Raw genomic sequence first — 57,671 nt, forward strand, 5'->3', positions numbered from 1 at the left:
CTGATTCTCGACTGGATTCACCACTGGCTTCTCACGAAGCCGCCCTTGACGTTGGCGCGAACAATCTCGTCGCCTGTTCCACGACCACTGGGAACCAGTACCTCTACGACGGTCGTGAGTTGTTCGGACGGTTCCGCGAGACAACAAACGAAATCGCCCGCTTGCAGTCCAAACTCCATGAGGATCGCTACTCCTCGAAGCGGATTCGACGGCTGTACCGACAGCGGACGAAACGCCGTGACCACGCGCAGAACGCGTTGGTGCGCGACCTCATTGAACGATTGTACGACGAGGGCGTGGCGACGGTGTACGTGGGGGATTTGACTGACGTGCTGGACACGCACTGGTGGGTCAGGGTGCATGAGAAGACGCACAACTTCTGGGCGTTCAAGAAGTTCATCCACCGCCTCGCGTGCGTCTGTGAGGAGTACGGCATTAGTGTTGAAGCCGAGTCGGAAGTGTGGACGAGTCAGACGTGTCCTGAGTGTGGGGACCACGAGGAGACGGTTCGCCACGGAGATACGTTGACGTGTTCGTGTGGCTTCGAGGGACACGCCGACCTCACAGCGTCAGAGACGTTCCTTCGAGAAAACAGCGATATGGAAGTCAGGCCGATGGCACGGCCCGTGCGATTCGAGTGGGACGACCACGACTGGTCGGGGCAACCACACCCTCACGAAAGTCCCAAAGAAGCGCGCACAAACCCGCAAGTTGCCTCCGTGGGTCGATAGCCGAATCCCCAACGGAGGAATCCTCACGCTTTAGCGCGGGGGGATGTCAAGTCGATAGCGACGGTGTCAATTGGCGCTTCGATCGTCACCCGGACACACTCGCCCGAAAGTCATTTCCATCCCACGCCTGCGGCCGCAACGACGGACGCCGAACCGTCGTGTATCGACGTGACTGAAGTCTCACTCGTGACACGTGCCGTCCACGCAATGTGGCGGGCAGCGTACGAGGACAACAACGTCGACCAGTTGAATAGCGCATCAAACCCGCCGTGAGGCGGCATTATCGCATGGCGCGGTCAGCCAGGTCCATCATCTGCTCGCGAGCAGCTTCGACATCCGAGTAGAGCACCAACGCGTGCTTGATGAGGCGACGGTCCTCCAGATTCTCTTCCCAGCGTGTAATCACGTCACGGCGTTCGTGAAGTTCGTCACTTGAGAGATCGCCATCAGCAAGCGACTGTTCGAGCTCTTCCCACGTCTCGACATCGTAGGTCGCCTGCCACTCCTCTATCTCTTCGGTGATCGCCGCCAATTCGTTGCGCAGCTCCTCGCGCGTGTTCTCCTCGATGAGCGAACGGATTTCCTCGAAGAGCAGGCGCGTGTAGTCCGGCTGATAGCGAGTCGTCTCGCCAGCCTCGACGCGACGCAGTTGCCCCTGGTCAACGAGATCCTGGAGCTCCTCGTTGGTCGTGCTCTAGGCGGCGTCGGCCTGCTCGCTGATCCAGTTAACTGAGCGGGGTTCCCGAAGTGACTCGGCGACCGCCCGAATGCGGTCGCGGGCGCTCATCGACTTATCCCACGACTGAACGCCGTCCTGCGGGGGTTCGGACATACGGGACGTTTAGCTCTGATTGCGATACGGGAGCGGTGTCACGTCGAACGCATCGTAGTGCCGGTCGTACGTAAGGATGTGATCGATCCCTAAGTCGTCCATATGGGCTACAACAGTAAAATCGGTGAGCGACGCATCCAGATCCGTCCACTCGACAAACGTTGCTTTGGCGTCATGGAAAACGTCCTCGGAGACGGAGTCGACCTGATAGAGCGTGCTCTCGTCGAGCGTCGTCAGGAACGAGGCTGCGTTCCGCATCGACGCTTGCTTTTTCAGCCGTGTGGCAGCCTCGTCGACGATGTGATCGTTGACGATGAGGCGACGATAGGGGAGGTCGCCGTCGCGGACGAAGGCCATGAACGCCCGCGAGACTGCGTGCATCTGATCTTGTGGGTTGAATAATGCGTACAGGAACTTCGGCCCGACGACGACCTGATGGCGGACGTGCCCCGGGCGAAAATGCTCGGGCGTGATCGTCCCAATAGGGGTTTCGACTGGTTCAGCCATCCGAATTCAGGATTTCGCAGACGGGTCATCGGCGAGCGTGAACGATTCGTCGCTGCCGTCCCATTCCTCGACGAGATCGTCTTCCTCGCGGGCATCCGTCGCCGCCGACGCTGGGAGGGATTCGTCCTCGAGGTCGTCGAGGACTGTGAACGCCGGGTCGTTCGGGTCAGCCTGCTGCTGGCGTTCGATCCACTCGATAAGCGCCTCGTGGCCGGCTTCCTTGAGCGAGAGGCCGTGCTCTCGCGCGAACTCCCGGAAGCGTTCGTATTCGTCCTCGTTCAGTTCAGTTTGCACGTGCTTGGTGTCGTTACTGCTCATAGGGACCCCAGTTGCTACTCCCATCTACTTGCTTATGAAGTATAAGATGTTTGCATGAGATAGTTCATAGCCCATATTCAAACGGGAGACAGGGCGGACTACTGGCCCTGACGTTGTAATACGAATCCGGGACAAACCACACCAACCGATGCGTGATCGCTATCAGGATTTCGAGGAACTGCGGCCGACCGGCGAGGCGTCCCACATTCCGGACACGAGGCTGGACGACGGCTGTGAGGGTTCCCCCCGGCGGCAACGCGTCGCGACGAGCTCTGGTGGCTACTCTGATGTGCCGACGGCTGCCGACGGCGAGTGCCGGTCCTGTGGGGCGTCAGTCCCAGACGGCCAGACGAAATGCCGATTCTGTCTCACTAACCATCTCGGGAGTGACGCCACTCGCACGGACGAGGCCGCGTCGACGACGTGCCTCGGCATCGGCCACCTGGTCGTCGAGTCGACCACGTTCTACGGCGCCGTGGCGAAGGGCGGCGCCGCGGCGAACTTCCTCTCCGCCAACGAGGCGGAGCCGGCCATCGACGACTACACGCTCCTCTACGACCTCGACGAGGCGCCGGCGCGCCAGCTGTCCGAGCAATGGCCCTCACTCCCCGACGCGGTACAGGTGTCGTCAGCGGAGGGAGAGCGACTTCTCAGTGCCGCCCGTGACCGGACTGGGTGGCACGGGCAGGGAGTGTCGAAGTACCAGGAGCAGGCCCCGACGCGGCTCTACGACCAGCGTGGGGACGGCATCCGCGACGCGTCGTGTCTCGACGCGGTCCTCGCCGACGCCGACGACGCGGTGTGGCTGGTTCCAGCGATAGCGCTGACCGAATCCGCCGGCGAAGCTGGGGCTGATCGGCAGGCGTTGTCGGTACCGACGACGCAGGAACTCGAGTGTCAAACCTGTGGACGGGCGACCGACCATCAGTTCAAAACCCACGAGTCGGTCCCGGATGCGGCGTGGACGGGGCAACCGATCTGGGAGTGCCGGGTGTGTGGCTCGGCTCGTTACGGCCCCAGTCTCGAGTAGCGCCAGTGTGGCGTCGATTAACCAACAGTCTGCGAGTACCCTCGAGGTTCGTTGGTTAAGACTAGGATCTCCTGAAAGCCCGACGCCATTCTCGATGGTGGGCTTTCCGCGCCGGCGAGCGGTGAGGCGCTTCCGATGGAGCAAGAGTTCAAACAAGGGTACTGGATGCATCGTATACTCAGCAATCTCAACCGACTCGACGTCGACCGATTGGACGACGCGGATCGAGAGCGAGTCGAGACCGCGAGAGATCCCCTAAAGGGGGTGAGCCTTCTCACGCGGCCGGGCGACGGAGCCGGGGCGGACGCCCATGCAGATTCCTAACTGGAGTCGCCGGCCACGCCCAGGAAGGCAACTCTCGCGTCGGTTTATCCCCCCCGACAGGGGTGCGGGGGCGATCCCGTGAAGTCCAGACATGGCGACACTACAAGATGCGACGACATCGACTGGCGCGATCGTATCGGATCCGCAGGCAGTCCGCGAGCTCTGTGAGAGCTACTGCTTCGGGACGCTCGACTGGGAGGTGACCGACGAGTGCGAACTCATCAATCACAAGCCACCGAGACCGCCGGACTCAACAACGCAGATCAGAAGCGGATTGAGGCAGTGAGAGCCTCTCCTGCAAGATGTGAGAATGCTCCCCCAGCCGGAACACAGCGGGGACGCCGGAACACAGATCGAGTCCTGAGCGGCGGGGTAACGATGAATACGAATGTCTGGCTCCTGAGACTGTTTATCTGCGCCAGGAGGCATGCAGCGCACAATAGCGGGCGCTGCGTGACTCACCATGCCTGGTCCCGATCCGCACGATGACACGAGTCACGACTACGAACAGTTCGAGAAAGAACTGCTCGCCCAGGACCGTGACGCCGCCCGGGTTGACACGGCGGACATCGACGACGTCGCCGTCATCGGCTATCGCGATCCCCGACCGGACTAGACGCTGTCACTCCTGACTGTTTATTGCTGTATGCCTTCACTCTGTCAGTTCAACGCCGTTTTCCACCGAACCACATACGCGATCGAGGTAACCCAGAACGCGGCGAGGAAGACATACATCGCGTCGCCACCAGGGTTGATCGAGTCAGTAAACGCCCCTGAGAGAGCGTATGCGAGGACAGCGACGAAAACAGGCGCCCCGATGTACACGGCGGTATGCGGCTGCCACGCCGTATCTGTCAGGCTCGTACGTTTTGCGTGAAGATACATCGCAACACCGGTCAGCGGAGCGAGTACCAAGATGAGACCAAACAAGCCGAATACAGTTGCGAAGAAGGATGCTCCCTCATGTGGCCCGAAAAAGACACCTCCGATGACAAGCGGCGTGAACACCACGTACCCGACGATGACGATTGGCCATCCACCGGGGAGTTCGACTTGTGAGCTGACCCGCTCGACGAGCGCTGGCGTCAACGGATATCGCCACGCGTCACCGAATATTGCTTTGCCCGTCGCGATGAATCCAACAAGGAACGTACAGGTCGTGATGATCATCCAGACGAGGAACAACGCCGAGATGACGAAACTCCCCCCGGCGGCGATAGGTTCGGAAAGCGTAATCCCGTTGGTGATGCCCTGTCCGGTGAGTTCGGCGAAGGTGAATACGGAGCCGAACGTCAGCACTGTCAGTGCTAGCACGCCGAGATGCCAGTCAAGTGCGTTGCGGGCGTTCCGTTTGGTGAACTCATTGGTCGCGACGAGATACACGATACCGGCGCCGACGACGCCGGTTGGGATCGACAGCAGGTGAACGAGTATACCGCCAATCGATCGTTCGTTGAGCAGTTCGGGCCCGGGTGCGGTGGACATGGATGCTGAGGTCATTGGGCTGTGGAGGGTCGTGTAGTGGGGGATGTTATTGCGCGATGTCAAATTACGCCGATGGGAGGAGGTTTAGCGGGCCGTAGTGATCGCGGACCCAGCGGGCGAGTCGCTCAACGAGGAGCAACGCCAGGCTGATCACCAGCAGCTCAACTGCGGTGTCCCACAGTACGATGTCGCTCTGCGTACTGCTTACATCAGCACCGACGATTGTGAGAACACCACCGAGAGCGAACAGCACCAAACTCAACTGAAGTCCAGCGAGTACGAGCGTGCGGATCCCTGCCGTGTCCGATAGCGTGAGGAATCCACGGGTGGAGAGCCGGTCCAGCGGGGTATCTGTGTGTAGCGCGCGTTTTCCCTCCGGTGAGAGCGGCCAGTCCGATCCTGGATGGTTAATGTAGAACAAGGTGATCGAGTCGGGATACGTCTCCGTGGCCACGACATCGATCGTCTGTAACTCCTGTAGCCGATTTCGGACCGTCGCCCTGCTCACATCGGGCTTGATACGCGCGTGCAGTTGTCGAAGGGAGAAGAACGGTCGATCTGACTCGATCATCGTCTTGACGACGTGCTCTTGGGAGAGCGTGTTGTCGAGGTTCCGATCGATCCGTTCGTCGATCCATGACGGAAGCGCGGACACGGTACCACCCACTTGTCGACGGGGTGTATTAAATCGAGACGGGTTTTTTGCCCCCACGAACCGCCGTTTCGCGGCCCTGAAACGGATTCGTTTTAACTCTGGTCGGCCGGCCGCGACGCCGACGCGGAGGCCGAGTGATGCAGCAGACCCTCGTCGGCTGTGCGTTCTGCGACGCCCCGCGCGGTACCGAGACTGGCGAGGCCCACACCTGGGGGCAAGACGAGCGGGTCACCCACCCGATCTGTGTCGACTGCGCGATTCGGTCGGAGCCGGATCCCGAGGAGCGCGATCACGTCGTCTGTGACGGCTGTGGACTGGTCGTCGACACGCTCGCAGCACTGACACGGTTTCGGATCGAACTCGGCCATCTCGAAGGCCCGATACAGGTCTGTGCGCGGTGTAGTCCCGGTGGGCCGGCAACGTACTGGACGCGTGACCTCAAGGCACACATCGTCACGGACTGACCCGCCGAGCGGTCGTCACCAGGAGTGGCACGGCGACCACCGCCGGAGGGTCACAGTTGTCCGTAGCTGTCCCAGCCCCCGACCTCGGCAGCGCTGGTTGTGTCGGTGTCCCGTCGCTCCGCTATCTTCAACAGACGGGCGCTCATCGGGATGACTATGGACTGCCCCGCGTGCGGATCCCCCGTCACCCTCGAGGTCGGACCGGACCGGCCACTGTCGACGTCGCTGTCCGACGCCATCCTCGCAGCGGAAGAGGACGAGCAGATCGAGGTGACGCGAGACTGTTGGGACTGTTGCTGGCACGAAACGCGGGCGCTTCGCGTCGCATCGATCGACACGACCGCCGGCGACGAGTCCGCCGTCGAGCGAGCCGCACTCATCGACAAGATTACCGACGAGTTCGCGGCGATCGAGAGTGTGGACACGCTTGAGGAGACGCTGGCTGCAATCCGCGAGCAACGAGCAACCGACTCGGCGACGACCGATACGGACGACGCGGCGGAGTGACTCGCAATGCCTGATGCAGAGGCCAACTATAACACTCGTGAGCAAACCGGGGATCCTGACCACGCATCGGTCGACAATGTGATCGACCTCGTGGTCCACCGGGCGCAGAACCCGCGAGCGGAGCACGAAGATACCCATTTCGACAGGACGATGGCGACCGTTATTGATACCTACGGGACCGAACCCGTCCGCACAGTCATCCACCGCGTTCTCGTCGACGACGAGCCGTTTCGGACCGCCACGAATGGTCTTGAGATGCGCAACGTCGACGGCGTTCGGATCGGAACCGCCACCAGCTGGTTCCTCGAGGAGCTGAACGCACAGGACGACGGCTGAAACTGGCCGAACGGTCCCGTCAGCCCCTTCATGTGCAATCTCTGTGCAAACGCCGAAACGGTTATTACTCTATGTGCAGAACGTGCACATAGAATGAGCGAAAGCGACGACCCGCGACGAGTCCATTTCCAGTCGCCGGAGTATCTCGTCGACCGGCTGGATGCGATCGCGGAGCTCTTCGACAAGGATCGGACGGATCTGCTTGTCGAGGCGATTCGGGAGTACATCGAAGACACGGCCGACAGCGAGACATTTCAGGAGTTGGTCGCGACGAAGTACTACGACGACCAGCTTGAGTTCGAGACGGTCAAGCAGTTGGTCGGCGCCGAAACTGCCCAGCGCCTCCGGCTTCTCAAAGCGGATCTCGAGGATGGACCACTCGATCTTGCTGCTCCCGACGACGTCGACGTCTACGATGGCGACGCGACAGCGGTCAAGACCGCAGCCGACGACGAGGGATGAGCGGCCAGCGACTGCGTACGGTCGTCGCCGACACTAGTGCGCTCGTGAGTCTCACGGTTCCCCGCGCCGACGCGGCCGTCGACACTAACACTCCGGACCCGTTCCAGTATCTGCTCACCTCATGTGACGTGTTCGTGCCGCCAGAAGTGGTCGCCGAACTCCGTGACATCACGCAGTATCAAGATATCCACGCCGCGGCTGCGAACAACGTCCTCGCGGCCCGTAGCTACTACACGGTTGAAGACCCCTACGAGCGCGAGGATACACCGGACTCCCGGCCGACGTTCGGCCTCGACAACGGCGAAACCGACGGGATCGTTCTCGCGAACGCGCTCGATGTCGATGGGTTTCTCACCGACGAGTTCGGCGGGACGAACTTCCCACTGATTCACGCCGTGCTACAGGGCCCGCGGATCGTCCCGACACCACGGCTCATCGTCGACTACGCCCGAAACGGGCATCTGATCCCCGAAGAGGCTCGGACGCTGATCACGACGATTAGCCCGCATCGGAGCTGGGAGAACAGTCCGTACGTCACACAATTGGCCCGCCGTCTCGAAGAGTAACCGGCCTCCGAGTAACGATGCCGAACACCCAGCGCCGGCGACGACACCCGAAAGCCCTCGGCCGCTCGGCATCCCGCGACCACCGGCGCTCCTCGTGCCTGCGGTGCTTGCGGGGCCGGGGGACGACCGAGACAGCCTCGCCCTTTCTGAGTCCGCCAGGATGTCGGCTGGGTTACTGAGCGTCAAGAGTGGTTGAACGGTGTTTCTTTACGGCCCGCCACGCTCGCCGCTGCCGCCCTCCGCGTCGCTCGCGACCGACCATTCAGGGCCGCCGGACGCTCTTACCACCGTCCGATAGCGCTCACGAAAGCAGCTGGTAAGGACGAGCAGCGGAATCCATCGTTTCGCCTGGCCCAGACCACTTGTCTCCAGAAAAACAAGACTGATATGCGGCTATTGTAACGGTCGATATATGCCCTCCATGACACGCCGTGGTGCCCTCGGCGTCGTAGCCAGCGCCATCGGCGGCATCGCCGGCTGTGCCGGTCTCCGTGGTGAGGGGTCGGTCCCCATCCAGCGGTCGTGGTATACAGGAATTCACGACCCCTCATCCGTCGCCACGACTGAGACCGGTCATCTCATTGCCGGCTCGCACAGTCCGTTTCGGGATCGACCGATCGTCGCCGGGCTGGATACCCAGACCGGTGAGACGAATTGGACGGTGACGGTCGCTAAAGGCGAAAAATCACCAGTCGGCCTCGGTGACGGGCGGGCGTATGCCATCTCAAAGGCCGAAACCATGGTCGCGGTCGATGCGGCTACGGGTGACACCGTCTGGCAGCGCCCGCTCGCGCCGATCGATGAGGCCGATCCTGGAGTCGTTGCGTTCGCTCCGATCCACCTCGGTGACCGCATCGTGGTCCCGATCTCCGGCACCGAGGATGACGTACCGGATCGATTGGTCGGCGTCGCCCGTACAGACGGTGAGACGCTTTTCACTCACCCCCTGCCCGCGTCGCTGTCGGGTGCTCCCGGCGCAACGTCCGGTGGTGTGGTTGTACCTCTCGTCGACGGCCGTGTGCGCTTCGTCGACCGGACCGGAGCGGTCGGATGGACTCAGGAGATTGGCGCTGCGCTGTCATCCGTTGGAACCGCTGCTGGAACTGCATACCTCGGCGCTGCCACAGAGGAACTGCTGGCACTGGACACTGAGTCCGGTAGCGTCGCGTGGCGCGGCTCGCTGGCCAACACCGTGTTCGCACGACCGTTAGTGACCGACGAGCGAGTGTACGTCGGCGGCGCTGACTACACGCTCCGAGCATTCGACGTGGCCTCGGGTCAGGAGGTGTGGAGCGACGAACTCGCGAACGCCGTGACCCACGGGCCGATGCAAGTCGGCGACCGCCTGGTGACGCTCGTTGGTGGGAAGCATCGCATCCGGGGCCCAAGCGGCAGTATTCCGTTCAGCCCAACCGAACTCTACATCCACGAACAGGACGGCACGCGCGTCCGGACAGTCCCGCTCGATGGCAGACCCTTCGAAGACGGCGGTAGCGTCGAATGGGCACAGGTAGCGGGCGAGACCGTCTATCTGGGACAAAACTTCGGCCTGACGCGGATCGCTCCGGAGGCGATCACCGATGCGTGACCCCGACACCGACGCTGCTGCCGATACGCACGACCCATCACGGGACACAGGCGAACGACAGGACAGCCGAAACTGGTCGCGCCGCCAGGCGCTTGCCTCACTCGTATCAGTAGGAACGCTCGGGCTGGCTGGATGTAGCCTCCAGTCGGTGACAGCCGGTGTACAGCCGCTCTGGGAGCGTGACTTCCCGGCCGCCGTAGCTGCGGGCCCACCAGCCGCGACTGACAACCACGTCGTCGTTGGTGGACAAGATAAGCGACTCCACGCGTTCACGGCGGACGGGGAGCGGGCCTTTGCCGTCGAAACTGGTGGTCCAATCGAGGCACGACCAGCTGTCCCGACATCGGGCGGCCCAGTCCACGTCCACAGCACCGACGGAGACCTCTACACGATTGGGCTTTCGGGTACCGAACGGTGGCACGTAGAAGGGCGGGCCCGGAACAGCTGGCTCGGGCGGCAAGGATCGCTGCTGGTCGGTATCGATCCGGTCGACCAGACGATCATCGGCTACGATGCACGCAACGGCACACGCCGCTTCCAACAGTCTGGCCGGAGATATCCGTATCCCACGCTCAGTGAGTCGGCCTGTATCGTTCCCGTTACGGACTCGGAGCGGCACACGAAGCTGGTTACGCTCGCTCCGACGACCGGCGAGGTGCTGTGGGAGACACCCGCTCGCGACGGCTATCCCCAGGTTGTGGCTGCCGGTGACCGAATCGTGACGGTCCGCAATTCCACCGTCCGGATGCGACGGGCCCGCGATGGGCACGTTCTGTGGGAGACCGCAGTGACCGGCGAGGTGGCCAGCCACTTTGGGCCGCCACTCTGGCTTGGCGAGCAAGTCTACGTGCGGGCTGGCCGTGACGATCGCGCGGACGAGTTCGTCGCCCTCAACCGCGATGATGGTTCCATACAGTGGCGTCGGAGCGTCGGGTACGAACTCGAGATCGTGACGACGACTTCAGCGGGTGTGTTCGTTGCGAGTTCGGTCGACGACCCTGATGGCGGCATCCTTGTTCGGCTGGACGCCTTCGCCCTCGATGGCACCCGGCGATGGCAGACGACGACCGACATCGCGATTGGCGGGACGGTCGAGACGCTGGAGCGTGTCGGTGACGTCCTCGTGGTGGCCAGCGAGGGCGAACTCGCCGCGTACGATCCGGCCAGCGGGTCGCGTCGGTGGCATTACGATCCAGAGTCCTATCGGGTCGGCGTGACAACGGCCGATGACGCACTGTATGTTTCGTACCGCGACACCGGTGGCCTAGCACGGCTCCCAACTGGGTGACACGGCGGTATCGGTCCTCTTGTTCCCCGATGGGAGTGGAGGATTCTCCCCGGCTTCGGGACCGACTGACCTCGTGAGAAGCCAGGACTATTCGGGTGGTACGGCCATCGAAGGCCGAGATACATTCACCACCCATTGTCTGTCGGAGGACCTGTCGTCGCGTCAGCGGGACCCTATGCTCAGAGAATAGCGACGAGGTAAACGTATTCTGGAAAATCACCAGCTGAGAGAGGCAGTGGACATTACAACGAAAGCCCCCGAGCGCTCGCCGGCCGCGACTCGCTGCGCGCCTCGTGCCTGCGGTGCTTGCGTCGTCGGGGCACGTCGAGCGTCCGGCCCCTTTCAGTCCCGCCCGGAATCTATTGCTGGGCTAGTGGTCCCCATCGGTTGGCTGGTGTGGTACGAACGGCCCGCCCCGCGACGGACGTAGTTGCGTCGCGGGCGAAACGGGCAATGCGCTGGCCGCTCGCTCCGGGCGGGTCGGCGCGCGGTGCTGGTTGGGGTCGCCGCACTCGGGCGCGCTCTCGCTCGCGCCCGGGAGGGCGCTCGCGAAGGCGCGAGCGAGAGCGCGCAGATGGTTCTGTCGGTCGTTGTCGTCGGAAAACCGCGATGTTGGAGCATCGCGGTGGCGGCGCGCGAGCGCCTTCACAGGGACGGTGAGTACCCAATGTCTAGTACCAACTCGAGTCGCAAGGTCGTTACGGTAGATGAACAGGCATTCGAAAAAGCGGACGAGCAGGCGGTCGATGAAGACGGCTTCCCGGTCGTCGACGAGACGCCGGCGTTCGAGGCCGCGGTCGACCAGGAGACGCAGGCGAAGGTGGATGCGAACCACCCGGATGGGATCGCGGACACGAGCCAGGACCGGATTCACGGTGTCACCCTCGAACAGGAGGAGCGCATTCAGGCGCGGGAAGCCGAACTGGAGCGCATCAGTGCCCAGGCCGAGCTGGGCACGCAGGACGGTCGCGAGCAGCGCACGCGGGAGGTCGCCGCTGAAGGGAGCAGGCAGCGCCGGCGGGAGTTCCAGAAGCGGGCCGCGAGCGTGGACCCGATGGCCGACCCCGAACGAGATGATCCTCGAGCGGAGCTCTCCCAGGATGAACTGGCGACGGTGAACACGGAAGCAGACCGACTCGCGACGCGGGTGGATGGCTGGTCACGTGCGGCGATCAGTCGACGTCTGGCCGAAGCAGTCGTCGACGGCACGGACATGACGAGTGCGGTCGTGCAGGTGTTCGAGGAGTTGCAGACGGCCCCGGGAGGCATCGTGCCCATCGACGCCCTCGAGGACATCGATCGCAAAGAAGTGAGTGTCGAAGGTCGAATCGAGGTGCTCTGGGATAGTGGCTCACCAGCTATCGCTCAAGTCGGCCTCATCGCAGACGAGAGTGGGCAAACGAAGGTGACGATCTGAGAGAAATTGAATGCCCCCTGGGTCGAAGAAGGTGAACGGGTGCGTATCCACGGAGCGGCGAAAAATTGGTACGAGGGACGCGTCTCACTGGCCGTTACTGGCTGGTCGACGCTTCATTTCCCGGAGCGCGGCCGCTGGTGGGACGAATAACCAATCGAAGCAGCCTTCTTCTTTGCTGTGTGCCGGACCGACCCAGACCCCACCGCCCCACCCTCCGCTCCGTGCTCGCTTCGCTGCGCGCGCAGCCACGACCTCGAGACACGGTCTGAGATTTATCCCTGAAATCGGGGGAAACGGTGCGCGACCGGGCGTGTTTGTCCGACCCCACGAGGGGTGCGGGCGTGCCCAACGCTCGGAGCTACGCATGAAGGTCGAAGGAGACTACACGTGCGATATTTGCGGCGAATCGTTCGAAACGAAGGTCGAGATTGCCGGCCACGTGGCAGGCCACAAGCGGTCAGTCACACCGGACCACATCATTGTGCTGTGTTGAATAGCAATCTCTGAGCCATGGTGAGACGATCCTGATCTTGAGACCACTAGCGTCAACCGCTAACAAGCCAACTCAAATTTTGACCCCCTCGGTCAACACCGCTATTCAACAGAGCACATCATTGAGGAGCTCAGACGCGTCGCCGAACAAAAAGGCCGATCGCCGATGCAACCCGAGGTCGAGGAAGAGACAGAGTTCACAGCTGGTGCCGTCCAATCAACGTTCGGGAGTTGGGAAGAAGGACTACACGAGGCGGGGCTTGAACCACTCGATCATTCCTACTCAGAAACGGAGGTAATTGAGGAGTTACAACAACACGATTAGGCTTCTATACCGTCACCAGTTTTTCTGACTGTCTAATCCACTGGTCAAATAGATTGATAGAAACTATCAGACGTGCCTCCTTCTTTCCAGGAGCTGACCCCACGACCGTACCTGAAACTGTCCGCACCCGAATCACGAGGCTACAAGGGCCCAAAGTCCATTCGTGATCAGATCTATCGGTATGTTTGGATCTCTCGGCTAAAAGAGACCTCTAACCCAATTAGTGATTTTAGCGTGGCAGTGAAAGGCACCTTAGACATCTATCTTAGTCAAGTGTCTTAGAAATATAACTTAGAGATGTGTTCCAGAAAGCGGCTTCCTCGGTTGTATACGAAACCAGGTGAACACCCGGGTTTCGAGCAGGATCACAACAACGGCTATTCTATGTGGGCTGCGACGAGCGAATGTTATAAGAAAATCTTAGATAATAATCTAAGGTATTTTAGATATACAAGTATCTGAGATATCTAAGATGTCTATCTCAGACATGTGTCTGGCATAGATTTATTTGATACGTATCTAATAATCAGGTATGCTCTCGTACACGGTTTACAGCGAGGCGGGCGGCGTCGGCAAGACATCGTTGACAGCGAACGTCGCCTGTGCGCACGCCCGAGCAGGGCTTGATGTCTTAGTGATCCCGCTTGACCCACAGGACGGTAATCTAAGCCGACTGTTCGACGTCGATGACGATCGGAGTGATTCGTCCGCAGACAGCCTTGTTCGTCACCTCGTCGGGAACCCTGGTGGAGAGTTCGACGATTTGATTCGAACGGCTGAGGGGATCGACATCATCCCGGAGCACAACACGCTTTCGGACCTCTCAGACCACCTTGCTCGCGAAAAGAGCCGGGCAGAGGATTTCGGCGACGCGTACAACATCTATGCGCAGCTCCGCCGTGTCCTCGCTGAAAACGATGTGCCTGACCGATATGATGTTCTCGTCTGTGACCCGCCAGCGACAGAGTCAGATCACCTCTATAATGCGATTTACGCGACGCGAAACCTCCTCATTCCGTTTGAGCCGTCGGCAAAGGGAGAAGCGTCCGTTGAGGGCTTAGAAGAACTTGCGACAAACTTCGCGGACGAGTTGAATATTGATGTTGGTGTCCTCGGGGCGGTCCCGATCGAGTTCAAAGGGACGAAAGACCAGAACGAGATCGTCGAAGAGGTGCCGTTCGAGGTGCCTGAGGTTATCGGCGATCGGACATCGATGATGGAAGGCTGCTGGCGACACCAGTGTAGTGCATTCGAATTCGTACGAACGCACCGGAGTCGGCGTCGTGATTATGAAGTTGAGACACTGGCCAAGTTCGACCAGATTGCTCGGTTCCTTGAGGCCCAAGGCGGAATTACTGCCCCGTCCCCGCCAGAACCAGGCGCATTAGACGATCCTGAGGAGGTGACTGTCTGATGGGGGGATTCAAAGAAGGCACCGTCAACGGGTGGGACGATGAGGAGGAGGAAGATGCTGACAGCGGGCCTGAGTTCGAGGAGGAGACCGTAGGTAATGAGGACGGCAGCCCGGAGGAGCGATCGACCGAAGTGGAGATCGAGACCGAAACTGACGATACAGTCGAAGGCGGTACGAACAGCACTTCAGCGAGAGAGATCCCCTGGGTTCTCCGGCGAAATAGCATCACTGACGGCCGCGACCAGACGGTCCAGCTTCACCTCCAAGAGGAGACGATGAACGTTCAGCGGAAACAGAAATCCCTCATCGAGGCCCGGCTTGGAGAGAGCGTTCGAAAAGCCGATCTCCGGGAAGCAGCGTTATTGGTCGGACTCCAACACACAGACGATGTCGTTGATGTCCTCCAAGAGTGGGGGTACAATCTGGAATGATATCGCAGTAAGTGGTTTATTCATTCTCCGGCTGATCGCTAGACGGCAAGACGAACACTACTCTTCAGATGAGAAGATCTCGCTGCCGACGTCGGACAGTTCGCTAGCTTCCTTGTGAGCGTACATCTTCGACGTCGTCGACGGATCCTCGTGTCGGAGGGCGCGTTGTGCGTCACTGAATCCTGCCTCGTCGTAGTATGCCTCCCCAACACCGCGGCGGGCGCCATGGAGCGTCAGATAGTCTTTTGAATCGGCTGAACAATCCACTGCAGCTTCTTGAGAGAGCTTCTTAAGCGTGTACCGACCGCCCTCAGTGGTTAACGCCGGTGGCGTAAGGTCTCGCTCGCGGAAGGCATCGGCGAGATCAGCCGTGCTGAGGCTGGTGACTGTGTCAATCGTCTCAGTATCGACTCCACGGTCCTGAAGCTGGCTCCGTGCGGCCTCTCGCAATGAGGCAAGGTGGAACGAAGGGAACACGGGCCACGTCTCGGCAGGCGGGTCTAAGAGCGTCTGCCAGCGGCTGAGAGCCCTGACAGGACGGTCAGTTAACGGTGCCTTCTCGACTTTCTGGCTCTTTCCAAGCACCGTCAGGATTTCCTGGTCAGTATCGATATCCGCCCACGTAATCCCTGTCCGTCGGTCATCGCGACTGGCAGCCAGAATCTCAGCGCCACGGACACCTGAAAATCCGAGAACGTAGACAAGCGCCCGGTCACGGGCAGCTGTGAGTGCCTCTTGACTCCGAGGATCCGAATCAATGGCGTCGTGTGCTCGTTCGTCGACGTACGAGACAATGGCCTCACGCTGTTGCTCAGACCAAAACTGCTGTTGACCGGAATCCGTCGTGGGGCGGTCAGGCATTTCGTCTTTCGCCCGGTCGGTGTCTGCCGGATTCTCTGCGATATACTCCCACTGCTGGCAATAGTGGAGATACGCAGAGACGAGCGAGTAGTAGTTCCACGCAGTAGCGGGTGTGATCCCCTCGGCATCACCGTTCGCCCGTCGAGCGTTCACGCGCCGGGCGAGATGACCAGCATATCGGGCGAGGTGCCGGCTGTCGAGCGCTTCCAGGGTGGTTACCCCGCGACTGTCCATCCATTCAATCCAGTCCGGGACGACGCGTTCGAGCGCTTGAACGTAGTTCCCTGAGCGGTGGATCCCGTCTTCAGGCGAATCTGTTTCTTCGATCGTCTTCGCCTTAGCGTCGAGGAAATCAGGCAGCGGCTCGTCGAGTGCTGTATCGCCGGTCATTTCCCTGGGTTGCGGGCCATCAGCTGGCGGTGCCATCGATTCAGCTTCACCGACGGCGGCGACCCTCAAAAATCTACTTGTGACTACTCGACTAATCCAAAGTGGATAGCAAAATTTTCAATATCGCCCCAATCACCCGTCTAGCGGCTGATTACGGCCAAATAGGCTAGATTCCCCGTGTTGTATATCATATGTCGCTATACAGAATATAGGGTGCGGAAGTTGCACAGTTTCGGAGGATAGGACAGTGTTGGGTCAAATTGTCACCAAGTCGTGGTGTTTCTCACCGATCAGATACCGATTTAGGGCCCTCTTGATCGTATCTATCGGGTGAACATGCGAAATTGCGTAGATTTTGGCGCTGCTGAACAGTGTTATCACTCACGATCGGCAGACTCAGCGGGGTTCAGCCGATCAGTCGTGCGGGATCAACGCCGAGGCAACGAGTTCCACACACTCACCTGCGGTAAGTACGGGTGCGTAGTCCATCTCACCGTCGACACCCGCTTTCAGTAGAAAGTCGGTGAGCCGCCAAATATTGTACAAAAGTACCGCGAACACGAAGTAGAACAGGCGAACACGGTAGTCTTTCGAGGAGGTCTTGGCGAGAAAGTCACCTTTGATCGATTTGTACTCACTCTCGATCTGCCACCGGCGGCTGTAGCGCTGACAGAACGACTCGGCTTCCTCGGGACCGACTCGTAGATTCGTCGCGAAGACGGTCGTTTCCTCTCCACTCGTCGACGGTACGTACAGGAGTCGCATTGGATGCGATCCAGATTCCACGTGGACAGAGGCTGACTCCACAGCTACGTCCTGGTCGTCTTTGTCCATTTGGTCAAACACCTCCCGTTCGGAGCTGGAGACCCGCTTCGGAATGAGGTAGTTCACATCGAGGTTTGAGAGCGTCTGGAACACTTGTATCGAGTCAAACTCTCGGTCACAGAGTACTGTCTCGATCGGAACGTGTTTTTTTGCTCGTCGAACGAGTCGCCGAACAGTTCGATGGATCTGATTCGACGGGTTGTCGTCCCATTCAGAACTTTCTCGAACCGGTTCCACGGCAAGAACGAGTGGGATGTTCCGTCCAATGATCGAAAGCGTCGCAAATTTGAACGCTCGACCGTCTCTGTCTTTCGTTCCACTGACCATCGGCATCCTTTCGACATCCCCGTAATAGGGGATGGTCGTGATGTCGATCGCAGCGGTAACTGGTCTCCGAAAGGATGCTTCCGAGGCGATCACGGAGAGCAAGTGGTCTATGCTCTCGTTGAAGCCGTTTATTAGCCCTTCAGGATTGAACTGTTTGACAGCGCGGAGATGGGTGTCGCCGTGGGGTCCATACTCTTCACCACGACGGTACTGGAAGCGAGTCGCTCCCTGCGCGGTTCCGCACCGAACCATCCCCATGAACGTCTGTAACTCGAAAAATTGCGTGTCCTCGTACGAGGCGTTCGACGCCCGATCAGAGTCGAAGTGTCCAAAGGCGTGATCACGCGCGAGGCGCGTCGTCTGAATGATCTCGTTCTGTGAGAAAGAGCCGTCCTCTGTTGCGTCTGCGGCTTTCTCAGTATCCTCGACGATCTCTGCTTTTGGCCGAACCTCCGGCGCTGAGATGTTGCGATCGTGGACCTCTTTAACAACAAAGTCGGCGGCAGCATGGACGTATTCGTGGGTCGCGTCGTCGAACCGGTTCCGCCATGCCCGGGAGAACGCCGATTCGTCGGGCACTCGGCTGAAACCGAGGATAGTCGCCACTTCCGGTTGCCGGGTGAGTCGTCGAGTGAAGTCAGCGTACGAATCCCCGGTGATCTCCATGAACACGAATGAGAGAATCATCGCGCGAAAGGAGAGTGGCGCAGGATGCCACGCTGGATACCCGTCTTCAATCGCGTCTATCGCGTGATCAAGGTTCTCGAACGCGGTGACTATATCGGTTTCTTTGAACTTGTTTCGGAGACTAATCCCCAGCTGGTACGCTTCGCATAAAGAGCCCAGTTGAGAGTTTTCAGCGGGTTGTGAACTACGGGACCTGTTCATGTGGTTTGCTAAGGGGATTGAAAATATCGCTCTATGGTTTTGCTGTAATCTGTCGCAATTGAGATAGAATGACCTAGCTCTGGCGAAATTCTCAATGAGTTTCATTTTTATCCTGTAATTCTACGAGATGAGCGCCCTCCCGAAGTCGTAGATTCTTCGTTTTACTGAGAAGGCGATCCATCTGGCACGCTGAGCTGTCTCTCGGTACTCCTCGAAATTCTCCAAACACCGCTATACACTTGCGCAGCACGTTTTGCTGACGTTTCAAAGTGTGAAAGAACACGACCTATTGTGGCCTGCTTGACGAACTGACTGGGGTGCCACGCATCCATCGAACCCTTGGCTTATCTGAGCCTCCTATGCCACCAACGCTCAGTCAGCCGTTCAATCGACTTAATATGGCTGTGTGGCGTGTTATATCGAGTCTCTCAGCGAAGCTACTCTTGACAAACAGAGTTGTTGGAGTTGATGCGTCAGGATTTGACCGCAGTCACGAGATCGCTGGCAACGAACTTCCAAATTCCTGTCGCCAGCGCTCCAACCACTATGAGGATAAGAAGCACCCTCATTCCATTCGAGTCGGTTCTCATCCCATTCGCGTCGTCAACTACGTATGTTGAGCGGCTCACCGACTGTTTTTCATATTGACCGGCACCGAGCCAAAAATTATCATATACAGCAGATTTCAATATGGCCGATGGTTTTATATAAGCTAACAATCACCGCAGTAACAATCATTATAACATGCTGAATTTATATCGCATTCGGTTGCACAAGGATCGGTCGCTCCTCCCCAGTAGCAGTCGTAACAATTCCCTTGATTGTCATAACAACAATATAGTTCTGTGATTAAGTTCCGTCCTCCATCAGCAAAAATCCGACATGCTGACCCCACTACACACCCACTCTCTGGTTCGGGCTCAGGAATAGAGTCGTCGTTTTTATCATATAATTTACTTGTACGGGTAGTAAAATCGTTATCAGATGATTCTATGATGAATGTTGCTTTATCGGATTTCCTATATACAGCGTATGATTCACTAAATTGGGGTCGGACTATTATCGTTAATACCCCATCTGTAACTGGATTAGTATGGGTAATCTCAGCTGAAACACCCCTCTCTTCAACATGACCTCTCACTATAGTTCCACCATTCACACTCGTAAATGAATCAGTATCTAACGGGTCTATATCGGTTGGTTCAATCTGAGCGCCATCTGGAATGTGGGCATCTTTTTGAATTCCTCGAAGCGTCCCTTCTGCGTGTTCCTGTACCGCCGACCTCGCAACTTCAGGATCAGAAAATCTGTTCGCTAAATCCTTAGCTCTTTCAACTGTTTGCTGACTGTTAGATGGTTCGGGAGTGGACTTCGCCGTGACAGAGCCCGAACTAATAAGCCCTCCTGCCATCAGGCCTTTTCCAGTGTTTTGGATCAGTTCTCGCCGGTTTATTCTTTCACGATTGTTATTGTCTGCCATGGCTTTATCTCTCCTCTGTGGAATAATAAAACTAATGGTGTTTTGGATAGTTTTATCTTGTTCACCTCCAGTCATACAAACAACCCACATCGGGTACCAGTTTTGTGTTGAGATCTATCTTATTTGCTGTGTTGAATAGATACTGAGCTACGGTTACAACGGTTTACCAAGGGTTCTAGATTGATAATGGTAATATCAAGACGATCCCACCGAACTACCGATAGCAGCCCAGCGCTCGCACGACATCACCGATCGAGCCTCTCGCTGTTGAGTACGAAGTTTCGGCCTTTCACAGCTGAGAGTAGCCATTTGCTCGGTTGAGAGTTGTTCGCAGCTGCGTTGGCTGACGAGCCGCGGTAATGAACGAAATATTCAACGGTATGTGCGGCGATATCGTACTCGGCGTGACCGTCTTTGAAGCCGTTGTAGGCAACGACGGACTACAGGCCGTTTGATGAAAGCGTTATATCCCACATTATGAGAGAACTTCTATTAATTTTCTGAATTAATACCCGAGTTTTGTGTGAATACATATAGCAAAAGAACTAGGAAATGCCGATAACCCTGTAAATATTCCTAGCATTTAAGATCTGTAGTGTCTAGAGTCTTTGTGGGACGTACCTATTTGCGCATAGATATTACAATAGTCCACAACAATCAAACTGCTCACCTCACAAACTAGGTTAACTAGGTAATGCCCATGGTCATTATACGTTTGAGGGGTAAGTTGCTCAGCGTCTTATCCTGTGATATCTTATATAATACTATTCCGTTCCACATGTCATTAATTTCGAGATCATCAATAGTGTATTTTAGTTCCCGTCATGAATGAACTCGACATGTTCTTGGGTGGTATAAGCTAGTAGACCTGTAATCGAAGCTACTACTGGGCAGCCAATCCCATAAATAATAATAATTGAAAGAAATGGCCCGATACCTTGTGATATTATCATAATATTACCAGTTCTTAATACACTTGTTATACTTGGTCCAAATCCAAAGATTAGTGCAAACACTAAAGCCGTCACCATGGCCGCTTTACCACTATATAATACTGATGCTGCAAGGTCAACACTTGAAAATCCTATAATACCACCAGTAATACCTCCACCAATGGCCCACGCTGAGGGTCCAATGACTTGTTCCAATGCTATTCCGAATATTGATCCTACAGTAATCCCGATGAGGCTAGTTTTTTTCATAACCACAGATAGATAACTTCTGGTTTATATAATTAACGTATCTGTCCCTATTTTTACATATCTGGAATTTAGAATCATGATAATTTTCACGGATATAGGGTTTTGAATGTTTATCAAATTCTTGTACATAATGCCATTTAGCGTAGATTGAGAGATCATCTCTGAAATAATTCGTCGTTTCTATTTGCATATAGTGAAACAAGAATTTATCAGTATTATTCTCAACTAAAATTGTTCGATCGCCGCTCAAAAAGGCGTTCACCTGTTTCATCACAAGAAACCTTAACGATATCATGGGACGAACAGCAGGACTCTACAGTTTCCTGAGTAACATTCACTGATTTGTCGGTTCCTGGGCACTGATTGAGAAATAGTCTGAGACTGTTAAGGATTTGTCCTTTATGTACCGGTTGAAGCTCATCCCAAGATTTTGACCACCTGTCCAGTACACGGCTAGCCCCAATGTCTGCGATAAGTGCCTTCTGAGACGGCCACCGGCCAATTGTTTGAGTGTCAGCAACAAGTGACCACTCGTCTTCGTACTGCTGAATTTCACATGATTCAGCGTTAATCTTGATTCCGAGGGTTGAAACCACATTATTCGCGTTAAGATCTCTGGCAGCTAACTTAACCATCTCGTCGTTCCATGCCATTCTGAATTCATCGACAAGACAGAGGTCGTCGTGATCGTCACAGGGCTCAAGAATTCCCTCAGTAAGGTAATAGTCATGAACATTAAATTCTTCAATTGAATCAATTGTCTTTTTGTTCGAGGGCTCTGTGGTTGGCTTGCTCGAACCGTTGGTTGAAATTGCGCTGGCTGAGTTGAGACCACTTCGAGTGTCTATCTTTGGTTCCTTACCGAACCATCGAAGTACAGTTGACGGAAGATAGCGCTTCGTCAAAGTGGGGGTTCCGGGTACTAAGTATCCACGAAGATAAATTAAAGTAAGCGATATTGTAAAGAATGAGAATCCAGCAGCACGGGATATCTGACCCAAAACCAAGCTGAAAAATATTGCCATGACAAGATTTAGTGCGGTACACGGTCCACATCGATTCTCTCCGGTGTATTCGGGTTGATGCAGTGTCTCCACAATATCAAATTTCATTAGACCCATATTAGAGTAAATGAATATATATTTTATGATGATTCAACCCCATCACAAGTGTGGCGTAAGTTTATTCAACAAGAATACATTCACACCGTCTTCGTAATCAGGGGGAGTAAGTCAAACTCGTTGACTCGGCGTTGGTTAAATCAGAGCACCTGTATAAATTATTAAAACTACATGTGCTTAACTATGGCCAGTATTTTATTAACATTCAATTATTTTTTCATTGGTAATTTGGAAGTTGATGAAGGTGATGATTAATACAGACACGCTCTCAATAAATAATTCCATAAAAAGTTGTAGGAATAAAGAACGCATCAGGTACATCCTCCGAGGTTGTGGTCCTCCAGAGTTTCGGAGTTTGGGATCTGATGCGTGGCTTATTTTCACGCATACTGCGGATGGACGGCTTGCGTCCGGTGATTAGTAAACAGCCACGCAGTATGTTACTCAGAAAAGTTTTCTTGCTGATATAAAATGAGAACCGCATGACTGCTCCCTTTTCACACTATCTTCGGACGAACAGAAGGCACGCATCAAATCCACCCTCCGAGGTTGTGGGAAGTTCCACCGTTTCGGAGGATGGCCAGAAATGGACTGTTTTCCGGGATTGAAGGACCTAAAGAAAGGCTCTCAAAGCAATTCACTTACTGGCAGTCTGAGATCTCCAAGAAGATCTGGAGAGTAACCGGAGAAACGACCGAAATTGTGCCTGAAGTGACGGCGTTGCCACTCATAGCCGCCACGAGAATCTGGTTCTCAGTTAAGCACTACCCGTACGGGAGAAGTGCCGACGAGACCAGCTCCGTTGTCTCTCCGGCTGTCAGAACTGGAGGGCGATCGAAAACTCCGTCCTCGATCCCACCGACTTCTGCCTTCAACAGGAAATCCGTCATCCGCCAAATATTGTGCAACAACGCACCGAACACGAAGTAGAACAACCTGACGCGGTAGTCCTTGGAAGATGTCTTAGCGAGGAACTCGTGTTTGATCGATTTGTATTCACTCTCAATCTGCCAGCGCGAGCTGTATCTCCGACTGAGCGACTTTGCCTCAGCTGGACCGACGTTTACGTTCGTTGCGAACACACTTGTCCCATCGCTGTTCTTTGCTGGAACGTACAGGAATCGCATCGAGTGGGAGCCATTCTTGAGATGGACACTGCTCTTCTCAACAGCGACCTCCTGCCCGTCATCATTCATTCGTTCAATGGCCTCCTTTTCAGGCGCATTGACTCGCGTCGGGATGAGGTAGTCCACATTTAGGTTCGACAGCGTCTGGAAGACATGTTTTGAATCGAACTCCGCGTCACAGAGGACCATCTCGATATTGACGTGTTCACGCGCCCGCTGAATAAGCCGACGTACCGTTCTGTGAATCCGATTTGACGGATTCTCGTCCCACGCAGAACTCTCGCGAACGGGTTCTACCTCGAGGATGAAGGGAATGTTTCGTCCGACGATCGTGAGCGTCGCGTACTTGAACACATGACCTTCACCATCAGTATCGCCGCTCACCATCGGCATTCCTTCAACTTGACCATAGTAGGGAACTTTTGTGATGTCGATCGCAACCGTTGCGGGTTCCCGGAATCCGGACTCGGCCCCGAGAAGTGACAGTAGTTGTCCAGAGGCATCGTGGAACCCTTCGATGAGAGATTCCGTAGAGAACTGCTTTACCGTCCGTAGATGCGTGTCCCCGTGTGGACCCTTCTCGTCCCCTGTTCGCCGCTGGAACCGAGACGCACCTTGGGCGCTTCCGCAGCCAGTCATCCCCATGTATGTCTGGAGTTCGAAGAACTGCGTGTCGTCGTATTGCGTATTCCTTGCTCGTCCAGAGTCAAATGAATCAAATCCGTACGAGCGAGCGAGCCGCGTTGTCTGATGTATCTCACTCCCTTTGAATTGGGAGCTCTGTTCGTTATCTTCCCTAATTGTCGGCTCGTCGTCTTCGATTTCTACTGGTGATCGGACCTTCGGCGTGATAATTTCGAAGTCATGAACAGCGCGAATGAGTCGATGTGCAGCAGCGGTGATGAACTCCTGAGTTGTTTCGTTGAATCGGTTCTCCCAAGTCCGTGACATGGCGGACTGGGACGGTATATTCTCAAGTCCGAATACCTCTGCCAGCTCGGGATGGCGGCTGATTCGCCGATAGCTCCACCCGGAGATCTCGCGGTAGAGGAATAGCTTGAGCATCCCCTGAAACGAATGAGAGTTTGGATGCCATTCCGGATATTCGTCTTCGAGCTTCTCGAACGGTCCCTCAAGTCTTGTGAGAATGGGATCGAGAGGAGCGCCAGCCCAAAGCCCGTTGAAAAGCTTCTCGGAGACGAGGTATGCATCGGAGAGCGGGCTCGATTCTTTCACGGATCTCCAGTCCACCATGTGTAACATTTATCGATCTCTTACTGATGAAGCTACTGAAAGTCGGGATTTTGTTTAAAATTTCTTCTCAGAAACCAAGTGGTTGCCATAAGTGAATTACCGAATACGATGGTCTACCTTACTCACGGTCAATACGAAACATAACAGGTTGGACTACTCTGTTGATACTCTTGTTAGATATAATTCTAACCTAATTGCGGTCAGTGCCAGAAGAGAGACGACCGATCCACAGTTCGGTGGCGCGTGCCTGCGAGCACCCGAAGGGCGCGAGACAGCACGCGCCAGCGACGAGGCTTGGGAGGCGTGAGGCTGTGGTGCTGTACCGGCTGGGGCTTCGGAGGTCTTCACCGCGCTAGCAGCGACCCCCTTCTCATCACCAACGTCAGACACGAAATATCCGTTTTATAAGCAGTTCTCATCGACCGACTGTTTCAGGCGAGAAAATGTCTGAAGAATATATTTTTCCCAATAAACCGGAGAATTTGTGACTTCGGGAGCGGCCTCAGCTGGTGGGATTACAGAACGAACATGTAGATCCCTAATGGTTTCAGTAAAGTCGAAAAGATCCAACGTTTGTCAGGATTTACTACCTAGCAATCTTGCTCGCTGTAATAGATATTTAGTCCATTAGTGTCAATTGTACAAAATACGGAGACACATGTAGAGCTGTCATAATCTTGGGAGAGATCTGCCGTAGAAATGGCTCTTTCATCAATTGTATTAGCGGATATAGTGATTACCACTTCACCCTCCGTTCTCAACCAATCACTATTCAGGTTCACCCCATCGGTTGAGCCACCCTGAATAGGATCAAACTCGTACGAATTTTCATATAGTACATCATTACTCTCATTTTTTCCCAGTACTGTAACTTCTACGGGCTCATTTCGCATATTAACGATCTCTATTTCTTGGATTTCGACATGCGACTCACTATCTGAGATACAACCAGAAGTTAGTGCGATTGCTACACCCCCGAGGACTCCCCGGCGTGTTTGAAATTCCATAGAAGTTTAAACATCGATGTAAAAATAAAATTTATGGTGGATATTAAGTTATAAATTACAGTAATTAATAATTGATAAAATAACTACACTAAACACTAACTGCCTAAGTTAATTTTCTCTTTCTTCGACAGTCATTGTCGCGTTTTCCATTGGTAGGCGACGCACGGGTCGTTTTTCTGCGAAACTGCTGGGGAATCCCTTCTTTTCAATTTCATCTTCATCCAGTCTCGTCCCGGTACCAGATGTACTCGTGAAGTCATAATATTCATAGTTGTATGTCTTTTCCGTTTCAAACGTAGGATTCTGGAACGAATCGAAATAGTTCTTGTCACCAGATGCTACGTAGTGTTCAAAACTAACATCAGCGGCTTTCGTCTGACCCGGGCTATCATCCGGTTCAACATAGAAGTCCAGAACGTGACCCAGTTGGTTGAAACTAGGTTCTTCCCAAAAGCCACCTGAATAGCCCCAAGCATAGTACTCGGAATTATTTCCATCACTGCCACTAAATTGATCAGAGAATACCGCCGTTGCGACAAGATCAGCAGCAAGTACTCAAGCACCTACCTGCGGATTAATTAACCCGAGAGCACCCTTGGCAGCTGTCCAAGCCAAATCACCCGCGAGCGATGTGTCGGGGTTATCCTCGGGATTACCAGGCCACACACCAATACTGTCGATGTCCTGATTTGCGTAGAGGGTACCATTGTCTACGTCTATCTTTGTTCCATGACCACTAAGGTACGCATCATTGGCAGAATCGCCACAGTTGTCAAAGCCTGCGACTGACGTAGCACATTCAAACATTAGTTCGTTGCTCGCATTTTCGTATGCACCAACGAAATAATTTGCCGCGTGGATCCAACCAGCCTCATCAGTATCCGATTCAGCTACATCTGCCTCATCGTAATCATCTTTGGATCCATTTTCTAACCAGTCGGGTTGCTCACAGCTATCAGCGCTGACCCGCGTGGTTCCAACGGTGAGTCCACTTCCGAGCGCTACACCTGTTGTGGCCAACAATTTGCGTCTGGGGACTTTATTTGACATCCCATGAACAGATTAACGTGTTTATTATTAAACTTTTTGCGGGTACATTTATATTAATTGCGTTATTATGTGATAGTCTGTAGTTATAATATTATAAACTGCGTACAGGACTAAGTAGTCCGGGCTAGCTCCTAATTTAAAATAGGACTCTATCGAACTCAATTACAACAAAGCAGTACCAGCAAGGCCAGCGCAGAGGAGATGGTGGTGGAAACAGTTTCGGGAACTCACTATCGCTTGTCTCGTTCATAATCTCGACCGGTCGCTCTGAGCGGTCTATACCGTTATTCCGTTGCTCGATACGCCTGACCGCCACGAACGATTCCCAGTACTGCGAGGAGGGCATACAGAACGGGCATATTTACGAGACCGAGATTCAGATAACCGAGAACGGCGAACGTAAGTGCGAGAACTCCAACGACGATCATAGTGATCGAGTACGCTTTCTGTAGCTCCAAGAGCAGGAACACACCAGCGACGGCGACTAACGAGAAGAGGCCGCTGAGGGCATACGAATTGAGGAAGACGGAAACAAAAATCGCTCCGAAGAAAGCAACAACGATGATTCCCACCCTACAGAGGTTCCTCCGCAACTCCTGATCAATCACGTTGAAAGGGTTATATTCCGAGGAGAAACAGTTTGTTCTTTTCGCAGCTCTCATCAACCGGCTGTTTCAGGTGAGAATATACTTAAAGAAGAGGGGTTTAACAGATCCCAACAGTAAATGCTGGAACGGTATTGATTGGCCTCAATCTATCGAGGATTAATATTGTATCTAAAATTGGTAATTCTGGCAAATATAGTCGGATTTCAAGCTTTGTTTCTGTCGCTGCTTTCACTCGGTCACTAGTTGATGACGACGGCGATCAATACGCACATGCTCTCAACAAATAATCTGTTCCAATAGATATGAAAATAAGGCACGCATCAAACACAACCTCCGAGATTGTGAAGTTGAGACTACAGTGGGTTTAGCGGGCCTGTGATGTGTGGTTTCGGGCGAATTTTCGAGGTGAAGCTGGTTCGGATCTACTCTCGAGAGTCTTCTCGTGTCGTACTACTAACTGGAGCGGTGAATTTCCAAGATCCCCGGCAGCGTTGCCACTCAGGAATCCGTATTGCCCCGGACAGAGTATCTCTCTATCCGATTCCGGTCTCCTTCTTCAGCAGCGTGAGCGTATTGTCGGCCGTTACAATGGGTGAGTGTTCGTACTCACCCGTCAACTCGACCTGGACGAGCAAATCGACAGCTCGCCAAATCGAGTACAGGAGACACGCGAACGCGAAGTAGAAGAACCGTAGCCCGAAATCCTTTGAGGTGGTGGCAGCCATGAACCGTTTGATCGACCTGTACCCACTCTCGATCTCCCAGCGATAGCCGTACTCCGTGAGGTGACCACTCCCGCAATTCGTCATGAACACCGAGTACTGCCGGTGATCGTCATGCTCGGAGTCTTCTTTTCGTCGATAGATCAGCGTCGTCTCGTGCCACTCGTTCCTGCCGAGATGGAGCTTCCGGTCGGTCTCATATCGGTCCTGTTCACGCTGGAGCAACCGCTTGGCCTGGGCTTTCTCGCTGGTCTGCATCCGTTTCGGGACGACGTATGAGAGCCCGCGCTGGCTAATCATCTCCAGGACGTGCTGGCTATCGAACTCCCGGTCCATCAGCACGTTATCGACGTGAACGAGCTCTTCAGCCGAATCCAGCAAATCCTCCACGAGTTCTAGTCGTGACTCGCCTTTCCGTACCGGGCGGGCATCAAGGACGAGCGGGACAGCGTTGCCGACCAACTGGACTGTCGCCCACGGGTAGGCGTACTCGTCGGTCTTCTCCTTCGTCCCGATAATCTCGTCCTCGTGGTCCGTCCTATCGCCCGTGAAGGGATCGTCCTCGGTGATGTCGATGGCAACGATGCCTGCGCGAAAGAACCTCTCCGTCTCCGCGAGCTCGTTGATGAGTTGCCGGATTGCCTGTCGGTACATCTCGCGAATCTGCTCGATAGGGAGATCACGAATCTGGTCGCGATGACCATGCCCAAGTGGTGTTCGATCACGCGTCGACTCGTGGATGAAGCTGCGAGCACCCTCGTTGGCGGCCAAGTTCTCACGGAGTCCTAAGTAGGTCTGTAAGCCCCAGTAGGCGTTCTCGGGAATCTCACAGCCCCCGCCACGGTTGAGCGAGAACGCGGGGAACGCGACGCGACTGACGTGCTTGGTAATCGTCCCTGTCTTGTTTAGGATGGCCTGGTCGTCAGGGTTCGATTCAGCGGCGTCGTGGCCTTGACGGGAACTTTGTTCTGGTTTGCGTGGTACGGCGACATCCGCGTTTTGCGCTTTGATGAGGATCGTTCGAGCCGCTTTCTGGACCGTCTCGCGGAGATCTCGCGTGAAGCGCTCGTTCCAGCTGCGCCACAGTGTCGATTGATTGGGCACCATCCCCAACTCTAGGCGTCCGCAGAGTCCGGGGTGGCTATCGAGGTACTCGACGAGAGATGTTTCGTGCTGCCATCCGTGGAGTTCTTTCAGCACGAACACGCGAAAGAGGGTATCCATCTCGTAGCGTGTGGAACTTCCATAGCAGTCGTGGGCCTCGAAGCGGAAGTAGGCCAAAGGAATCGAGCAGACCAACTGTTCGAGTGAGTCATGATCAGGGTGCGTAATCCAGGCACTCGAGACGACTCGAACGTCCGATTCTAACCCGGCGAGCGAGGTTCGATCGTACAGCGGCGTCGAGTCATATGTGGGCCACTCGACGTGCTGGTGGTGTGCGATTCGTCGAAAGACACTGCATCGAGACTCGCGAGTCGCGACCACTACGAATAGATAGCCAGGACATGCCCAAGAGTCCGTCTAACTGACCTGTATAGTGGTTTCAGTAGCTCTATTGGATTTCTCAGTCGCGAACAAGACTGATGCAGCTAATCGTTAGATGTAGAGTGAGAACAGAGTGGGTTCTGGATATAGCTTCCAGAATGTCTATATGATTCGGGTGGGTGGATTTCTGTATGCCCTCCCGCCGTTCGTTCCTCGCCACTAGTGGTACGCTCTTGGCAGGTGTTCTCGCTGGCTGCTCGGGAACCATTCTTTCACAATCGCCAGATGGGACGCAATGGACCGCATCAGTTCCCGAACCAACACCACTGTCCCCACCCTGTGTAACGAACGGATGGCTTGCAGTTGGTGGGTATCATAGCAGTCAATCTGGGAATAGCCAGCTCGCAGTTTTTGATGCAACAGACGGGACACGACAATGGGATATTGATCTAGAACTATTGACATCCTCCCGCGCCTGAAGACGCGGGAATCCCGAGTGTTGGGATATTAGGGTTTACAGACTCCCTGTTCTCCCGTGTTGAACGACCCGCTCTCGCGGTCGAACAGGAAGACTCCGGGCTGTGCCAAACAGCCGTTACTCATATCCCCGGTCGGGGGACTCTGAGTTATCCTTCTGCGGATATTCACCGCACCGTTCACGTCCGCGTTCATCGTCGTCTCGCACGACGAACAGACGTACAGACCGCGCTCCACGCGGTTGCTATCCCGAATCTGCCCGCAACACGAACACGTCTTGCTCGTGTTTCCCTCGTCCACTCGGTCAACGAGGATACCGTGTTCCTCGGCCTTGTATTCGAGGAGACGGGCGAACCGGTCAAACTCCCATCCGTGGAGTTTCTTGTTCCCCGACCCACCCCAGTTCCGCGAATCGCCGTTTTCATCTTCGCGGATATCGCTGAGGTCACCAACCGCTATCTTCTCCACGCCTTCTTCGACACATCGCTCAACGATGTGTTTTGAGAGTGTGTGGAGGAAGTGGTCTTTGCGACGGGAGAGATTCTGCCGGGCACGGAGTGCACGACGTGACGGGCCGTTCTCGCCTTCGGTCTGGTACTCCTCGCGGGTGAAGTAGTGCTTGTCCTCTTTCAGCACGTTCCCCGGATACAGTTCGCTCGCACCGTTTTCGTAGTCGATGGCGAGATAATTGCTGATACCGAGATCGATACCCGCCGTGTTGTCACCCGGTGCGTCTTCGACCGGAATTTCTTTGTTGCAGACGAGATGTAGTTCCCACACGTCGCCGTTCCACACGGCTCTGACTTGCTGGATGTTCTCCACGGTCACGTCGGGCCGTGTCTCGTACTCTGCGAGGATGAAGTCCGACCGCGACTCTTTCATGTTGAAGCCTTTCGAGAGGCGAAGTTGGCCGTGCTTTGTGTCGTGCTTGATGGCTCGCTTTTTCCACGTTACGGTGGAGCGCGGGTGGTCGTCGCCACGTTTCCGGTAGCCGGGTGGGTTGTTGCCATCGTCGGAATTGTACCAGCCCGTGAACGCCTCAGCAAGTTCTTCGAGAACTCGCTGACTTGACTGAGAATGTAGGTCACTGTAGCGTTCGTGGTCTTTTAACTCCGACTTCAGTTCGGCTTCGTCGGGTATCTTACCGTCTTCTTCCCACCTGCCTTGGATGTAGTAGCGACCGACGTTCCACAGTTTGGATGCGGAGAACCCGCACTGGTCGAGGTCGTCACGAACCTGTCGGTGGTTCGTGATGCGTGCGACGTAGGTGCGGGTTGTCCCCAGCATCGTTCTGCGGTACATAACCAGTTATGAGAATATACGTATTAAAACCAACGACCGGCGTTGAATATCCAGTGGGAGTGGCGTTGGTGGATTATCAGTCAGATTATCGGATTCATCCCGCGCCTAAAGACGCGGGTATTCTCCTTGCTCTTTATAACCTCGCTTCAGCGCTCACTGTTTCGGATGAAACCCTCTACGCGGCGAACGGCTCCCTTGCAGCACTTGAGACGAGTGATGGAACACTTCGCTGGGAGCACTCGTCGATCGATGGAATCGACTTCACTGTGATTGCCGCACCAGACGATCAACTTGCAGCTGATGATACGGCGGTCTACTTCGGCAACCAAGGAGGCGTCGTCGCACTCTCACCCAGTAACGGAACACTTCTGTGGGCGTGGCAGCCGGAAAACTGGCCGTCAACAACTGTCGGCCCTCTTCCTGTCGATACTCATGTATATGTTGGAGCAGACGGTAACGTCGCCGCACTTGATCGGACAACCCGCCAGCTCCAGTGGCGATCGTCATTTGGAATGGATGCCCGAGTCCAAGGGTTCCACAAAACTGAATCGTCTCTTTTAGTTGCAGAGTCGACAGCGCAAGCACCTTCTGGAACTTTTGGGACATTATATGAGCTCTCACTTCAGAACGGCACGGAACGCTATGAGAGACGCTTTGAGACGCCCGTAACACAAACAATCTCGACCTTGGACAGGTTCATTGTCGGAACAGATGCCGGACGGGTCACATGGGTCGATAGACTCTCTTCATTTGAGCAAGCTCAGACGACGATTTCCAGTGAGACATTTCTCCTCGGTGCCGGTGACGAGCAAGTGTTTGCACAAACAACCACCGGTACTCTATACGCTCTCACTCAGCCATCATAACGCGAGATACGACAGTAACAGACAACAGCGTTAGCAAGCCTTCATCCTCGGGGTCAAGCCCCGAGGCACCCGTCCTGCTATGCCTGTCGATTCCGGTTGGTCTCGTACAGATCAGCTACTGCAACTCTTCGGCGAGGGCAGCGACCGCTTCGTCGACAAGTTCGCTCTCCACCTGTCCTTGCCAGAAGTCGATATCCTCGTGGTCGATCGATTGGACGCCCCATGGGACAATTCGACTCTCGTCGGGCGTCCCACCACGCAGCCATTTCTCTTCGGGAATGTCGATCAGGCCGTCCATCCAGGATTTCGACGTCAACGTGAGCGCAATATACTGCTCGCCGTGAAACGGACGGCCTTCATGATTCGAGAGAATGAGCCAGGGCCGAGCATCTTCCTCGCCTTTGAACGGATCATCCCCGTAGACGACGTCGCCACGCTCGAAAATCGGTCTCTCTTCGTCAGTCACTGTTCGTCCTCGACACTCGGATGCGGTTCCTCGGGTGCGTGTTCACGCCACAACTCCTTGTCCTCTGTACCGAGTCGCTGGTTGAACAGGGCGGTCGCTCGTTCGTACCCGTTGTATCCGTCGAGTCGCTCTGTATCGTCGGTTATCGCCCAGTACGTCGCTTTGTGTTCGACGAGATCCCGGTCCTTCAGTCTCGAGAGCGCGGTGCTGACCGCGCCCTCATCGAGACCGATCTGAGAGGCGATTTCGCGGGCCTTGAACGCGCGATCATCGTTGGCAGCGAGAAATCCGAGGACCTGATCCGGGACGGAAAGTTCCTCGAGTTCGTCCTCGCTCGTGTTCTCGAAGGTATCCCGGTCGATGGACATCGTTGAATGGAGGTGCGTCATCCACTGCAAAGAGTGTTAGGTGTGAAAGCTACGAAAACCCCGAAGGAGTTACTTCGACTATGGCTACAAAGCCGATCGGAGCCGTATGCATTGAGACAGCCAGTCTCAACTACTGATTCTGCTAATAAGCAGGGAATCATCGAGCGGGCGTACCCACGAGGCCCGCGAACCGACATCGAGCAGCTCGTCGACGACCTCAAACGAGTGACCACCGCGTGATCGCTCCCGGGCACCGGCAGATCGTCTTCGTCGTTTCCCGGGCGTGGTGACACCGGAGAGACCCCCTTGCGTGTCGAGCGCGCCGGAGGAGAGTCGGTCTCGGTCAATGCCCCATATGTCCCATCCCGCCGCCGAGGGGTTGGTAATGCGGGAGCATCGGATGCGGGAGGTGAACACCGAGCGCCATCAGCCCGTGCGCGAGCAGCACGTACCCCAGCACGACGAACACCACGCCGAGCAGCCGGTGAACACGACGCCGGTGGGCGACATCAATCGACTGGATAATCGTCCCATAGAGGAAGACGGCTGGAATCGTCCCAATGCCGAGGGCGCCGAGAGCGATTCCCCCGGTGGTCGGGGAGCCGCTCGCGAAGGCGAACAGATACGCGGGGTACAGCATCGGACAGGGAAGAAACGCGTGGACGGCTCCCAGCCCGACAATACTCGGACTGTTGACGTGCCGATGGACTCTCGTTGCGAGCCACGACGTAACGCGCTGGACGCCGGGTATTCGAATATCGCCTCCGCTTCCTCCAATCACGTATCGAACGCCCGTCGCCACAATGAACCCTCCGACCGCAAGACCGACAACACCTCGCAGGAGGTCGGCGATCGGTGTCAGCTGTTCAGCGGTGACGAACACGACGCTTCCGAGCGCGCCGAAGACGGCCCCGAGAATCGCGTACGTTGTCGCCCGGCCGACGTTGAACAGGAAGTGCTGGCGAACTTCGTAGGTCGTGAGATGACCGGCCCGCCCGTCGTTGGCTGTCACCGTCCCGCCGTCTGGCTGTGGGTTCATCTGCTTCGAGTACATCGTCACCAACGGCCCACACATCCCGATACAGTGTGCGCCGCCCAGCACGCCGATGAGAACGAAAAGGACGATATCAATCCGGAAGAGCGACTCGATCATAGTCGTTCTCGGTTGCGTACGGATTTGTGTCGTCTGGTGTATCTCTCGAACGAGCCCAGACAGATACCGTGGAGGTGTTACGGAGAATCGAGGAGAAATCCTCGCGCTTCAGCGCGGGGAGGATGTCAAAATAGGCGAAGAAGAGGTCGTGCTCGGCTGGAGACGTTCGCAAGCATCTGGAGTGTAGCTTGCCGCAACAATTCTTCACAGTGGGTGCCAATACACCGACGATGACGGACGAAATCGACATCCCAACCGAACCGCGGGTTGCGGTCAACGCACTGGCGACTCATCTAACTGCGACCGCAGACCGCCCAGTTCCGCCAGCGACGAACCGATGGCTCGGAGAGGCTGAAGCCGTCGCCCGCGATGCGACCAGTGACGGTCTTGACACGCAAACCAGACGGAAACGGGTCCGCCAAGTTGCGACACTGCTTGAGTCGGCTGACGAAACGGGCGACGTGGTCGCCGACCGCCACATCGAAGCAGCGATCGAGTGCTGTCAAGTCGTTCTCGCTAATGAGTGATTCTGATTCGAATTATCACAGTATCCCACTCGTCAGCTCTATCAATTAGGCTCACGATATGGTGTTCCAACCGCACAAGCGCGATATAACTATCTTCTCACTCACCATAGATCATGAGGTATGCCCACATTACTCACAGACAACGTGGCAGTCATTACCGGTGGCTCCAGCGGAAATGGACGCGCTATTGCCCGCCGGTTCGCTTCCGAAGGGGCAGACATCGTTATCGCTGACATCCAGGAGTCTCCTCGCGAGGGAGGAGATCCAACCCACGAACTGATCGAGGCCGAAACGGAGGTGAGGGCAACGTTCGTCGAGTGTGATGTCACGAACGTTGGCAATCTTGAGACTGCGGTTGAGGCTGCCGAGGAGTTCGGTGGTGTCACCGTGATGGTGAACAACGCGGGGATCTTCCATGATGAGGAGTTTCTCGAAGTCGACGAAGATGCGTTTGATCGGATGATGGACATCAACGTCAAAGGGGTCTATTTTGGCGCGCAAGCGGCGGCGAAACGGATGGTCAAAGCTGGTGGCGGGCGGATCATCAACATCTCCTCGGTCGCCGGTCTCGAGGGTTCAGGGGAGTTCATCACGTATTGTGGGACAAAGGGTGCCGTACGACTACTCACATATGCGATGGCGGCGAAGTTGGGACCCGACGGCGTTCGAGTGAACGCTATCCATCCGGGACTGATCGAGACGACGATGACGACTGAGGACTATCCGATTATGGGTACAGATGCTGAAGAAGACTTCCTTCAGTCGATTCCGTCCCGGCGAGCGGGCCAGCCTGAAGACGTCGCAGATACAGCGCTGTACCTCGCAAGTGATCTCTCGGACTACGTGAATGGTGAATCGCTCATCGTTGACGGCGGAATGGCGAATACACAGTAAATTATTCCTTTATGTATTAAATTCTATTAATTAGAGCAACCGAATTAAATGTCATAAGGTTATCTAACTTTCTCAAAGAAACCAGTATAAGTTACTAACGAGCGCTTCAGCTCACCACATTTATATTCGCAGTCTCTAAAGAATACTTTGATGAGTTCAAAACAAGACGACCTCAAAGAGACGAACACCGAGGCCCGCTTCGAGTTCAAGAAGGAGGAGAAGTCTGCCTTCAAGACCGACAAGGGTCTCACCGAAGAGACAGTCCGCGTCATCTCAAAGGACAAAGACGAGCCGGAGTGGATGTTAGAGCGCCGCCTGCGCGCGCTCGAGCAGTTCCAGGAGATGCCGATGCCGACCGACTGGCCCGGACAGCCGGATTTGAGCGAGGTCGACGTCGACGAGATCGTTCCGTACATCCGACCCGACGTCGACGTCCGTGCCGGCGTCGACGACTGGACCGAACTTCCAGACGACATCAAAGACACCTTCGACAAGCTGGGCATCCCGGAGGCCGAGAAGAACGCGCTCTCGGGCGTCGGCGCCCAGTACGAGTCGGAGGTCGTCTACCAGAACATGCAGGAGCGCTGGGAGGAGAAGGGCGTCATCTTCTGTAACATGGATGAGGCCGTCCAAGAACACGAGGAGCTCGTCCGCGAGCACTTCATGACGAAGTGCGTCCCCCCGAGCGACAACAAGTTCGCGGCGCTTCACGGCGCCATCTGGTCGGGCGGCTCATTCGTCTACGTCCCTGAAAACACCACCGTCGACATGCCCGTACAGGCGTACTTCCGGATGAACTCCGAGGGCATGGGCCAGTTTGAGCACACGCTCATCATCGCCGAGGAGGGCTCGGAAGTTCACTACATCGAGGGCTGTTCAGCGCCGAAGTACTCGAAGTTCAATCTCCACTGTGGCGGCGTGGAAGTGTTTGTCGGCGAGGACGCCCACGTCCAGTACTCGACCGTGCAGAACTGGTCGAAGAACACGTACAACCTGAACACGAAGCGCGCCATCGCCGAGAAGGGCGGGCGCATGGAGTGGATTTCGGGGTCGATGGGGTCGAAGGCGACGATGCTGTACCCCTCGACGATCCTGAAGGGGCGCGGCGCCTCCGACAACCACATCACCATCGCCTTCGCGGGCGAGGGCCAGGACATCGACACCGGCGCGAAGGTGTACCACAACGCGCCGAACACGAAGTCCACCGTCGAGTCGAAGTCGATCGCGAAGGACGGCGGTCGCACCAACTACCGCGGCCTCGTCCACATCGCGGACGGCGCCGAGAACTCCTCGACGGCCGTCGAGTGCGACGCGCTGATGTTCGACAACGAGTCGACGTCGGACACGATGCCGTACATGGAGATCAACGAGTCGAAGGTCGACGTCGCCCACGAGGCGACCGTCGGCAAGATCGGCGACGAGGACATCTTCTACCTCCAGTCGCGCGGGCTCGACGACGACGACGCCAAGCAGATGATCGTCTCGGGCTTCATCGAGCCGATCACGGAGGAGCTGCCGATCGAGTACGCCGTCGAGCTCAACCGGCTCGTCGAACTCGAAATGGAGGGCTCGCTGGGGTAATCCGATGCCTGAGTGCGCCCACTGCGGAGCACACGTCTCACAACAATTTGTGACCGTGTTCGGGTTAGACGGTGGTGACGTAGTTGCCTGTCCAGCATGTTCCGGTCGGGCACACATCGCAGAGACGATCGTGGATCGATACTAGTCTCTGACCATGGAACACTGCTTTGCGTGTGACACCGATTATGGGTATCTCGGGGCAAGTCCACATGAGGGGTCCTGCCCGGCCTGTGGCTCGACTGCTGTCACTCCTGCGGGCGACCTCAGGGTCGTCGACACGACAACGTGGGAGAGTGTGAACGGGCTCTCAACGATCCACGTGACAGCGACTGACGACCGATCACGCCGGTTTGAATTTGTCGTTGCGGCGCGGCGGGGACGAGGGAAACTCGTCTGTCTCGCGATCGACGGAGTGACAGTACCCACCGAGACAGTGTGGTCAGTTCCATCTGCCGTTGCTACGAGAGTCACCGCGCACGGTATCAGGATCAGCGACTCGACGCCGGCTCAGGGCCCACAATGAACGGTACTGGCCAGACACACGGTGGGACGCGTCTGTTCTGTCCCGGTCACGAGAGGTGATGACACGTGATGAACGAGCGCATTAACCAAGAGCGACCGGACACAGTTTCCCGCAAAAACGGTACTGATGTGCCCTCGTCAAGCGAAACCGGCGACGGACAGTCTGTTACCGACTCCGTTTCGGAGGAGAATGAGGACGAACGGCACAGTCAGACTACGTGTCCGGAGTGTCACGGACGACTTCGTCGAGCCGATGATGACGTTGATGCGGTCTGTGACGACTGTGGACTCGTCGTTTCAGACGCAACGCTTGATACGAACATCAAACTGTACACGCCGGATGGCACCGGTGGTCAGGACTCTCGCGTCGGGCCATCGAGCACGAACCTCTTACATGATAAGGGATTATCGACGGTGATTGGGTGGCAAGACACCGATGCGAAGGGGAACGCGCTGTCAGGAGAACAGCGACAACAGATGCGTCGCCTCCGACAGTGGGATGAGCGCTTCCGACGACGCTCATCTGCGGATAGGAATCTTATGCATGCACTCGGTGAGATCAATCGCATGGCTTCCGCGCTTGGCGTGCCCGACAGCACTCGAGAGACAGCAGGCGTCATCTATCGTCGCGCACTTGCGGACGGACTCGTTAGGGGTCGAGCCGTTGAAAGCGTCGCCACTGCGGCGCTATACGCGGCGAGTCGCATGAACGGTGTCCCACGCTCCATCGACGAAGTCTCAACAGTGAGCCGCGTCGAACAAATTCGCGTTGAGCGGGCATATCGACACGTCTCACGTGAACTCGGGTTAGAAATTCCACCAACAGATCCTCGTTCTTTCATCGGGCGGATTGCGTCGGACGTGGAGTGTACGGACGCGACAGAGCAAGAGGCACGACGTCTCGCCGGAATAGCGGTTGAAAACGGTGTTCACAGCGGGAAACATCCGGTAGGCATCGCCGCGGGGGCACTGTACGCGGCTGCCAAACAGTGCGATGAGTCTCTCCGACAAGCAGATATCGCTCATGCTACGGACGTGAGCGAGATGACGATACGGAACCGGTATCCTGAGATTTTGGCCGCAACAGATACCGAGGATGAATAGGCACAGTGAGTAGTTGACTTTTGCTTGAGTAGGTTCGAATTGGACAGTATCGATCAAGGATTGTTTTGCTCTGTTGGATCGCATAACTGTGTCCGGACCAAGATATCACAAAAGGCGGGAAAATTATTTTTCGCCGTCGACAGCATAGATCAACCTCCTACGACATCTGCTGCCTTACTTCTCTTCCAAATGTGTGTTTCAGAAGCCCTCAACGGCGATACAGTTTCGATCTTGTTTTCACCTAGTCCTAACACATTCTGCGGATTTAATGAAAAACAGAAAGAGAAGCTAGAGTGAGTATATTATTCCAGATACTTAAGTAGAAAATAGAAGGCACGCATCAAATCTATCCTCCGAGATTATGGTAAGTCCTTCAGGTTCGACAGCGTCTGGAAGACATGTTTCGAATCAAACTCCGCGTCACAGAGGACCATCTCAATATTGACGTGTTCACGCGCCCGCTGAATCAGCCGGCGTACCGTTCTGTGAATCCGATTTGACGAGTTCTCGTCCCACGCAGAACTCTCGCGAACGGGTTCTACCTCGAGGATGATGGGAATATTTCGTCCGACGATCGTGAGGGTCGCGTACTTGAAGACGAGCCCTTCTCCATCAGTATCGCCGCTCACCATCGGCATTCCTTCGACTTGGCCATAGTAGGGTACCTTCGTGATGTCGATCGCAACCGTTGCAGGTTCATGGAACCCCGACTCGGCCCCGAAAAGTGACAATAATCGGCCAGAGGCTTCGTGGAACCCTTCGATGAGAGATTCCGGGGAGAACTGCTTTACCGTCCGTAGATGCGTGTCCCTATGTGGACCCTTCTCGTCCCCTCGTCGACGAGGACCCGATACTCCATCCGGTTACGCGCTCTCGTCGTCGTTCAGCTCCGACAGCGACACCACGCCCGCCTCCCGCGCCGCGGCCTCGCGGTCCGCCCGCTGGCGCTCGACCGCCGCCATCTCGTCGGGGTGACTGTGGTAGTGCTGGAGCGCGCCGTACACGTCCGCGACGTCGAGGTCGAGCTGGTCGGCCACCTCGTCGGCCGACTTTCCAGCCCCCTCGACGAGCCCCTGAATCCGCCGGACGGTCACGCGCCGCCCCTCGATATGTGGCTCGTCGTGAACCTCGGTCACGATCCGAACCGACGACTGTGCCATACCAGCGCGTATCAGCCGAGAAGTCATAAAACATCGCTCCGGCGGTCCTCGCTTCCTTTACTCGACCTCTCCCGCACGATCGCCGGCGGTCAATCATTCTCAACGATCTCTAGAGATACCGCTCCAACTGAGAGCGTGACTCACGGAGGTAGTCAAGCGACTGCGTCCCGACTTCCAGCGAGAGCGTCCCGTGCCAGTTGGTGGGGAACGCGTCGAAGATAGGCCCGAAGTCGAGGTTCCCGGCACCGAACGGGAGGTGTTCGTCCGCCGGCCGACGGGTGTCGTTCAGGTGAACGTGCGAGATGCGGTCGGCGTGGTCAGCGACGAACGCGGCTGTCTCCGTCGGGTCGTGACCGGTTACCCGAGCGTGGCCCGTATCGAGCGTCAGCGAAGTGTCCGTCGCGGCGAGCAATCCGTCGATGTGTTCGATAGTGTACGGGCTTCCGAATATGTTCTCGGCACAGATTTCGACGTGACGTGAGTTACCGTACGCGTTCAGTTTGCTGACTGATTCGTCGATGTACTCGCGGAGCTCCGCGTCGTCCCACGCGACTGACCATGCGGAGGACTCTGGGTGGAGAACGGCCTTTTCTGCCCCCAGTTCGGCCGCGGCATCGATACAGGCCGACTGCGTTTCGACGGCACCGCTGCGGACGGACTCGTAAGGCGATCCGATGTCTGTTGGGAACGGAAGGTGAACGAGTAGGTCGAGGCCGTGATCGTCCAGTATCTGCCGAATCGTCCCGCGATTCGACGTGAGATGCTCGTGGCTGTGAGGCCCGTCCATGAGTATCTCGACGTAGTCGAACTCCCCGTCCCCGGCGAAGCGCAACTGCGGTTCCAGCTCCGATGCGACTGCGGTGACGAAACCGATTCGTGGATTCATATTGATTTGGGTAGCGGACCGTGGATTACTTCGTGGGAAGGTTCGCGAGCTCGGCGAGGCTATCGAGGCGATACGTCGGTCGGATATCGAGACGATACCCGCGGCGATGCGGTCGGTTCACGAACGCGGCGTCGACGCCGGCCGCACGAGCCGCCGCCACGTCGACACGGCTGTCACCAACGTACAACGCCGATTCGACGCCCAACTCGTCGAGCGCCGCCTCAAGATACGACGGGTCCGGCTTGCGACGTTCCAGTCCGCGAAGCGACGGCTCTCGACCGTAGTACGCTTCGAACATCCCCTCCAGACCGAACTCCGCGACAATGTGTTCGATTGTCGCGTGCTGGTTGTTGCTCACGATCGCTGTCGGGACCGCGAGGTCGGCGAGCATCTCGACGTCGTCGTAGAGCGGCTTCTCACCGTCTCGGATCGCCGCCAACTGGCGGGCCGTGCGTTCCGTCTCGTGACGACGCCAGAACGCGTCAGCGGCAACTTCGTACCGCTCGGCAAGCGTGCGCACCGTTTCCACCGAGAGATCGTCGACGAGCGACCGGACATCGCTCGGTGTCGGGTCGACGTCGAACGCCGCGAACGCCCGCCGCGACGCTTCCGTCAGGACCGACTCGTCCGTCGGATAGGTGAGGACGCCATCGTTGTCGAAGACGATCGCGTTGTACTGTGTTTCGATCCGACTCATGTCGTGTTCCACTGCGCCTCGTGCGCGGGCTGGTCGGTCGACTCTGAGGCGACGTTCTCGGCGGAGTGATAGAACGCGCCCCCGGCCTCGGGGTCAAACAAGTGGAGCCGTTCGGGATCGGTGGTTAACGACAGCACGTCACCGACTTCGACCGCCGACCGCGGCGGAAGGCTGACTTCCATCTCAATGTCACCGACCGTGCCCCGGGTCAACAGCGAATCACCGAGCGGTTCGGTGACGGTGACATCCATGCTGAGCGGGCCGTTCATGTCCTGTGACAGGTCTTCGGGACGGACACCCAGAACCACACGGTCTCCCGCGTGAGATGTCACAGAGTCGGGGACCGGACTCGGCAACGGAACGCTGTTCTCGCCCCACGTCACGCGGACAGAGTCCCCACGCTGTTCGAGCAGCCCCTCGACGGTGTTCATACCCGGACTACCGATGAACTCGGCGACAAACTGAGTCGCCGGCGCATCGTACAACCGCTGTGGCGGTGCGACCTGCTGAATCTCGCCGTCGTACATGACCGCGACCCGATCGCCGAGCGTCATCGCTTCGACCTGATCGTGCGTGACGTACAGCGTCGTCGTGCGAAGCTGCTCGTGGAGCTCGGCGAGTTCGGCACGCATCTGGACGCGGAGTTTCGCATCGAGGTTGCTGAGCGGCTCGTCCATTAGGAACACCTCCGGATCGCGAACGAGCGCCCGCCCGATGGCCACGCGTTGTTGTTCGCCCCCGGAAAGCGCTGACGGAGTCCTATCAAGGAGGTCTTCGATGTCAAGGATCTCAGCCGCGTCTGCGACCCGCTCTGCCACCTCGTCGTCGGTGAAATCGGTGGCCGTTCCGAGACCGAACGTCATGTTCTCTCGAGCAGTCATATGTGGGTACAGCGCGTAATTCTGGAACACCATTGCGACGTCGCGCGCGGCGGGCGATACAGTCGTCACGACCTCGTCAGCGATCTCGATGGAACCTTCCGTCGGAGACTCAAGGCCCGCGAGGAGTCGGAGCGTAGTTGATTTCCCGCACCCCGACGGACCGACCAAGACGAGGAACTCGCCGTCTTTGACGTTGAGGTCGACGCCGCCAACGGCGGTGACATCTTCGAAGCGCTTCACCAGGTCTGTCGTTGTGATTCCGGTCATTCTGATAGTCCGAAGGTTTCCAGCAGCGGGCCTCGGAAGACGATGAGCGCCAGCAGCGGCGGCAGCAGCGTCAACACGGCGCCCGCCATGATGAGCCCCCAGTCGGTTTGGCCAGCGTTACCGACCGATTGGAGGTATTTCATACCGACCTGTACAACCTGTTTGCTCTGGTCAGAGACGACGATCAGCGGCCACAGGTACTGGTTCCACGCGTAGATGAACGTGATCACGCTGAGACCGCTTATCATCCCCCGAGACATCGGGATCAGCACCTTCCAAAGGAAGCGGAGCGGACCGACGCCGTCGACTTTGGCCGACTCGACGAGCGAATCGGGGATCGACATGAAGTGCTGGCGGAGGAGGAACACAGCGGTCGCGCTCGCGACGTACGGACCGGTGAGCGCCAGCAGCGTGTTCGTCCATCCTAGTGCGGCCATCATCTCGTACAAGGGGACGATTCGTACCGGGACAGGGAACATCAGCGTGAACAGGATCAGAAAGAAGATCGCGTTCTTGAACCGGAAGTTGTAGAAAACGAGCGCGACCGCGGCGAGGAGGCTCACGGCGATCTTCGCGACGGTGACGACGATAGACATCACTAAAGAGTTGAACATGTACGATGCCATTCCGTACTTTGTGAACACCTCGGCGTAGTTTGCCAGCCCGTCGCTGCCAACGCCAATGTCCGTGATATCGTACACTTCGGGAACAGTCTGGGTGCTCATTACGAACGCAAGCAGGAGCGGCGAGGCCATCACTAAGACAGAAGTGATGAGTCCGATGTGGACGCGCCACTGCGCCGGGAGTACCTGTGTGTCGGCTATCGCCGACAGCGGTCCGCGCTCTCGAACGTCGGTCGCGATGTTGTTAGTGTCGAGTGACATTAGTAGTGTGCGTAGCGGTCGGAAACGCGCAGTTGGACAAACGTGAGTCCCGCCACGAGTACGAACAGAATCACGGACTGCGCGGATGCGAGACCGAGGTTGTTGAACTGGAAGGCGTCACGGTACAACTGATATATCATCAAGTTGGTGGCATTTGTCGGTCCCCCCTGCGTCATTAAGTCGATCAGGGCGAAACTGCCGAAAAACGCGTAGATCGTGTTGATCACAACCAAGAACACCAACGTGGGCGACATGAGCGGAAGGTACACACGCACCAGTCGGCGCCACGTTTCGATTCCGTCGAGCCGACACGCCTCGTTGAGCGACTCAGGCACATTGTTCAACGCGGCGAGCATGAATATCACGTTGTACCCGACCTGTTTCCAGATCGCCGCCACCGTGACGACGGCGAACCCCTGCCACCCGACGGTGAACCAGTCGAGTTCGATTCCGAACCACGCCTCGAGGTAGTGCGTGTAGATACCGACACTCGGGTGCGCAAGGAACAACAGGACCGTTCCTGCGACGGCTGTCGGCAGTGCGTACGGCCAAATTGCGGCGATCAGGTACGCGGCCTTCCCGTCGCTGACCTCGTACAACAAGAACGCGACGAGGAGGCCGACGGCGAGCGATCCGATCACGACGATCACCGCGAACGCCATTGTTAGGCCGACGCTCGTGAGGTACACTTGCGACCCCAACAGGTCGGTGAAGTTCGCCAGTCCAACGAACCGGGTGTTCTGACCGAACAAAAACGTCTGGAAGAAGCTGAACCGGAGCGTCTGTAGCGACGGGTAGTACAGGAACGCGATGATCGCCGCTAGTGTCGGCAGCAGCAGGAGGTACGCCCCCAGCGAACTATCGTATGTGTTCTCGTGTACGCCCATTTCAGTTGCCTTTGCTCTGGATGTAGCTCTGTAGGGCGTCGTCAGCCTCCGACTTCATTTCCGCGAGCTTCGAATCGACGGTGACATCGGAGTTGATCATGCTAACGTAGCCGTCCTGAATGATCGTCCGAACCTTCGACGCCGGTCCGGCCTGCCACCCCTGCGTCGCAACGGTCTGTTCCGTCTCCTGAAGCTGGTCGAACGCGGTCTGGAAATTGGGGTTTTCGTCGAACCATCCGTCTTCTTCGAGGTACTCGACGGCGCTGTCGCTGACCGGGAAGTACCCGGTGTTCTGGTGCCAGAACGCCTGCTGTTCCGCCTCGGCCAGCCAGAGGAGGAAGTCGGTGAGTCCCTGCTTCTTCTCGTCGGACAGGCCACGAGTCATCCACAGCGACGCGCCGCCGATGACGACGCCGGTGCGGGTGTCGCCGGCCGTCGGGTAGTACCCCGTCCCGAGTTCGAAGCCGTTCTCCTCGGCTCCCGCAGTCGCCGAAGCGACGCCGGCCGTAGACGAGATCCACATCGCGGTCTGTCCGTTGAGGAACGCCTGCTGTGCGGCGCCCCAGGCGCCGACACCGGCGTGGTTGTACAGGCCGTCGGCGTACATTTCCGCCCACCAATTAAAAACCCGGTCGGCCGTCTCGGTGTCCAGATTGACCTCGGTCGGGTCCCCCGCACGACCGTTCTCTTCGTTCACGAGTGGGACGTTCGCTTCCGCGAACCACTGCTCAGGGAACCACGAGACGTTGGCGAACGTGATTCCTTGTTCCGCGACCCCTTGGTCGACGACGGTTTCGCTCGCTTCGCGGACCTCCGCGAGCGTCGACGGCGGTGATTCGGGGTCCAGCCCGGCCTCCTCGAACATGTCCTTGTTGTAATAGAAAATCGGATTCGAGGAGTTGAACGGCATTGAGTACACCGTGCCGTCGAACGAGTAGTAATCGATGACCGGGTCTTGGAAGTCGGACCAGTCGATCCGGTCGCTCGGAAGCGCCTCCTCCATCGGGACGAACGCACCGCTGTCGATCGCGAGGCGACTCCCGAGGTCGACGATCTGTGCCAGTTCCGGTGCTTCGCCCGCACCGATTGCTGAGGTGACCGCGTTCAGCGTCTCGTCATAGCTTCCCTTGTAGCTCGTTTCGACCGTCACGCCGGAGGACTGTTCGTTGAAGTCGGCCGCGAGCGCGTCGACCGTTTCGCCGAGGTTTCCCCCCATCGCGTGCCACCAATTAATAGTCGTCTCACCGCTGCTTTCGGAGTTCGCACTGTTCGTGGAACTGGAAGAGCCGTCCGAGCCATCAGCGCCGTCCGAACCTCCTGATGTTGCTCCTAAACATCCAGCGGAAGCAAGACCGACGGCGGCCGCACCGGTTGCTTGAAGAAATCTACGCCGACCACTGTGTGAGTCGTTTGCGTCCACCACATCTTGAGGTATATTAGTTTCATTTTAACATTTTATAATATTTGAAATGATTAGTAGTAGGTGGTAATCACCGCTACTATTACTCCCCCCTTGATACGTACCTGTACATACCGATCTAGAGGGTTCTGGGGTATTTTGCGAAACATCGCTGAGACAACCCCATCGACACCGTCGCTCAGTAACCCGTCGTGACCACGAAGAGTTAATCGACGAGAATCGACGGCGGAGGAAGAAGAGTCGATCGAAGGGCGCCACTAACAGAGCTGGGGCCGCGTCGGCGCGCTCACACCTGGTCTCCGTCGACCGGCCGCTCGCGTCGTGCTCAGGACTACGTGTCTCCGGCAGACGTCTCACCGGCAGCGGGGAGCAGACCGGAGTAGTCGGCGGCGATGCCGTCGACGCCGGCGGCAGCAAGCCGACTGGCCTGATACCACGTGTCGACTGTCCACACGTTTACTTCACGTCCGTCGGCGTGCGCCTCGGCGACGAGGTCCACGCCGGCGGTGATCGCCGGATCGTGAAACGGAGTTCCGAATATTACCTTCATCGGGGCGTGGACCGCTGCGGCGTCGTGTGCCCGAGCGATGGCGAGTCCGTCGCCAACCGACTCGTAGACGATAGGAGCGACCGGATACGATGACGTGTCGCGCGTCGCGGCCAGCGCACCCTCACAGAATGACGAACAAAGAAACTCGTTGTCGTGAGCGTCGAGTATGTCGACAACTCGGTCCACAAATGGCTGCCAAGCAGCTCTGCGGTCAGCAAGTGCGTCTGGAGAGAGTTTCTCGTCGAACCGCAGGTCGTACCGGCCGGGGTTTTTCAATTCCACGTTGACCCCGACCTCGGGAGGGACGGCTTCAAGGAGCGTTGACAGGCGCGGTACCGTGTCGCCGCTCTGGAGTACCTCCGCACTGGTGACAGCCGTCGTCTCGGTTTCCCAGACGACGCCCGTCTCGTCCGTGAGTCCGCGATCGCCGCCACCGCGTCCTGCTAAGTTGTTGTCGTGGAACACGACCACGTCGCCGTCGGCTGTCGGAACGACGTCGATCTCGATGACGTCGGCTTGGCGGGTCGTCGTTCCCTCGTCATCCGTCGATCCGCTCTCGCTTGCGGCCGCCTGAGCAGCGGTGACGGTGTTTTCTGGGTTCTCTCCCGCGAAGCCACGGTGCGCGATGAGGGTGAGTTCACCGGTTGGAGTGGCGTCTACCGGACCGACCCCGCTGTCCCGACGTTGCGCGGCTGCTGCGTCACTCGTCTCGTTAGCGTCCTCGGGTTCCAGCCCACCGTCGGTGTACACAGCCCCGAGCGCACCCGCCGTTGTGATACCGACGGTGCCCTTGAGCACCCGGCGGCGGTGCGTCGGTTGTCGCGTCTCGACTGCAGACAGTTCCGGAAGACGGCGAGCCATATATTCCCTTCTCGCGAATCGGATATAGCGGCTGGTATGTGGTATCATGAGGCGTCTATATTATTGTGTACGTGTCGATAGGGGTCGTCGGCGACCAGCGGTACCGGCTACGCGGCTCTTGCGCTACCGAGGATCAGCTGGCTCCCGATGATCGCGAAAAGGGCGTGAAAGACCTCGCGCTGGGCTCGTACGTTCACGCGTTCGTTGAGGCGCATTCCGACGGTGAGGCTGGAAGCTACCGGGGCCGTCGCGGTGGCCGGCATTGTAGCGAAGCCGATGTCTAGGAAGATCCGAGCGCACCCACGACCGTAATTCGAGAGTAAGGATTCAAAATCGACCCCCGACTGCTGAGAATGATGTCCGCTTGACCCCCGCCTGTTCGTTCCTCGGTTGCGACACTCTGTCGGAACACTCGTCACTCACGGCAAGGCGGGGGTATGCGCTCGTATCTCTATCACCACGGCTTGATGGCGATTCGATCCAAAACTGGCCTACCCTCCGAAACTGTGTCCCACTTGTTTAATACAAGAGCGCGCACTCAGAAACGGACCCTCAGACACAGCAATCTACGCCCGTGTTTCGACATCAGACGAAGGTGTCTCTCGGCAGCTAGACGAACTCCACGAACATCTAGAGCGTCTCGGCATCGAACTTGACGAGCTGGTTGAGATGTCTCGCACTCGCTCTGCCCTCAGATTAGCTGAACTTCCTACGCAACGCTTTGCCTTGAGCGATTGGTGTTGGGTGTGAGATGTCTTCTACGAGATCTTCATCGCGGCAGCACTGCGGTGTACGGAGACACCATGTTGCCGCCGAAATGAAAGCCACCGCTGCGGTATCTATTCAGCTACTGAGCAAGCAACCCTCCGTCGACAATAATTGGCTGGCCCATCACGTAGGAGGAATCCTCAGAACAAAGCCAAACGACTGTATCGGCTATCTCTTGGGGCTCACCGAGGCGTCCTACTGGGATACCCGCAGTAATGCGGTCCATCTCTTCACTGTTGTCCACTCCCGCCTGTTGGACCATTGGCGTGTCGATGACACCTGGACAGACAGCGTTGAACCGGATTCCATCCTCAGCATAGTCAACCGTTGCCCGCCGAGTTAGTCCAATAACGCCGTGTTTACTGGCCGCGTAGTGCGCGCTTCCGTTCGCACTCACGCCAGCGACTGAGGAAGTGTTGACAATAGCCCCACCACCTCGTTCAATCATCTCTGAGATCTCGGCTTTCAGACATCGCCAAACGCCTTTCAGATTCACGTCGATCATCCGATCCCACTGCTCCTCGTCGTATTCAGCAAGGCGGGTACCCTCATCTGCGATGCCAGCGTTGTTGTGTGCGAAGTCAAGCCCGCCGTACTCGTCGAGCGCCGTCTGTACCATGGCGTCAACATCGTCAGAGTCGGTCACGTTTGTCTTGACGAACGTCGCTTCGCCGCCGTCACTCGTGATCATCTCGACCGTCTCATGGCCGCCATCTTCGTCGATATCGGCGACAACGACCTTTGCTCCTGCCTCGGCGAACCGAAGCGACGACTGTCGACCAATTCCCGATCCACCGCCAGTGACGACCGCAACTCCGTCTTGTATTCCGTTCATAGTATTTCCCACCACGCTGTTTCACGTGGAGTGTTAAACATTAACAAACAACCGTGATATATCTGCCGGCGAGAGTTTGTCCAGTAGTGGCTGTCTATCAATATTAACCAACAACTGGTGGTGCTGCCAGCTGTTGTAGGTTAAGAAACTAGGTATCTTCGTCCGTTTCAAGCTCAGCTCACACACGGCGTCCGATATGTGAAGCTACGCTGCGCGTTTCAGTCTCTGCGGGACCACCACAATCTCCATACTGGCGAGTGCGAGTGCGAACAGCCGCGCTACGCCACTGAACAGAGTAAGCCCAAATAACGCGCGGTTGGACAGCGGGCTATACGGCCAGCGCTGGATGGCCGAGACCGCCTTTTTGACAATCAAGCGTCGGTTCGGACCCGCTGTCCACCCTCGCGCTTGGTACCACCAGTCCCACGAACTCGTGTTGACCGCCGCAGTCTACAACCTCGAACAAGCTCTCAAGCAGTGATCCCTACGCAGTCATCGGATTCAGCAACTCATTATATATTTTAAAATGTAAATCATGCAGTAGATGAATTTTATTTTTGATAATTTGGGCAGTAGCTATCTAAACGTAGAAGAGCAAATTTTTATTATGTCACGTAAGGTGCTGTGCGTTGATACTGAAGATCGAATCTCTTCGATGTCATCCGCAGTTGAGGATGAAGAGAATCTCACCACAGTAACAGCTACATCAGTTGAATCTGCCCGTGATATCATCAATGACGGGTCTGTCGTCGGAGTCGTTACATCTTATACGCTCGCCGATGGCAACGGGATGGACATTATCCAACATGTTAGAGATCGTATTCCACAGACACCGGTAGTGTTGTTCACCGACGTTTCGCCATCTGATATCGACACCAAATCGTTTGAGGAGGTACTTGTTGAGTATCTCAATCGAGACTTGCCAGACGCGAAGGACCGTCTTGGCTTCATTATTAACGATGTTATCGACCATAGCGCACAGGTAGGGTTTCTCACTCCGGACAACGAAGAGGAACGGCTCAAAGCGCTCGAAGAGTATGATATCGACGAGTTACCGATCGAAAAGAGCTTCCAGCGTATCACTGACCTCATTTCGACGCACTTCGATATCGCGGTTGCGTTCGTTGGTTTGTTGGAGAAAGACGAGGAGAATTTCCTCGCGTGTACTGGCGCAGATTGGGACTCGTTGACGCGTGAAGACACGATGTGTACGCACAGTATGCTACAGGAGGACGTTATGGTCGTTGAAAACATCGCTAATGACAATCGGTTCAGCAAAAACGAACAGCTAGAGAATCTTGGAATCGTTTCGTATGCTGGCGCCAACATGACGACTCCGGACGGTCACGTCATTGGGCAAGTGTGTGCATTAGACCACGAGCCAAGGACGTACACTGAAGCGGAACGACAGCAACTCGAGCAGTTTGCCGAAACGGTGATGGAAATCTTAGAGCTTCGGCAGTCTGTGCGCGCAAGCCGCCGCGTGGAGGTCGGACAGTGAGCGTTCACGCTGACGAGTTTGGTACGTCGCAACTTCCGATCGATGAGATCGAAAACGGTTGTTCAATTCTTCTTACCGGAACAGATACGGATGTACTGAAAACTATCTTCTCACGTCTTGTTGCCCCCGAAGAGGATGAGCGAGCCGTTATCCTTGCAACGAATGCCGGCGGACGAACAATCCAGCGGACACTCAACGCCGCCCGGGACGGTGCAGGGTCCCGAGCTTCCATATTGACTGCGAAGGGACCGGCTCGCGGCGATGATGTCTCCGCTATCGATGATATCGGAGACCTCACGCAGACCGGAATGCAGTTCTCGAGTCTCGTCGCTGCATCGCAACAGTCAGCTGCCCGCTTCCGGTCTGGTATTTTCCTTTGTTCGACGATCGCCAGCGAAGTTGACGATACGAGATCGGTCTTTCGGTTCCTCAATTCAAATTTCTTGACTGACCTCCGACGTGGCGACGGAATTGGGGTTGTCGCAATCGACCGAAGTGCCGATATGAACACTAATGTCGATAGTATGATCAAAGGTATGGAAACTTCGTTTACTGCCAGAATCGAGGTCGAAATGACTGGGCGAAATCAGGCCACGCTCGAGATCTCTGGCATACCCGGAAGCGATGGGACCCTCGATATTTCACTATGACTTAATGTTATACAGAGAGTGTCATAGAACAGTTCACATACCTGCTGTATAGCGATTTCTACCAAAAGTAGTTCTCTTTTTCGACACTATTGTTCGAACTCAACTAGGCAAGCGTTCTCTCACGGTGCCCGTAACGGCCATTCTGTGATACCTTCTAACATACAGGAGACGTGTTGTTCCAACTGAGGCGGGTCTGGCGATACTTCATTGCGGATCAATCATATCAAAATAAGTCACCAATGGACGCGATACAGTTTGCGTTTGCTCCAGTTACTGAGTTGCTGTTTATGATTCTCTACGTGGTTGTCCCTGTCACCTTTGTGGTTGTGGGTACCGCAATCGCATTAGATACTGAAGTCACCTCACGACTCGTATTGTTGTTGTATCTCGTACCAATGGGAACGATTCGGGCATGGATAGGGAGCTTAGATCCTCAAACAGACGATCTTGAGATAAGTTTCTCCTGACGACGAAACCGTAGGAGGTATTATGTTGATCAGCGGTCGAATCGACCAACTTCGTAGATGGGGAAAACAGGATAGTTGCGACTAAGAGTAGTTCAAATATTCACCCAGTCGAGGTGATGAGCCGATGCTAGGCCGTCGCGTTCTCCGGCGGCTCAGGCGGGGCCGGGCCACCGGGAGGCACACCTCCGCCTGGTGGGGTTCCCCCACCCGGCCCGGTCGGGGGTCCGAACGACACATCGGGGGCGTCACCGCTCACGAGGAAGTCAGCGAGGTTCCCGATGAAGACACCGTTATCGGCGCGATGGGCATTTTCGGGCGCGAGGAAACTCGAGTCTCCGACCACAGCGAGTGACTCGCTCCGTACTGCGACCGTGTATGAGCCGGGCTCCCGAGTGGTGGAACGCCGCGACGTCTCCGCCGTCGTGAGCGCTGCCGAGTCATCAGCGGAGCCCACAGACGCAGCACCACGAAGGACAACCTGCTCAACCCCGTCAGTGAGCGGTGTCGACTCAGGTGGTTCAACGAGGACGCTGAGGTAGCTCGCATCGTTGTGCTCCATGTCGTACACATAGCCGGCGTCACCGTAGACGCCGAACGGGGAGCCGAAGTCGGTTAATGCCCCGGCGTTGCCCGGGTCGCTCGTCACGAGGGTTCGACCACCCGCATCAACGAATGAGTTGACGGCATCAGCGTCCGGTCCCGAGAGTGCGCCGGGGGCAGTCGTCACGAACGCGTCCGCGTCAGTGAGCAGCGACTGGAGCCGCTCACCGCTTCTGATACCGCCGTAGAACCGAACTTCGTGGCCGTTCTCAATGAGTGCTGTAGTAAGCGGTGTGACGCTACGCCGTTCACCACCGAGCGTCCCAATATCTGCCTCCGTAGGGGCGTTACCATCCTCAACCGGCAGTACTGGTAGCCCACCTCCGGCGCCGGTCGTGCTACCTCCGAGATGGACGACAACCATGTTCGACGGCTCGTTGCTCTCCATTTCGATCTCACCGCCCTCACTGACGGTCTCTGGTTCGACGGCGTCCAACTGCCAGTGATCGTCTGCGACGGGCTCAGTGTCTGGTGGGGCCGTATCTAAGAGGACGCCACCGGCTGCGGCGACGCCGACAACAGCGAGGAATACGAGCGCGAATACCCCGATTGCTGTTCGGAGATTAACGCTCATGCGGCCTCACCCCCGTTCGTCGCGTTGGGATTGTCGTGTTGCGCGCCAGTGTCGTCGGCATTCGTCTCACTAATGAGTTGGTCCGCGGGCAGTCGTCCGGTGTAGCTTGTCATAACTATCCCCTCTCCAACAGTTTCGTCCCACGTTTGCGGTGCTACCGCGAGAATGAGGTCGTCGTTAAGACCACTTCCAGAGTCGTCGACAACGACGACGGTGCCGTCATCCTGTTGTAACAGCGGAATGCTCCCTGGAACACGGGTTTCGGTGCGACGCGTGTCGACCGTGTAGTCCTCGATACCGGCTTCAGCTGCGGCATCGGCGACTGCTCCGTCAACAAACCCAAACCGGTCCGCGAATCCATTTTCAACGGCTTCGGTTCCGAGGTAGGCGTCGGCGTGCGCGATCGCTTCTCGGTCAAGTTCGATCTCGTCGCCACGCTGTTCGATCACGTTCTCGATGAAGAGATTGGCGAGCGTTTCTCGCCGCTCTCGCTGCGTATCAGGGTCACTCCCTCGCTTGTCCGGCCCGGATGTCCCTGCGTTTGGTCCACTCGGAGCCGGCGCAGCCCCCGCGACACCGACGCTGCCGACCGCCTGCGCAGACGGAGCAACGTAGATGCGGTCGGCGGGCGCGATCGCAAGATACGCGCCGGATGCACCGAGCGTATCTACTGCGGCGTATACCGGCATCACTGAGGCGGTACGGTCAACCGCGGCGTACATCCGTTCGCTCTGAGCTGGCAGGCCGCCACCGCTGTCGACTTCCAAGACGACCGCCTTGATGGAGTCGTTCATGCGGGCGTCACGGAGGTTGTCTTCGACGTGCTGTGCTGTCGACGAGTCTATCGCCCCGTCGATTTCTATCACAGCGACAGTACCGTCCGGACCGGTTGCGGCGCCGTACACGCTGGGAGCGACGAACAGCCCCGCAGCAAGCGCCAACATCACAGCGACACCGACGGCGTGTCGAGTGGTGATCCGGTCGACAACTGATCTCGACTCGGAGCGTGGCGGAACGCGGTCGGAGGTCGTCGGCGAGTGATGCTCGGTTCGCGTGTCCGTATCCGGAGTCGATTCATCTGAGGGTTCTGCGGGGCCTTTCTCAGAACTCATTATACCATCCTCGCTCGGTCCCGCGGTCGTATCTGTAGGTTGTGTCGGTTTTGCATCGTCGAATCGATAGCGTGGTGATAGCGTTTTGCTGTAGCTGCGTTGGGGGCATACTGAAACCGATACCGTGTGTGGAGAGTGGACGCGATGTTGGAGTTCATGAGTCTGACAGCGACTCGATTTCGCCAACGGTCACCCCCGCTAGTTCGGCATGTGGCGCGAATATATCCCCCTCGGCGGCAGTTTCCAGTATCACGGTACGTCCGTGTCTGGAGACGGTTGCGTCACTAAACGAAGACTCTCCCTCGTGGGCGGCACGCGCAATCGCCTCTGCCGTTTTTCTGTCGAGCCGCTTCGGGTCGGCTACTGCGCCGTACCGAAACGTCGTTGTTAGAGTATCGGTAGTGCCATGCTGGCTTGTCGCAGGCGTGGCTGACAGAGACTCCGTATGCTTTGAGCTGTCTTGGGTCACATCACAAGCGACGCCAACTGCGGTTGCCGCATCAACCGCCGTCCGGAGCGCTTCCGGTGCGTCCGAGAGCGTACGTCGTAGATACTCCCGCGTCTCTGTCCCCAGGTCAACACAGACCGTCGCGTCTCCGCGGAGCCGTGCCGGGAGCGGTCCGTAGTCTGTCTCTGTCCGTGAGTGCCCCGCATCGAGGCCGCTGATACCGGCGTCACGGTGGGTCACCGCACTGCTGATCGATGATGCGTGTCCGATGACAATCTCATCCGCGCGAACACCAAGGGCCGTGGTAGCGCGTTTCGATTTGAACCGCGTAAAGCCGGCCTTGGTGGCTGGCTCTCGGATGAGATCGGCGTCACGGGCAAGTTCTCGACGGAGTGTCCGTGCGTCGATATCTCCGACAACGACACCACAGCCCTCAGGGCCGTCTGTCGTGAGTGCGGTTCCGCCAGCCACCTGCTGGAGTCGGTCAAGCGATACACTGTCGTACCGAGAAAGAAAGTCTCGGGTCGGAGCCGCAACCTTCTGGGGGACCCCCATCATCGTTACTAAGCTCGAATCAAACCGCGCAGTAACCACGGTGTCAACTCCCCGTGATGTGACTGCGGCCGGATTATACTCCCCGTTAGCAACCGCTGAGTGGAGTTGCTGCGGAGAGCTGTGGTTGGCCGAGCTACCAGACGCCGGTCCTGTTTCACCGGCTCCGTTGACTGCGAGCGTTCCAGCGGGCGGGGGTTCTGAAGTCAGTGCTCCAATGGGCCTACTAACACCGAGCCCAGTTGCCACGAGCGCACCTAAGCGCCTCGCGAACGTCCGTTTGGAGGGCATCGTTTCAGAAGACGTGTGCTCGGTGATAATGCTCGGAGACGTGTTTCAGGTTCGGAAGCACAACCGTCAGGCGCGTGTTCATCAACCAACACAGAGAGGAATTGTAGAATCAAGGTACGGGAGCCGGCTACAGTTACTTTTCCAACTCTTCCATGACAGAATCTTCTTCCAGATGCAATTGCGCGTCATCTCTGTCAGACTCAAGGAGTCGTTCGACTTTGTCTTCAAATTCCGCATCGTTGAGCTCACCGCTGGCATATCGTTCTTGGAGTGTTGACAACGCATCATCCGTAGAGTCGGTGTTGCGGCCGTCGGTTGGAGCATCACCCGAATCCGCGGCTGCCCACAGCGGGTACTGTTCCGGATCGTACTCGTCGGTGTCGGGCGGTACCTCCTTGATCGCGAACTCAAGAACGCCAGATACGATCATTCCCGCGATCAACGCCGTATACCACACTGCCGGAGTGAGTACATACACTCCGGCGACGGTCACAAATCCGGCCACAAGTGAGACCGGGTGATCGTCTAGTTGGTTGAAGATGGAGGGCATATACATGCCGACAATTAGCGGTCGTAGCTGAAATACATACGGCTAAATGTTCTCCATCAAAGGCGTACTACCAGCACACAAAAGGCTGATGCCCCCTGTCCCTCCGGTCCTCAAAGGAGGCTCGTCCCCGTAATCTGCGGAGGGCATCAGCAACTGAGCGTATGCTATCATTTCACAAAAATCGATCGACGCTCAGGCGCTCAGTGTAGACCCTGTGTAACTAGCGTGCGCTGATACCGAAGATATGCTCCGCTACCGACACAGATCGTGGCGATGAGCAATAATCCACCACTGAGAACACCCCTCAGCCTACCTGAAACTCCAGGGGTTTCGACGATGTTGAACGCCCCTTGAAACACGATTAGTTGGAATACTAGTAAAAGACTTCCCCCGGAGACCAACAACTGGCTCTTCGAGCTTCTGTCCATAGTTCAGCCAGCATCCGGCAATTGTATAGATGTTACCTGTACTCTCTGGCTCAGAAACAGAGAATGCTCACAGTTTTTATCCTTACTATTCCTAACAAACAACGAATACATTCTGCTCTACGCCAACGGATCACCCTCAGCGCAGTTTCAGTGTGCTAGAGTTTCCTTACGGCAGAAAATGCGGCGAAGAGGGTGAATAGTCCACCGAGTACAATCGCAATGATCGGTGCGTTCGACGTTTGATCTTTCAAAAACGCATCTCCCGGCTGGTCAGGGGAAACATATGCGGTTGTTTGTGTCCCCTGTTCGAACTCCTCAATGGCTGATTCGGCGCTTGACTGGGTTTCGTAGTTCTGCTCAATATCTGCTGGATAGATTTTTGTCCCAGTATATTCAGTTCCGTTATACGTGTACTCAAACTCAACCACCGGATCGAAATCGGCGCCCGGATTTGATGACGTTCCGCTATCAGCCTCGATGTCGAGTTCGGTGATAGTCGCATCAACCTCGACTGATTCCCGGACTGCCTCCGTCTGTTGAACGTAATCGTATCCCCCGTAACTGATGATAGCAATCCCAATGAGAATATACAGTAACGCACCCTTGAGGCTATCGGGGCCTTTAATATTCACACCTGAATCGTCGCTCATACTATCAATCACCACGAGGCCGCGTACAATGAGGAGAATGTCGGGCGTTGCTGCGGGGTTCAGCCAACTGTAGACGGATCTGTTCACACCACCGAGAGCAGTATAACAGGCGAAGCAGCGATACCCGCTGTATGCGTCGTCCGAATGTCAGACCGTTCTGTTGGAGGACTGAATACATCAGACCGTTTTTCAAACACCTAGTGACTAAAGATGGTGGCTCTGTTAAAAGCTATTCGGCAGATGATATATTTTGTCCAATCGTCGTCAATGTAGAGTCGCTAAGGATAGCAGCCCAATCTGTGAGAGTAATGGCTAATGTGAAGTTGTGGACCAACCGTCTCCGGACGAAATGCGGCAACGCATGGGTCTCCATGGATTGCGGTCACGTCCCGCCGACGCCGACGGTCGACGACTGCGGTGCGGTATCGGAACTGACAGGCTATCGTCGCCACGAGCAGGGACCTGTCGGTTGACCCGCCAAGACTGAATCCGAACAGCGTGGATGGGGTGTTGCTCGTCCTGAAACACTGCTAGCCGGCTTTGTTGGAATTCTATTATTCAGACACATACACCGATGAATCAGCCGGTTGGTGAGAAATGCGTATTGAACAGGACCACACCTGACGAAACTATTAGATGCTTCGGATACTCCTCTGAAGTATGAATGGAGCACCCCTCAAGCTCCGACGAGCGGACGAGGCCACTCTCTCTTATGTCGAAACTAAACTTGAAGCGAACGGCTTGCCGTCTCAGGACGTACGGTCGAAACCCGACTGCTTCTACATCGGTTACGATGGAGACGAACGGATCGGCGCCGCAGGTATCGAAATTTATGACACTGACGGTCTTCTACGGTCGGTCGTCGTCGAAGAAGCTGTGCGAGGCCAGGGATACGGAACAGCGCTCTGTGCGGTTGCGGAAACGGAAGCGCAATCTGCCGACGTTGACACGCTGTACCTGTTGACGACGAACG

General features: G+C 56.5%; 54 protein-coding genes and 8 pseudogenes (1 of these 62 running past the window's edge). 26 read left to right on the forward strand and 36 right to left on the reverse strand.

The window, feature by feature from the left end; translation table 11 throughout:
* Both DVK06_RS16100 and DVK06_RS19695 read left to right on the forward strand, forming a co-directional pair.
* On the forward strand, positions 1–731 hold a 731-nt coding region (locus DVK06_RS16100; RefSeq protein WP_147438130.1), incomplete at its 5' end, for an RNA-guided endonuclease TnpB family protein.
* Positions 732–781: 50 nt separating this feature from the next.
* A pseudogene (locus DVK06_RS19695) lies at positions 782–1,004 on the forward strand (hypothetical protein); the annotation flags it as partial.
* A 7-nt stretch (positions 1,005–1,011) separates the two neighbouring features.
* Here DVK06_RS19695 and DVK06_RS19700 read toward each other — a convergent pair.
* From DVK06_RS19700 to DVK06_RS18740, 3 genes and pseudogenes are all read right to left on the reverse strand, one after another.
* Positions 1,012–1,563, reverse strand: a pseudogene (locus DVK06_RS19700) (hypothetical protein).
* 9 nt (positions 1,564–1,572) lie between these two features.
* Complete coding sequence (locus DVK06_RS16115) at positions 1,573–2,070, reverse strand: type II toxin-antitoxin system VapC family toxin (protein ID WP_233561766.1); 498 nt, start codon at positions 2,068–2,070, stop codon at positions 1,573–1,575.
* A gap of 6 nt (positions 2,071–2,076) precedes the next feature.
* Entirely contained in the window at positions 2,077–2,388 is a 312-nt protein-coding gene (locus DVK06_RS18740; RefSeq protein WP_158600098.1) for a hypothetical protein, read from the reverse strand.
* Positions 2,389–2,536: 148 nt separating this feature from the next.
* Between DVK06_RS18740 and DVK06_RS16125 the strand changes: the two genes are divergently transcribed.
* The 3 genes from DVK06_RS16125 (at position 2,537) to DVK06_RS18745 (ending at position 4,358) form a co-directional block, all read left to right on the forward strand.
* The gene (locus DVK06_RS16125) at positions 2,537–3,418 is read left to right on the forward strand and encodes a hypothetical protein (RefSeq protein WP_121601039.1); all 882 of its coding nucleotides are present in this window, start codon (positions 2,537–2,539) and stop codon (positions 3,416–3,418) included.
* A 135-nt stretch (positions 3,419–3,553) separates the two neighbouring features.
* Positions 3,554–3,742, forward strand: a complete 189-nt coding sequence (locus tag DVK06_RS19380; RefSeq protein ID WP_121601040.1) for a hypothetical protein — start codon at positions 3,554–3,556, stop codon at positions 3,740–3,742.
* A gap of 463 nt (positions 3,743–4,205) precedes the next feature.
* Positions 4,206–4,358: a hypothetical protein gene (locus tag DVK06_RS18745; RefSeq protein WP_158600099.1), complete on the forward strand. Its 153-nt coding sequence runs from the start codon at positions 4,206–4,208 to the stop codon at positions 4,356–4,358.
* 44 nt (positions 4,359–4,402) lie between these two features.
* Here DVK06_RS18745 and DVK06_RS16140 read toward each other — a convergent pair whose 3' ends face one another.
* Both DVK06_RS16140 and DVK06_RS16145 read right to left on the reverse strand, forming a co-directional pair.
* On the reverse strand, positions 4,403–5,242 hold the full coding sequence (locus DVK06_RS16140) for a DUF4870 domain-containing protein (RefSeq protein WP_121601042.1): 840 nt from the start codon (positions 5,240–5,242) through the stop codon (positions 4,403–4,405).
* 49 nt (positions 5,243–5,291) lie between these two features.
* Positions 5,292–5,882, reverse strand: a complete 591-nt coding sequence (locus tag DVK06_RS16145) for a hypothetical protein (RefSeq protein ID WP_121601043.1) — start codon at positions 5,880–5,882, stop codon at positions 5,292–5,294.
* 137 nt (positions 5,883–6,019) lie between these two features.
* Between DVK06_RS16145 and DVK06_RS16150 the strand changes: the two genes are divergently transcribed.
* The 11 genes and pseudogenes from DVK06_RS16150 to DVK06_RS16200 all read left to right on the forward strand — a co-directional run bounded on the left by DVK06_RS16150 (position 6,020) and on the right by DVK06_RS16200 (position 15,172).
* Positions 6,020–6,346 (forward strand): hypothetical protein, encoded by a 327-nt coding sequence (locus DVK06_RS16150; protein WP_121601044.1) that lies wholly within the window; start codon positions 6,020–6,022, stop codon positions 6,344–6,346.
* Positions 6,347–6,502: 156 nt separating this feature from the next.
* Positions 6,503–6,853, forward strand: a complete 351-nt coding sequence (locus DVK06_RS16155) for a hypothetical protein (RefSeq protein ID WP_121601045.1) — start codon at positions 6,503–6,505, stop codon at positions 6,851–6,853.
* Positions 6,854–6,859: 6 nt separating this feature from the next.
* A complete protein-coding gene (locus DVK06_RS16160; protein WP_121601046.1) occupies positions 6,860–7,189 on the forward strand; it encodes a hypothetical protein in 330 nt (109 codons plus the stop codon).
* A gap of 93 nt (positions 7,190–7,282) precedes the next feature.
* Positions 7,283–7,651, forward strand: a complete 369-nt coding sequence (locus DVK06_RS16165; protein ID WP_121601047.1) for a hypothetical protein — start codon at positions 7,283–7,285, stop codon at positions 7,649–7,651.
* Entirely contained in the window at positions 7,648–8,217 is a 570-nt protein-coding gene (locus DVK06_RS16170; RefSeq protein WP_121601048.1) for a hypothetical protein, read from the forward strand. The genes DVK06_RS16165 and DVK06_RS16170 overlap by 4 nt, the downstream gene beginning before the upstream one ends.
* A gap of 412 nt (positions 8,218–8,629) precedes the next feature.
* Entirely contained in the window at positions 8,630–9,805 is a 1,176-nt protein-coding gene (locus DVK06_RS16175; RefSeq protein WP_233561768.1) for a PQQ-binding-like beta-propeller repeat protein, read from the forward strand.
* Entirely contained in the window at positions 9,798–11,093 is a 1,296-nt protein-coding gene (locus DVK06_RS16180) for a PQQ-binding-like beta-propeller repeat protein (protein ID WP_121601049.1), read from the forward strand. Before DVK06_RS16175 ends, DVK06_RS16180 begins: the two co-directional genes overlap by 8 nt.
* A 667-nt stretch (positions 11,094–11,760) precedes the next feature.
* Positions 11,761–12,660 (forward strand): annotated as a pseudogene (locus tag DVK06_RS16190) (SOSS complex subunit B family protein).
* Positions 12,661–13,117: 457 nt separating this feature from the next.
* Positions 13,118–13,327, forward strand: a pseudogene (locus DVK06_RS18750) (homing endonuclease associated repeat-containing protein); the annotation flags it as partial.
* A gap of 532 nt (positions 13,328–13,859) precedes the next feature.
* Entirely contained in the window at positions 13,860–14,741 is an 882-nt protein-coding gene (locus DVK06_RS16195; protein ID WP_121601050.1) for a ParA family protein, read from the forward strand.
* Positions 14,741–15,172 carry a hypothetical protein gene (locus tag DVK06_RS16200; protein ID WP_121601051.1) on the forward strand — a complete coding sequence of 144 codons (432 nt, stop codon included), beginning with the start codon at positions 14,741–14,743 and terminating at the stop codon, positions 15,170–15,172. The genes DVK06_RS16195 and DVK06_RS16200 overlap by 1 nt, the downstream gene beginning before the upstream one ends.
* Before the next feature lie 57 nt (positions 15,173–15,229).
* Here the strand turns inward: DVK06_RS16200 and DVK06_RS16205 are convergent, their stop codons facing one another.
* Both DVK06_RS16205 and DVK06_RS16210 read right to left on the reverse strand, forming a co-directional pair.
* Positions 15,230–16,423, reverse strand: coding sequence for a tyrosine-type recombinase/integrase (locus tag DVK06_RS16205; RefSeq protein ID WP_158600101.1), 1,194 nt, complete (start codon positions 16,421–16,423; stop codon positions 15,230–15,232).
* Positions 16,424–16,837: 414 nt separating this feature from the next.
* Entirely contained in the window at positions 16,838–18,421 is a 1,584-nt protein-coding gene (locus DVK06_RS16210; protein ID WP_121601082.1) for a transposase, read from the reverse strand.
* 193 nt (positions 18,422–18,614) lie between these two features.
* Between DVK06_RS16210 and DVK06_RS16215 the strand changes: the two are divergent.
* Positions 18,615–18,957: pseudogene (locus DVK06_RS16215) on the forward strand (IS5/IS1182 family transposase); the annotation flags it as partial.
* 218 nt (positions 18,958–19,175) lie between these two features.
* Here the strand turns inward: DVK06_RS16215 and DVK06_RS18505 are convergent.
* The 10 genes and pseudogenes from DVK06_RS18505 to DVK06_RS16245 form a co-directional block, all read right to left on the reverse strand.
* Positions 19,176–20,018, reverse strand: a complete 843-nt coding sequence (locus DVK06_RS18505) for a hypothetical protein (protein ID WP_147438131.1) — start codon at positions 20,016–20,018, stop codon at positions 19,176–19,178.
* Between the two features lie 44 nt (positions 20,019–20,062).
* A pseudogene (locus DVK06_RS16220) lies at positions 20,063–20,383 on the reverse strand (hypothetical protein); the annotation flags it as partial.
* A gap of 372 nt (positions 20,384–20,755) precedes the next feature.
* Complete coding sequence (locus tag DVK06_RS18510; protein WP_147438132.1) at positions 20,756–21,145, reverse strand: hypothetical protein; 390 nt, start codon at positions 21,143–21,145, stop codon at positions 20,756–20,758.
* 221 nt (positions 21,146–21,366) lie between these two features.
* The gene (locus DVK06_RS18515; RefSeq protein WP_147438133.1) at positions 21,367–22,257 is read right to left on the reverse strand and encodes a hypothetical protein; all 891 of its coding nucleotides are present in this window, start codon (positions 22,255–22,257) and stop codon (positions 21,367–21,369) included.
* A 773-nt stretch (positions 22,258–23,030) separates the two neighbouring features.
* Positions 23,031–24,647 (reverse strand): transposase, encoded by a 1,617-nt coding sequence (locus DVK06_RS16225; RefSeq protein WP_233561770.1) that lies wholly within the window; start codon positions 24,645–24,647, stop codon positions 23,031–23,033.
* Positions 24,648–25,237: 590 nt separating this feature from the next.
* The gene (locus DVK06_RS18520) at positions 25,238–25,654 is read right to left on the reverse strand and encodes a hypothetical protein (protein WP_147438134.1); all 417 of its coding nucleotides are present in this window, start codon (positions 25,652–25,654) and stop codon (positions 25,238–25,240) included.
* Positions 25,655–26,209: 555 nt separating this feature from the next.
* Positions 26,210–26,704 carry a hypothetical protein gene (locus tag DVK06_RS18525; RefSeq protein WP_147438135.1) on the reverse strand — a complete coding sequence of 165 codons (495 nt, stop codon included), beginning with the start codon at positions 26,702–26,704 and terminating at the stop codon, positions 26,210–26,212.
* A 284-nt stretch (positions 26,705–26,988) separates the two neighbouring features.
* Positions 26,989–27,312, reverse strand: a complete 324-nt coding sequence (locus DVK06_RS16230) for a hypothetical protein (RefSeq protein ID WP_199718741.1) — start codon at positions 27,310–27,312, stop codon at positions 26,989–26,991.
* A gap of 533 nt (positions 27,313–27,845) precedes the next feature.
* Positions 27,846–29,519, reverse strand: a complete 1,674-nt coding sequence (locus DVK06_RS19385; RefSeq protein WP_121601054.1) for a transposase — start codon at positions 29,517–29,519, stop codon at positions 27,846–27,848.
* Positions 29,520–30,026: 507 nt separating this feature from the next.
* Positions 30,027–31,283 carry an RNA-guided endonuclease TnpB family protein gene (locus DVK06_RS16245; protein ID WP_121601084.1) on the reverse strand — a complete coding sequence of 419 codons (1,257 nt, stop codon included), beginning with the start codon at positions 31,281–31,283 and terminating at the stop codon, positions 30,027–30,029.
* Between the two features lie 68 nt (positions 31,284–31,351).
* Here DVK06_RS16245 and DVK06_RS16250 point away from each other — a divergent pair, with 68 nt between their 5' ends.
* A complete protein-coding gene (locus DVK06_RS16250; protein WP_233561772.1) occupies positions 31,352–32,164 on the forward strand; it encodes a PQQ-binding-like beta-propeller repeat protein in 813 nt (270 codons plus the stop codon).
* A gap of 115 nt (positions 32,165–32,279) precedes the next feature.
* Here DVK06_RS16250 and DVK06_RS16255 read toward each other — a convergent pair whose 3' ends face one another.
* Both DVK06_RS16255 and DVK06_RS16260 read right to left on the reverse strand, forming a co-directional pair.
* Positions 32,280–32,630, reverse strand: coding sequence for a type II toxin-antitoxin system PemK/MazF family toxin (locus DVK06_RS16255; protein WP_121601055.1), 351 nt, complete (start codon positions 32,628–32,630; stop codon positions 32,280–32,282).
* On the reverse strand, positions 32,627–32,998 hold the full coding sequence (locus tag DVK06_RS16260) for a helix-turn-helix domain-containing protein (RefSeq protein WP_121601085.1): 372 nt from the start codon (positions 32,996–32,998) through the stop codon (positions 32,627–32,629). The genes DVK06_RS16255 and DVK06_RS16260 overlap by 4 nt, the downstream gene beginning before the upstream one ends.
* A 144-nt stretch (positions 32,999–33,142) precedes the next feature.
* On the opposite strand from DVK06_RS16260, the pseudogene DVK06_RS19390 reads away from it, so the two are divergent.
* Positions 33,143–33,238 (forward strand): annotated as a pseudogene (locus tag DVK06_RS19390) (SCO family protein); the annotation flags it as partial.
* Between the two features lie 103 nt (positions 33,239–33,341).
* On the opposite strand, the gene DVK06_RS16270 reads toward DVK06_RS19390, so the two are convergent.
* Complete coding sequence (locus tag DVK06_RS16270; RefSeq protein WP_121601056.1) at positions 33,342–34,151, reverse strand: sulfite exporter TauE/SafE family protein; 810 nt, start codon at positions 34,149–34,151, stop codon at positions 33,342–33,344.
* A 230-nt stretch (positions 34,152–34,381) separates the two neighbouring features.
* Between DVK06_RS16270 and DVK06_RS16275 the strand changes: the two genes are divergently transcribed.
* The 4 genes from DVK06_RS16275 (at position 34,382) to DVK06_RS16295 (ending at position 38,779) form a co-directional block, all read left to right on the forward strand.
* Positions 34,382–34,678 (forward strand): hypothetical protein, encoded by a 297-nt coding sequence (locus DVK06_RS16275; protein WP_121601057.1) that lies wholly within the window; start codon positions 34,382–34,384, stop codon positions 34,676–34,678.
* Between the two features lie 120 nt (positions 34,679–34,798).
* Entirely contained in the window at positions 34,799–35,572 is a 774-nt protein-coding gene (locus DVK06_RS16280; protein WP_121601058.1) for an SDR family oxidoreductase, read from the forward strand.
* Between the two features lie 150 nt (positions 35,573–35,722).
* Positions 35,723–37,153 carry a Fe-S cluster assembly protein SufB gene (sufB, locus tag DVK06_RS16285; protein WP_121601059.1) on the forward strand — a complete coding sequence of 477 codons (1,431 nt, stop codon included), beginning with the start codon at positions 35,723–35,725 and terminating at the stop codon, positions 37,151–37,153.
* Positions 37,154–37,744: 591 nt separating this feature from the next.
* A complete protein-coding gene (locus DVK06_RS16295; protein ID WP_121601086.1) occupies positions 37,745–38,779 on the forward strand; it encodes a transcription initiation factor IIB family protein in 1,035 nt (344 codons plus the stop codon).
* A 374-nt stretch (positions 38,780–39,153) separates the two neighbouring features.
* Here the strand turns inward: DVK06_RS16295 and DVK06_RS16300 are convergent.
* The 10 genes and pseudogenes from DVK06_RS16300 to DVK06_RS16345 form a co-directional block, all read right to left on the reverse strand.
* Positions 39,154–39,618, reverse strand: a pseudogene (locus DVK06_RS16300) (transposase); the annotation flags it as partial.
* Between the two features lie 24 nt (positions 39,619–39,642).
* Entirely contained in the window at positions 39,643–39,939 is a 297-nt protein-coding gene (locus tag DVK06_RS16305) for a DUF433 domain-containing protein (RefSeq protein ID WP_121601061.1), read from the reverse strand.
* Between the two features lie 109 nt (positions 39,940–40,048).
* Positions 40,049–40,825, reverse strand: coding sequence for a sugar phosphate isomerase/epimerase (locus tag DVK06_RS16310; protein ID WP_121601062.1), 777 nt, complete (start codon positions 40,823–40,825; stop codon positions 40,049–40,051).
* Positions 40,826–40,850: 25 nt separating this feature from the next.
* Positions 40,851–41,522: an HAD family hydrolase gene (locus tag DVK06_RS16315; protein WP_121601087.1), complete on the reverse strand. Its 672-nt coding sequence runs from the start codon at positions 41,520–41,522 to the stop codon at positions 40,851–40,853.
* A complete protein-coding gene (locus DVK06_RS16320; RefSeq protein WP_121601063.1) occupies positions 41,519–42,670 on the reverse strand; it encodes an ABC transporter ATP-binding protein in 1,152 nt (383 codons plus the stop codon). Before DVK06_RS16320 ends, DVK06_RS16315 begins: the two co-directional genes overlap by 4 nt.
* A complete protein-coding gene (locus DVK06_RS16325; protein WP_121601064.1) occupies positions 42,667–43,554 on the reverse strand; it encodes a carbohydrate ABC transporter permease in 888 nt (295 codons plus the stop codon). The genes DVK06_RS16320 and DVK06_RS16325 overlap by 4 nt, the downstream gene beginning before the upstream one ends.
* Complete coding sequence (locus DVK06_RS16330; protein WP_121601065.1) at positions 43,554–44,441, reverse strand: carbohydrate ABC transporter permease; 888 nt, start codon at positions 44,439–44,441, stop codon at positions 43,554–43,556. The genes DVK06_RS16325 and DVK06_RS16330 overlap by 1 nt, the downstream gene beginning before the upstream one ends.
* Position 44,442: 1 nt before the next feature.
* A complete protein-coding gene (locus DVK06_RS16335) occupies positions 44,443–45,864 on the reverse strand; it encodes an ABC transporter substrate-binding protein (RefSeq protein ID WP_233561773.1) in 1,422 nt (473 codons plus the stop codon).
* Positions 45,865–46,192: 328 nt separating this feature from the next.
* The gene (locus DVK06_RS16340; protein WP_121601066.1) at positions 46,193–47,272 is read right to left on the reverse strand and encodes a glycerophosphodiester phosphodiesterase; all 1,080 of its coding nucleotides are present in this window, start codon (positions 47,270–47,272) and stop codon (positions 46,193–46,195) included.
* Positions 47,273–48,119: 847 nt separating this feature from the next.
* A complete protein-coding gene (locus tag DVK06_RS16345; RefSeq protein WP_121601067.1) occupies positions 48,120–48,875 on the reverse strand; it encodes a glucose 1-dehydrogenase in 756 nt (251 codons plus the stop codon).
* A gap of 544 nt (positions 48,876–49,419) precedes the next feature.
* On the opposite strand from DVK06_RS16345, the gene DVK06_RS16350 reads away from it, so the two are divergent.
* A complete protein-coding gene (locus DVK06_RS16350) occupies positions 49,420–50,376 on the forward strand; it encodes a GAF domain-containing protein (protein ID WP_233561774.1) in 957 nt (318 codons plus the stop codon).
* Positions 50,373–51,026 (forward strand): hypothetical protein, encoded by a 654-nt coding sequence (locus DVK06_RS16355; protein WP_121601068.1) that lies wholly within the window; start codon positions 50,373–50,375, stop codon positions 51,024–51,026. Before DVK06_RS16350 ends, DVK06_RS16355 begins: the two co-directional genes overlap by 4 nt.
* 594 nt (positions 51,027–51,620) lie before the next feature.
* On the opposite strand, the gene DVK06_RS16365 is transcribed toward DVK06_RS16355, so the two are convergent.
* From DVK06_RS16365 to DVK06_RS16390, 6 genes are all read right to left on the reverse strand, one after another.
* Positions 51,621–52,667 carry a hypothetical protein gene (locus DVK06_RS16365; RefSeq protein ID WP_121601069.1) on the reverse strand — a complete coding sequence of 349 codons (1,047 nt, stop codon included), beginning with the start codon at positions 52,665–52,667 and terminating at the stop codon, positions 51,621–51,623.
* Complete coding sequence (locus DVK06_RS16370; RefSeq protein WP_121601070.1) at positions 52,664–53,779, reverse strand: S49 family peptidase; 1,116 nt, start codon at positions 53,777–53,779, stop codon at positions 52,664–52,666. Before DVK06_RS16370 ends, DVK06_RS16365 begins: the two co-directional genes overlap by 4 nt.
* A 154-nt stretch (positions 53,780–53,933) precedes the next feature.
* Complete coding sequence (locus tag DVK06_RS16375; RefSeq protein WP_321166965.1) at positions 53,934–54,785, reverse strand: hypothetical protein; 852 nt, start codon at positions 54,783–54,785, stop codon at positions 53,934–53,936.
* 418 nt (positions 54,786–55,203) lie between these two features.
* Positions 55,204–55,620 (reverse strand): SHOCT domain-containing protein, encoded by a 417-nt coding sequence (locus DVK06_RS16380; protein ID WP_199718743.1) that lies wholly within the window; start codon positions 55,618–55,620, stop codon positions 55,204–55,206.
* A 200-nt stretch (positions 55,621–55,820) separates the two neighbouring features.
* Positions 55,821–56,048 (reverse strand): hypothetical protein, encoded by a 228-nt coding sequence (locus DVK06_RS16385; RefSeq protein WP_121601072.1) that lies wholly within the window; start codon positions 56,046–56,048, stop codon positions 55,821–55,823.
* A 155-nt stretch (positions 56,049–56,203) separates the two neighbouring features.
* Entirely contained in the window at positions 56,204–56,698 is a 495-nt protein-coding gene (locus DVK06_RS16390) for a DUF3592 domain-containing protein (RefSeq protein WP_121601073.1), read from the reverse strand.
* 660 nt (positions 56,699–57,358) lie between these two features.
* On the opposite strand from DVK06_RS16390, the gene arsN2 reads away from it, so the two are divergent.
* Positions 57,359–57,671, forward strand: the 5' portion of a protein-coding gene (arsN2, locus tag DVK06_RS16395) for an arsenic resistance N-acetyltransferase ArsN2 (RefSeq protein WP_121601074.1). The gene runs 131 nt beyond the window's last position; the window shows 313 of its 444 coding nt (coding positions 1–313); the start codon lies at positions 57,359–57,361; the stop codon falls past the right edge of the window.

Origin of the sequence: Halorubrum sp. Atlit-28R (genome assembly GCF_003665955.1) — an archaeon.
In the GTDB taxonomy this organism is placed as follows: domain Archaea; phylum Halobacteriota; class Halobacteria; order Halobacteriales; family Haloferacaceae; genus Halorubrum; species Halorubrum tropicale.

Coding starts and splice junctions, on each gene's coding strand:
- DVK06_RS16115 (WP_233561766.1), bottom strand. CDS start 2,070: ATGGCTGAACCAGTCGAAACCCCTATTGGGACGATCACGCCCGAGCAT.
- DVK06_RS18740 (WP_158600098.1), bottom strand. CDS start 2,388: ATGAGCAGTAACGACACCAAGCACGTGCAAACTGAACTGAACGAGGAC.
- DVK06_RS16125 (WP_121601039.1), top strand. CDS start 2,537: ATGCGTGATCGCTATCAGGATTTCGAGGAACTGCGGCCGACCGGCGAG.
- DVK06_RS19380 (WP_121601040.1), top strand. CDS start 3,554: ATGGAGCAAGAGTTCAAACAAGGGTACTGGATGCATCGTATACTCAGC.
- DVK06_RS18745 (WP_158600099.1), top strand. CDS start 4,206: ATGCCTGGTCCCGATCCGCACGATGACACGAGTCACGACTACGAACAG.
- DVK06_RS16140 (WP_121601042.1), bottom strand. CDS start 5,242: ATGACCTCAGCATCCATGTCCACCGCACCCGGGCCCGAACTGCTCAAC.
- DVK06_RS16150 (WP_121601044.1), top strand. CDS start 6,020: ATGCAGCAGACCCTCGTCGGCTGTGCGTTCTGCGACGCCCCGCGCGGT.
- DVK06_RS16155 (WP_121601045.1), top strand. CDS start 6,503: ATGGACTGCCCCGCGTGCGGATCCCCCGTCACCCTCGAGGTCGGACCG.
- DVK06_RS16160 (WP_121601046.1), top strand. CDS start 6,860: ATGCCTGATGCAGAGGCCAACTATAACACTCGTGAGCAAACCGGGGAT.
- DVK06_RS16165 (WP_121601047.1), top strand. CDS start 7,283: ATGAGCGAAAGCGACGACCCGCGACGAGTCCATTTCCAGTCGCCGGAG.
- DVK06_RS16170 (WP_121601048.1), top strand. CDS start 7,648: ATGAGCGGCCAGCGACTGCGTACGGTCGTCGCCGACACTAGTGCGCTC.
- DVK06_RS16175 (WP_233561768.1), top strand. CDS start 8,630: ATGCCCTCCATGACACGCCGTGGTGCCCTCGGCGTCGTAGCCAGCGCC.
- DVK06_RS16180 (WP_121601049.1), top strand. CDS start 9,798: ATGCGTGACCCCGACACCGACGCTGCTGCCGATACGCACGACCCATCA.
- DVK06_RS16195 (WP_121601050.1), top strand. CDS start 13,860: ATGCTCTCGTACACGGTTTACAGCGAGGCGGGCGGCGTCGGCAAGACA.
- DVK06_RS16200 (WP_121601051.1), top strand. CDS start 14,741: ATGGGGGGATTCAAAGAAGGCACCGTCAACGGGTGGGACGATGAGGAG.
- DVK06_RS16205 (WP_158600101.1), bottom strand. CDS start 16,423: ATGACCGGCGATACAGCACTCGACGAGCCGCTGCCTGATTTCCTCGAC.
- DVK06_RS18505 (WP_147438131.1), bottom strand. CDS start 20,018: ATGACTGGAGGTGAACAAGATAAAACTATCCAAAACACCATTAGTTTT.
- DVK06_RS18510 (WP_147438132.1), bottom strand. CDS start 21,145: ATGAAAAAAACTAGCCTCATCGGGATTACTGTAGGATCAATATTCGGA.
- DVK06_RS18515 (WP_147438133.1), bottom strand. CDS start 22,257: ATGAAATTTGATATTGTGGAGACACTGCATCAACCCGAATACACCGGA.
- DVK06_RS16225 (WP_233561770.1), bottom strand. CDS start 24,647: ATGGTGGACTGGAGATCCGTGAAAGAATCGAGCCCGCTCTCCGATGCA.
- DVK06_RS18520 (WP_147438134.1), bottom strand. CDS start 25,654: ATGGAATTTCAAACACGCCGGGGAGTCCTCGGGGGTGTAGCAATCGCA.
- DVK06_RS18525 (WP_147438135.1), bottom strand. CDS start 26,704: ATGTCAAATAAAGTCCCCAGACGCAAATTGTTGGCCACAACAGGTGTA.
- DVK06_RS16245 (WP_121601084.1), bottom strand. CDS start 31,283: ATGCTGGGGACAACCCGCACCTACGTCGCACGCATCACGAACCACCGA.
- DVK06_RS16260 (WP_121601085.1), bottom strand. CDS start 32,998: ATGTCCATCGACCGGGATACCTTCGAGAACACGAGCGAGGACGAACTC.
- DVK06_RS16270 (WP_121601056.1), bottom strand. CDS start 34,151: ATGATCGAGTCGCTCTTCCGGATTGATATCGTCCTTTTCGTTCTCATC.
- DVK06_RS16275 (WP_121601057.1), top strand. CDS start 34,382: ATGACGGACGAAATCGACATCCCAACCGAACCGCGGGTTGCGGTCAAC.
- DVK06_RS16280 (WP_121601058.1), top strand. CDS start 34,799: ATGCCCACATTACTCACAGACAACGTGGCAGTCATTACCGGTGGCTCC.
- sufB (WP_121601059.1), top strand. CDS start 35,723: ATGAGTTCAAAACAAGACGACCTCAAAGAGACGAACACCGAGGCCCGC.
- DVK06_RS16295 (WP_121601086.1), top strand. CDS start 37,745: ATGAACGAGCGCATTAACCAAGAGCGACCGGACACAGTTTCCCGCAAA.
- DVK06_RS16305 (WP_121601061.1), bottom strand. CDS start 39,939: ATGGCACAGTCGTCGGTTCGGATCGTGACCGAGGTTCACGACGAGCCA.
- DVK06_RS16310 (WP_121601062.1), bottom strand. CDS start 40,825: ATGAATCCACGAATCGGTTTCGTCACCGCAGTCGCATCGGAGCTGGAA.
- DVK06_RS16315 (WP_121601087.1), bottom strand. CDS start 41,522: ATGAGTCGGATCGAAACACAGTACAACGCGATCGTCTTCGACAACGAT.
- DVK06_RS16320 (WP_121601063.1), bottom strand. CDS start 42,670: ATGACCGGAATCACAACGACAGACCTGGTGAAGCGCTTCGAAGATGTC.
- DVK06_RS16325 (WP_121601064.1), bottom strand. CDS start 43,554: ATGTCACTCGACACTAACAACATCGCGACCGACGTTCGAGAGCGCGGA.
- DVK06_RS16330 (WP_121601065.1), bottom strand. CDS start 44,441: ATGGGCGTACACGAGAACACATACGATAGTTCGCTGGGGGCGTACCTC.
- DVK06_RS16340 (WP_121601066.1), bottom strand. CDS start 47,272: ATGGCTCGCCGTCTTCCGGAACTGTCTGCAGTCGAGACGCGACAACCG.
- DVK06_RS16345 (WP_121601067.1), bottom strand. CDS start 48,875: ATGAACGGAATACAAGACGGAGTTGCGGTCGTCACTGGCGGTGGATCG.
- DVK06_RS16350 (WP_233561774.1), top strand. CDS start 49,420: ATGAATTTTATTTTTGATAATTTGGGCAGTAGCTATCTAAACGTAGAA.
- DVK06_RS16365 (WP_121601069.1), bottom strand. CDS start 52,667: ATGAGCGTTAATCTCCGAACAGCAATCGGGGTATTCGCGCTCGTATTC.
- DVK06_RS16370 (WP_121601070.1), bottom strand. CDS start 53,779: ATGAGTTCTGAGAAAGGCCCCGCAGAACCCTCAGATGAATCGACTCCG.
- DVK06_RS16375 (WP_321166965.1), bottom strand. CDS start 54,785: ATGATGGGGGTCCCCCAGAAGGTTGCGGCTCCGACCCGAGACTTTCTT.
- DVK06_RS16380 (WP_199718743.1), bottom strand. CDS start 55,620: ATGCCCTCCATCTTCAACCAACTAGACGATCACCCGGTCTCACTTGTG.
- DVK06_RS16385 (WP_121601072.1), bottom strand. CDS start 56,048: ATGGACAGAAGCTCGAAGAGCCAGTTGTTGGTCTCCGGGGGAAGTCTT.
- DVK06_RS16390 (WP_121601073.1), bottom strand. CDS start 56,698: ATGAGCGACGATTCAGGTGTGAATATTAAAGGCCCCGATAGCCTCAAG.